Below are 57,671 nucleotides of genomic sequence, written 5' to 3' on the forward strand. Positions count from 1 at the left end.
CCAATTTTGAGGTAAACCAAATTACAGATAAAAACAAAAAGATCGGAAATAAGGAATTCGCAAAATAAACCGTAAAATTGTAATAATAGATCGCAATTGCGGTAAACGGAATTTTATTTTCCAACATCTTATTCACCTTTTCAGAGACGTCGATTACAATTCCAATTGGAATAAATAATAAAATCATCACCGAGAAAGTGGCTAAATATCTTTTTAAAATATACTTATCTATTATCGTTAACATAGTAAAGTTTAATCGATTATTTGTTTAACCGTTTAACCGAATAAACGATTAAACAAATCAACTTATTTTAAAGTCTTTGACTCATATTTTTAACCATCATTTCTTTCCATGGTCTGAAATCGCCTGCTAAGATATGTTTTCTGGCTTCACGAACCAACCACATGTAAAAACCAAGATTGTGAATTGTCGCAATTTGTTTTCCTAAATACTCGTTAGCCGCAAATAAGTGACGCAAATACGCTTTTGTATATTCTGTATCCACAAAAGTATGTCCCATTTCATCGATTGGAGAAAAATCAGCTTCCCACTTTTTATTCTTGATGTTGATCGTTCCGTTTGCTGTAAACAACATACCGTTTCTGGCATTACGGGTTGGCATTACACAATCGAACATATCAATTCCTAAAGCAATATTTTCTAAAATATTAATCGGAGTTCCAACTCCCATTAAATAACGTGGTTTGTCCTCTGGTAAAATTTCGCAAACTACTTCGGTCATGGCATACATTTCTTCTGCAGGTTCTCCTACAGACAAACCTCCAATTGCATTTCCTTGTTGTCCTGCATTTGCAATATATTCTGCCGACTGACGACGTAAATCTTTATAAGTACTTCCCTGAACAATTGGAAAAAATGTTTGCTCGTATCCATATTTATAAGGTACTTTATCCAAATGATTGATACAACGATCTAACCAGCGGTGAGTCATGTGCATCGAACGCTGTGCATATCTGTAATCACACGGATAAGGTGTACATTCATCAAAGGCCATAATAATATCGGCTCCAATAGTACGTTGAATTTCCATTACGCTTTCCGGCGAAAAAAAGTGGTACGAACCATCAATATGAGATTTGAACTTTACTCCTTCTTCCTTAATTTTTCTGTTATTAGAAAGGGAGTACACCTGATATCCTCCAGAATCCGTTAAAATATTACGATCCCAATTCATAAATTTATGCAATCCACCTGCTTTCTCCAGAATTTCGGTCTGCGGACGTAAATACAAATGATAGGTATTTCCAAGAATAATATCCGGATTGATATCGTCTTTAAGTTCTCGCTGATGCACTCCTTTTACAGAAGCCACCGTCCCGACAGGCATAAAAATAGGCGTTTCGATTACGCCGTGATCTGTAGTAATACTTCCCGCTCTTGCTTTAGATTGCGGATCTCTTTGTAATAAATCAAACTTCATCTGTTTCTTTTTTCAGTCGGCAAAGATAAGCTAATTTCAGGGAAAATTAATTAGATAATTTGGCAATTAGAAAATTAGATAATTTGGATGTTGGATTGTTAGATTATTGGATCGCTGGAATTCTAGATAGTCCGATTATTTAGACAACTTCATTTTTAATGCAGGCAGAAACCTGAAACTTTTAAACCTGAAACCTGAAACTTGAAACCATAATACGCATTTATCATGAAAAAAATCTAAATTTGATAAACCAGAAAATCCGCTTAATCTCCTCTATACACAAAGACAACTAAAAAAATGAACCTAGCACAAAAACTTGGATATCCTGAAAATACTAAACTATTAATTATTCATGCTGACGATGCCGGCCTGTCGCATTCTGAAAATCAGGCAACCATAAAAACACTGCAAAATGGCTTTGTAAACTCTTACAGCATAATGGTTCCCAGTCCATGGTTTTTCGAAATGGCTAATTTTGCCAAAGACAATCCGCAATACGATTGTGGAATTCACCTCACCTTAACCTGCGAATGGGAGAATTACAAATTTGGTCCGGTTCTTCCACTTTCTGAGGTTTCAAGTTTAACAGATCAAAATGGTCATTTCTACAAAAACAGAACTGATTTTAAAAATAATGCAAAACTTCCTGAAATCAGGAAAGAACTTACCGCTCAAATCGAAAAAGCTTTACAATTTGGAATTCAGCCTACCCATCTTGATTCACACATGTGCAGCATCGGTGTAACTCCTGAAATTTTAGAAATCTATAAAGAACTCGGAAAACAATACAATCTTCCGGTTTTCATAAACAAAAAATTTGTTGAATCCATCAGTTTATCACACGAAAAATACAATTTTGAAAACACTCTTCTCGCTGATCATTTATTGATTGGGTATTTTTCGGACTTTGAAAAAGGGGAATTAAGAAAATCATACTCCAAGGCGCTGGACAATGCCATCCCGGGATTAAATGTATTTCTGCTTCACCCTGCTTTTGACGATTTCGAAATGCAGGGCATCACCCTAAATCATCCTAATTTTGGTTCGGCCTGGCGACAAATTGACTTTGACTTTTTTACCAGTGAAGAATGCGGCGCAAAGCTGAAAGAAAACAACATCCAACTGGTGACCTGGCGAGAGATTGGATCAATTAGATAATGAGATAATTTGGCAATTAGTTAATTCTCCTTTTTACAATCTCATAAAAACGGGATGACAGACAAAGCGGGCTTTAAAATCATGGCGCTGCCAATTTTTTACTTTATAAAATCGAAACAATCCCTTTTTTTCTCTGTACGAATACAAAAAAGAGTGATATTTTCATTTTTACAGGAAACTAAAGCGAAAAATCATTTGTCTCCCCGCAAAATAAAAATTACTTTTGCACCAGTTTAACTTTTACACATAAAATGAAGCCTAACACACAACAATTAAGCGATTTAACTATCCAAGTAAGAAGAGACATTCTTCGAATGGTACATGCTGTCAACTCAGGTCACCCAGGTGGTTCATTAGGTTGTACTGAATTTTTGGTAACACTCTACCAAAACATTATGGAACGCAAAGAAGGTTTTGATATGAACGGAATTGGAGAAGATCTTTTCTTCCTTTCAAACGGACATATTTCTCCTGTTTTTTATAGCGTATTAGCACGTAGCGGTTATTTCCCTGTTTCAGAACTTGCCACTTTCAGATTACTAAACTCTCGTTTGCAAGGACATCCAACAACTCATGAAGGATTACCTGGAATTCGCATGGCTTCTGGTTCATTAGGACAAGGTTTATCTGTAGCTATTGGTGCTGCCGAAGCAAAAAAACTAAACAAAGACAATCATTTAATTTACAGCTTACACGGAGATGGTGAATTACAAGAAGGTCAAAACTGGGAAGCTATCATGTATGCTTCTGCTAAAAAAGTAGACAACCTTATTGCAACTGTAGACGTTAACGGAAAGCAAATTGACGGAACAACTGACGAAGTTTTGGCAATGGGAAGTCTTCGTGCAAAATTTGAAGCTTTTGACTGGGACGTTCTTGAAATTAAAGAAGGAAACAACATCGAAGCTATTATTGCAGGTTTAAACGATGCAAAATCAAGAACCGGAAAAGGAAAACCAGTTTGTATTTTGCTATATACAGAAATGGGTAACGGAGTTGATTTTATGATGCACACACATGCGTGGCATGGTAAAGCACCAAACAACGATCAGTTGGCAAGTGCTCTGGCTCAAAACACATCAACTTTAGCAGACTATTAAAAACAGCTTTAAGCCTTAAGCAGTAAGCTTTATGCCTATTGCCTACAGCCTATTGCGTACAGCAAAAAAACAAAAATGAAAAAATATACAAATACAGGAAGTAAAGATACTCGTTCGGGTTTTGGAGCGGGAATGACTGAACTAGGTCAAAAGAACGAAAATGTTGTAGCATTATGTGCGGATCTAATTGGATCATTAAAATTTGATGATTTCAAAAAAAATCACCCGGAACGTTTCTTTCAAATCGGAATCGCTGAAGCGAATATGATTGGAATCGCTGCAGGTTTAACTATTGGAGGAAAAATTCCTTTTACAGGAACTTTCGCTAACTTTTCTACAGGAAGAGTTTATGACCAAATTCGTCAATCAGTTGCTTATTCTGACAAAAACGTAAAAATATGTGCTTCTCACGCCGGTTTAACACTAGGTGAAGACGGAGCAACACACCAAATCCTTGAAGATATTGGATTAATGAAAATGTTACCGGGAATGACTGTAATCAATACTTGCGATTACAATCAGACTAAAGCAGCTACTTTAGCATTAGCAGATCACCACGGACCGGCTTACTTACGTTTCGGTCGTCCGGTAGTACCTAACTTCACTCCTGCTGACGAACCTTTCGTAATTGGAAAAGCAATTTTACTAAACGAAGGAACTGATGTAACAATCGTTGCAACAGGACACTTAGTTTGGGAAGCACTTATTGCTGCCGAAGCTCTTGAAGCAAAAGGAATCTCTGCTGAAGTAATCAACATTCACACCATTAAACCTCTTGACGAAGAAGCCATTCTAAAATCATTAGCTAAAACAAAATGTGTGGTAACCGCTGAAGAGCACAACATTCTTGGAGGTCTTGGAGAAAGCGTTTCAAGAGTATTAGCACTAAACCATCCGGCACCGCAGGAATTTGTTGCTGTTAACGATAGTTTTGGCGAATCGGGAACTCCGGAACAATTAATGGAAAAATACAAATTAAACAATCAGGCGATTGTTGAAGCTGTAGAAAGAGTAATCAAAAGAAAGTAATCACCTTCATTTTCTTACTTAATAAAAATACCCCGAAAAGCAATTTTCGGGGTATTTTGTTTTAATCCTACTTTTAGAAAAAGAACAAAGAAAACAGAATCCCAGATATAGAACATCCCTAAACCTCCATATATATTCTTACAAAACACTAAGCTTTCTTTTTCTGTCTATTTAAAAAACATACTCCATCTATAAAACCTGCAAGAAACAAACTTTTTAAAATCCTGTCAATCTGCAAACTCAAATAAGTAAAAACCCTATCTGTCAAGCATAAAAAAACCTCGAAATCACTTTCGAGGTTTTACATTTTAACACGAGTTAAAACTTAATTTTGTTTATACGGATAAGTCTTATCCAAATGAATTCTCAGTCTTGGCTTGTCTGTATAATCTGCTTCTATGTATTTTCTGGAATTGGTATACGATTCCGGTTTACTAGGATCTGCAAGTGCTCCCGTTGGTCTTCTCGGAATACCTCTTGGCTCAGTTTCATCTACATTAGGAGTCCCCGGATTATCTATAACCGGCTCCCAAGGATAATACCTACTCACACCATAATTAATCCCATTTACGATACCAATTTCTCCTGCAGGCTTCGTAATTTCAAATCGGGTTGTGAATCCGTCACCATCATCGTCTAAATCCAGAAAATCAGAAACTCCGTCACCATCGGTATCATACACTTTATCATTTTTTGGCGGATTTGGATACTTAGTCTTATTCAGGCTATAATCATACAGATAACCATCTCCATTAAGATCTTCCAGATAATCCGGAACCCCGTCTCCTACAAAAACCAGACCAGTTGAAGAAAGAGTATACTCATTATCCATTCTTTGAAGATCGAACAGCTTAAAGCTGAAAACAATAGGCGAATAAGCCGGAATTTTATCTTTAGTTTCACCATAATAAGCCAGTCCCGAAGGCAAAAACATTACTCCCGCACCATAATCAGTATACGAAATTACACCATTGCTGTCTGTCTTTGAGAAACCAGTTTTAAACTGCGGAAAGATTTCAGACCAGCCTTCTATTACAGTTCCCTCAGTGGCCGTGCTATTAGAATACGGAAATAAAAGGAAATTACCAGGAAACCCATTAGATGAATCAAAAACAGTCCCGTTTAACAAATTACCAGAATAGGAAGCTACAATTTTATCTGTATTTGTTGGGGAATTCCCCATTCCTTTTCTTAAAATTAAAAAATATACATCATAGTAAACATCATTACTATACACTTTTCTGATTCCTAAAGTATAAGTTTTTTGATCCCAGATAGAAGTTTGTGCCCCGCCGGCAGGGATTTTAGAAATTTTAACATCAAAATCGGCAGTAACCGACTCTATGTAATTTGTCTTTAAATATTTGACAATAGAATCATTATCAGCTTTATATTGCGTAGCATAATCTCTTAATGGAACCACCACCACTTCATCATCATCCTTTTTACTACAAGAAACAAACGAAATACCTGCAAGCAATAAAATAAAATAATATTTAAATTTATTCATTATTGTTAATTTTTTAGGTGCGCAAGATACAATATTGATTTATTTTTGTAAAGATTTTAACTTCGATTTTAGAAAAATTATGAGAATAGATAAATACCTCTGGTGTGTACGATATTACAAGACCAGAAACATGGTTACAGAAGCCTGTAAAAAGAACCATATCACTGTAAATGGGCAAGTTGCCAAACCATCCAAAGAGGTTTTTCCAACCGACAGAATTACTTTTAGGAAAGATCAGATCACACAAATTATAACCGTACTCGACATTCCCGAAAGCCGTGTTGGAGCAAAATTGGTCGACATATACCGAAAAAACGAAACTCCGCCTGAAGCATATGCTCACTTAGAATTACTAAAATTATCAAAAGAGCATTATCGCAAAAGCGGTACCGGAAGACCTACCAAAAAAGACCGTCGTGATATTGACGAATATGGAAATGAAATTTTTGATGAGGAAGAAGAAGTTTAAATTCCAATTTTTAAATTCTAAAATCCCAAACTTACGTCCGTAAAAATTTCAAACAGATAAAATCATAAAATCCCATTATCAAAATTGGAATTTAAATTAATTATATTAGCAAAAAAAATAAATCATGAGCAAGAATATCATTTTAACCAATCAGGAAATCGAACACAAAATAAAACGTATCGCTTATCAGATATACGAGACTTTTGTTGATGAAGACGAAATTGTAATTGCAGGAATTGCTTCGAATGGTTCTGTTTTTGCTCAAAAGCTAGCCTTGTCCTTAACCAGCATTTCAACACTTAAAGTTTCCCTTTGCGAAGTTAAAGTCGACAAACAAAATCCACAATCACCTATCTATACCTCATTAACCAAAGAAGCGTACGAAAACAAAGGTCTGGTTTTAGTAGATGACGTTTTAAATTCCGGCACTACTTTAATATATGCTGTTCGTCATTTCTTAGATGTTCCGCTTAAGAAATTCAAAACAGCAGTATTGGTTGACAGAAATCACAAGAAGTATCCGGTAAAAGCCGATTTTAAAGGAATCTCTTTGTCTACTTCTTTATTAGAGCACGTACAGGTTGTTTTTGACGATAACGGCGACAACTATGCGTTCTTAAGCTAAAATAGCTAAAATATCCTGAACCGTTTCTTCGACAGTTTTATCATCAACCGTAACCTTATACTGAGCCTGGTTGTAATAAAAGCTTCTGTCGAACAAATGTTTCGCGATAAATTCTTTCATTTCCTCTTCATTCATTTCAGCGATTAACGGTCGTTTACTTTTATTATGAACCAATCTTCCATATAAAGTTTCAATGGAAGCCTTTAAATAGATTGAAACAACATCTTCTCCTTTTAGTAATTCATGGTTATTAGCGTAACAAGGTGTTCCTCCTCCCAAACCTATTATACTTTTTTCAGGAGACCGAAGCAATTCTACAAAAATTTCATGTTCTAATTTTCTAAAATAAATCTCTCCGTGTTTCTCGAAAATCTCATTTATTGATAAATTGACTCTATCTTCGATGCATTGATCCAAATCCAGAAATGGAATATTTGTAATTTTTGACATATTTTGAGCAATCGTTGACTTCCCGCACCCCATATATCCTAACAATATAATTTTTTTCATTTTAATAATACCTTATAAACTAAGCGGTTGTAAATTTTACTTAAAAAAAGACAAATTTATAATAAATAAGCTTGGAAATAATAAAAAAAACTTCTTATATTTGCACCCGCGTTCAAGAAACGAATATGACTCGATAGCTCAGTCGGTAGAGCACATCACTTTTAATGATGGGGTCCTGGGTTCGAGCCCCAGTCGGGTCACAAATTGTGACTCACAATACAAGTTTCTTGACAGCATTGACTCGATAGCTCAGTCGGTAGAGCACATCACTTTTAATGATGGGGTCCTGGGTTCGAGCCCCAGTCGGGTCACAAAGGTCGAGTATTAATTTACTTGACCTTTTTTAATTTTCGGCCATGTGGAGAAACGGTAGACTCGCCATCTTGAGGGGGTGGTGCTCGCAAGGGCGTGAGGGTTCAAATCCCTCCATGGTCACAAAATCAGCCTTACCCAAATTATAAACACCTGATTTACAGGTGTTTATTTTTTTTACTAGCTCGTATTTCCACCATATCCCCACATCTATGAGTGAAAACAAATAAAAAAGCGCAAACCAATAAACATAAGGGTTTGCGCTTTTTTATTTTAATCCCCCCAACAAATCTTATACAAAACAACCAAAACCGGAAGAATCAACTTAAGAAATAGTTTCCTAAATACACCCTGTTTTATAGTTCAGAAATAAATCGGATAAACCTGTAAACTTTTTGGCTTTTCGGACAACTACCTGCAAATACATTTTTTTACATAAATATCACCACTTATTACATCAAACAACCCTCTTACTACATTACACAAAATACCAAGCTCTATCCATCTAACTTTACAATAAAGCTACACCACCATCTAACCTATTTTAACATCAATAAATTTTAAAATTTGTTTTTTTTCTATTTCATCATCTATCTATTAATATGGCTCATTTCGATACAGCCATTTTTCTTATTATATATCTTTTCAGATTTGATGTATTACCTACTTTACTATGTAATACAATATCGAAAAAAAACGGTCATGCAAAACATAAAACACACCTTACCTTTATTAACAAAAGAAAAACAATTAACCATTCAGAAAAACTATTATCGCCATCTGTGTGACATGTTTTTTGAAATCATAAAAGCTCTAACACTTTCAGAAAAAGAAAAAATCAAACGCTGCTCATTTACAAACATTGAAGTTTACGAAGAATTCCAAAAAAAGGAAAAAAGCATTATTATCATGGGAGCTCATTATGCAGGATATGAATGTGCAACAATGCTCAAAAACCATTCCGCATCTGAATTATATTTTATCACTAAAAAATTCAAAAATTACTACGCTAACCGTTTGATCTGCGCCATTCGAAAAAGATATAAAATAATTCCCCTCGAAACAAAAAAAGTAATCTCTGTTATTTCAGACAATAGTACTGCTAAAAAAAAAGCCACGTATGTATTTATTTGCGATCAATCTCCTAAATTGAGTCCTTCAAATTACTACACTTCTTTTATGGGAATTGAAACACCTTTTCACATTGGTCCCGAAAAACTTTCCAAACGTTACAACATGAACATCCTTTTTCTTAAAACAAATAAAGTCAAACGAGGTCATTATGAGGTTAGTTTTGAAGTCATAACTACTAATGCCCAAAAAACAAAAGAAGGTGAAATCACTCAACAATACATTAAATTAGTTGAAGAGCAAATCCATAAGGCTCCTGAATATTATTTATGGTCTCACAAAAGATGGAAGCATAGCAAACAAACTCCCTGTACGAAATAGCATTATAGATAGATATATTTATTTAAATTCTGCACAAACCTAATATCAAAAATATTATGCTACTGTTAGCACCTATTTTATCCATATTTTTCTTTTATGCTTCGTTTCATTTCTTTCGTTTCTGATACAATGGAACAATTCATTCTCTTAAAGCATTTCAGCAAAGTAATTTCAATATAAATACCCCCTTAACTACCGGCAAAAAACCTCCAATTTCACACTTTTACAACCGCCCTCAGAAATAAAACACCTTAAATACACTTAATACTTCATACTTAGATCCTGCTTTTCAATCCATTAGCACTTTATTATATTTAAGTTAAAAGAAGGTTATGATATATCCAAAATAACTTCTTATATTTGCACCCGCGTTCAAGAAACGAATATGACTCGATAGCTCAGTCGGTAGAGCACATCACTTTTAATGATGGGGTCCTGGGTTCGAGCCCCAGTCGGGTCACAAACTGTGATTCACAATACAAGTTTCTTGAAAGCAATGACTCGATAGCTCAGTCGGTAGAGCACATCACTTTTAATGATGGGGTCCTGGGTTCGAGCCCCAGTCGGGTCACAAAAGGTCAAGTATTAATTTACTTGACCTTTTTTTATTCCTAAGCCTTACCTTAAACCATTAGACACTATTGCGGTAAATCAAACACCTAAATTTATAATCGTTTAAAGTCACTCCCTATTACAGCCTTGAAATCAATAAATCCGGATGTGGCCCCAGAAAACTTAACAAAAGATAGAATGTTTTAAATATCTTTGAACTATAAACCTATCAACACAACCGAAACAAATTAAACAAAGCACAATCTTAATCATCTACTTTTCGAGAATCTAATGAAATTCTATTTTTCGCTGCTGCTTATTTTTGTTTTTCCGTATTTCTGCACTGCACAGATTGACACTAGCTACATCAAACCTTTTGAAAATAAAGCTTCCATAAGAACCTATTTATCGATGAAATTCATTTCGCTGCAACAGGAAACAGGAGGCGATATGAAAAGATTCATGCCTAATACACCAATGAGCTTAGGTTTTGGTGTTTCTGTAAAAAATACCATAATCGATTTTAGTTACGGTTACGGACTAAGCTTTCTGAAAGACAAGGAAAAAGGAAGAACCAAAGCACTCGATTTTCAGATTCATAACTACGGAAGAAAATTCATAATTGATCTTTTCATTCAAAAATACCACGGTTTCTATACTGCCGATGATGCCGACAAAAACATACAATTATACCCCGATCTCAAAATCCAGCAATATGGTGCTTTTGGCCAATATGTTTTTAACAACAAAAAATTCTCCTATAAAGCTGCCTTTGTTCAAAATGAAAGACAATTAAAATCAGCGGGAAGCTTCCTGCTTGGCGGAGGAGTTTATTTTTCGAAAATAGGCTCTGATAGCTCTTTTGTACACAAATCTAAAAACTCACTACGTAATTTTCAATTTGGAATTAGCGGAGGTTATGCGTACACCTGGGCAATTAGCAAAAGATGGTTTACCAGCGGATCAGTAACCATAGGTGCAAATGTAGGCACCGAAAGAATAAATGATTTCGGAAAACAAAAGATCGAAATTTATCCCACATTTTTTCCCAGAATAGCCTTGGGCTATAACAAAGAGAGATGGTCACTTGGTCTATCCTATCTCAATAATTCTACATTCTCCGCTTTCTCTGACAATAACAAAAACAACATTGGTTTGTCTTCGGGAAATTTCCAGATTGGTGCCATCTGGAGGTTAAACACTACCCCCTTTTTAAGTAAGAAGAAACCGGAATAAAATATCGATCCTTCTCTTCGAAAAAAAATAATAAATATTTGACAAAAGTACTTCTCTTGCAAAACAAAACTTCATTAAATTCGTTTCCTGAATTATTAACCTACTAACTAATCCCAAATTGGTTTATGAAAAAATTTCTATTAGTATCATTTGTTATGATCACCTGCTCTACCTGGGCACAATCTGCAACCGGCTATTTTGACAAAGCCCTGAAAAAAGCTGAAGCCGGCAATACAAAAGGAGCAATTGCCGATTACACAAAAGCCATCAGCATGAATTCAAAATTTGTAGAGGCCTATCAAAATCGCGGTGTTGCAAAACTAAAACTCAATGACCTTAAAGGCGCCCTTGCTGATTTTAGCAAAACCATCGATTTAGACAGCATGAATGCCGACGCCTTTACCGGAAGAGCAAACGTAAACTACAAGTTAATGAATTTTAAAGAAACCGTTGCAGACTGTACCTCATCTTTAGGTTTAAATCCAAAAGATTATATCGCTTACAATCTGAGAGGTTTGGCTTATAACAAAATCGGAGATCAGAAAAATGCCTGCAAAGATTTTACAAAAGCAATAGAATTAGGCAGCCAAAGCGCTATCAAAAACAAATCAACTTTTTGCAAATAAAGTAAAATCTTATCGCAATAAACACAAAAGCAATCTGCAGAATTACCATTCACAGATTGCTTTTTCTTTACAGCCCATTTCCTGATCTCGCAGATATTTTTACATTTGTTGTTTAAACCAATCTGCAATGGCGCTTCTCAAGAAAATAAACCAGAAAGCTCAACCCGATATTAATTCCGGTTTCGGATCAAATGCAAACAGCTACGGAAGCCGTTTTGTAAACAAAAACGGAACGCCCAATGTCGAAAAAAGAGGAATGCATGTACTTCGTCGCATTAGCTGGTACCACACCATGATCGATATGCCAAACTGGAAATTCATGCTTATCCTTTTTTCGTTTTATATTAGCATCAATTTTATTTTTGCACTTGCTTATTATGCTATCGGAATTGAAAATCTTAACGGAATTAAGCAATCAGAAGGCATACTGATTCAGTTCGGACAGGCTTATTTTTTTAGCGCGCAGACTTTTACTACTGTAGGATACGGACATATCAGCCCCACCGGATTTTTAACAAGCGCTCTTTCTGCTGCCGAAGCTTTGATTGGATTGCTGAGCTTTGCCATAGCAACCGGTCTGTTCTTTGGAAGATTTAGCAAACCAACCGCTTTTTTAAAGTTTGCCGATCATGCCTTAATTTCACCTTACCAAGATAAGAGAGGCCTCATGGTACGTCTTGTTCCTTTTAAAAATACCAATTTTACTGATGCTACTGCCAGAATGACTCTGGGATTAAGCCTGGAAGAAAATGGTCAAAAAACCAATAAATTCTATAGCTTAGACCTTGAACTGGAACGTATAAATGCGCTTTCTTTAAGCTGGACACTGGTACATCCCATCACAGAAAGCAGTCCATTATATAATTTTACCGAAGAAGATTTTAAAAAAGTACATGGCGAAATACTGGTTTTCATTACCACTTTCGACGATATGTACAGCAATACCGTGGCCGCAAGAACTTCTTATACCTTTGATGAAGTAATTTACGGAGCCAAATTTGAGACAATGTACAACAGGAGTAAAGATGGCTCTAAGACGATTCTTCATTTAGACAAATTAAATCATTATCAATCTGTAAACATCTCGTAACCTGTGTATTTCAGACAAATTATAAGGTAATTTGAGATTTTATTCTATTTTTGTTCACCAAACAGCCAAAAATGATAAACAATATTAAAACTGTTTTCAGCATAAAAGATCTTGAAAACTTATCCGGGATAAAAGCACACACCATTCGCATCTGGGAAAAAAGATACAATATCTTAGAGCCCATGCGTACTGACACCAATATCAGGCTTTATAATTTGCAGAATCTCCAGAAGCTTTTAAACATCACATTATTACACGAATACGGCTATAAAATATCTAAAATAGCAACCTATCCCGAAGAAAAAATTCCACAATTAGTTCGCGAAATCATCTCAAAGAAAAACTCACAGAACTATGCCATTACTTCGTTCAAGATGGCGATGATGAATTTTGATCAGGAAATTTTCTTCAATACTTTCGACTGGCTTATTTCTGAAAAATCATTTAGAGAAGTCTTCAAAGACAATTTTCTTCCTTTGCTAAAAGAATTAGGTTTATTATGGCAATCCGAAACCATAACTCCGGCGAATGAGCATTTTATGAGTCATCTGATCAAGCAGAAGATATTAATTTATACCGAAAGCCTGCAGATTCTAAAACCCACAAAAACCGATCGGATTTTTGTACTTTCTCTTCCTTTAAATGAAATCCATAAGATAGGCTTACTTTATTTGCAGTACGAGATTTTACTAAAAGGATACAAAACCATTTATCTGGGCGAAAGCATGCCTATCGAAAACCTGCAAGATTTAACCAAACATTTCGAGAACATTACCTTTGTATCTTTCATGACTGTCCAACCAGATCGCAATGTAATCAACCAATATGTCAAATCGATGGGACAAAAGTTGCTTCAAAAGAACAATGAAATTTGGCTTATGGGAAACATGGTCGAACATATCGATCAGAAAATTTTATCAGAAAGAATACGCGTTTTTGATTCTATGGAAGAAACAATCAGCATGCTGTAATATTTTTGTTTAAAGTTTTTGTATATTTGTTAAACAAATGAAAAAAACTATAGCAATAATAGGATCAGGCTTTTCTTCTCTAGCCGCTTCATGTTATCTCGCACAGCAAGGTAATACGGTAACTATTTATGAGAAAAATGAAACTATTGGAGGCAGAGCCAGACAATTTAAAAAAGAAGGCTTTACTTTCGACATGGGACCAAGCTGGTATTGGATGCCGGATGTTTTCGAACGTTTTTTTCAGGATTTCAACAAAAACTCTTCCGACTATTACGAGCTCATCAAACTCAATCCGGCTTACAGAGTGTATTTTGGTATAAATGATTTTATCAGCATTTATGACAATTTAGAAGAAATAAAAAACACTTTTGAAGAGATCGAAACGGGAAGCGGTGAGAAACTTCAAAAATTCATCAATCACGCCAAAAGCAATTATGATATTGCCATCAAAGATTTAGTCTATCGTCCCGGAGTTTCGGCACTAGAATTAATCACAGTCGAAACAGCTTTCAAACTCAATCAGTTTATTAGTACTGTTAGCGCCGATATCCGAAAGCAGTTTAAGAATCAAAAACTCATCCAAATACTGGAGTTTCCCGTTTTGTTTTTAGGTGCAAAGCCAACAAAAACTCCGTCTTTTTACAATTTTATGAATTATGCCGATTTTGGCTTAGGAACCTGGCATCCTAAAACCGGAATGTACGATGTGGTACGTGGAATCGAAAAACTGGCATTGGAATTAGGAGTAACGATTAAAACCAACTCTCCTATTGAAAAGATTATTGTTAAAGAAAAAAAAGCCACAGGAATTTTAATTAACGGAAAGACGATAGAAGCGGATATTATTTTAAGCGGTGCCGACTATCATCATACCGAAACTTTGCTGGATATCGAACATCGCGCTTATTCAGAAAAATATTGGGAGAGCCGGACTTTTGCTCCCTCTTCCCTTCTCTTTTTTGTGGGATTCAATAAAAAAATAGCCAACGTCACACACCACTCTTTGTTTTTTGATGTTGATTTTAACCAACATGCAGCCGACATCTACGACGATCCGAAATGGCCCGAGCAACCCTTGTTTTATGCCAATTTCCCTTCTAAAACAGATTCAACTGCTGCTCCGGAAGGAATGGAAAGCGGTTTTTTCCTCATTCCGTTAGCCCCAGGAATACAAGACAATGAACAACTTCGTGAAGTCTATTTCGAAAAAATAATCTCCAGATTTGAACAATTAACCGATCAACAAATAAAAAATAGCATTATATTTAAGAGATCATTTTGTAAAAACGATTTTGTGAACGATTACAATGCCTATAAAGGCAATGCTTACGGAATGGCCAATACACTATTGCAAACCGCTTTTCTAAGGCCCAAACTAAAAAGTAAAAAAGTTCGTAATTTATATTTTACGGGACAGTTAACTGTTCCCGGCCCTGGTGTTCCTCCTGCTTTAATTTCAGGAAAATTAGCAGCTGAGTTAATTCAAAAATCTTTTAGTTCTTAACCAATGAAATCACTATTCGACACTGTTTCTTTTAAATGCAGCAAACTGGTTACTCAGAGTTACAGCACCTCATTTTCATTAGCAGTCAAAATGTTGTCACCGGGTATTCGCGATGCTATTTACAGCATTTACGGGTTTGTGCGTTTTGCTGACGAAATTGTCGATTCTTTTCATGATTTTGAAAAAGAGAATCTTATCAATGATTTCGAAAAAGAATATTACAAAGCGATGCAAACAGGTATCAGTCTTAACCCTATTCTCAACTCTTTTCAGCATACCGTAAAGCAGTACAACATTACTGATGATCTGGTTCAGGCCTTTTTAAAAAGCATGAAACTCGATCTTGTGAAGTCGAGCTACCCTACCCATACTGAATATGAAGATTACATTTACGGTTCGGCCGATGTAGTAGGTTTAATGTGTCTGAAGGTTTTTGTAAAAGGAAACGAACAAAAATACGAACAACTCAAAAATGAAGCAATGCGATTGGGATCGGCCTTTCAGAAAGTTAATTTCCTGAGAGACCTAAAAGAGGATAATTTGATTTTGAACCGAAATTACTTTCCGGGAATTGATTTAAATTCTTTTGACGAAGAAGCTAAAACGAATATTATTGCTGAAATCGAAGAAGATTTCAGAATCGCTTTTCAGGGCATTGTTAAACTTCCTATCGACGCTAAATTTGGTGTTTATACCGCTTATATTTATTACCGAAAACTGCTTCAAAAGCTTAAGAACACTCCTTATTATGAAATTGGAAATTCGAGAATCAGAGTTTCTAATTATACCAAAGCGGGGCTTTTAGCACAGTCTTTTGTAACCTACAAATTAAAATTAGTTTAAAACCAATTTCTAATACAGCGAAAATTAACTTTTATAAGCTAAAACGTAAATTCAAGACATACAAAATGATTTCTTTTTTAATTTTTCTAGGTGTTTTTTTATTCATGGAATGTGTCACCTGGCTCACACACAAGTACATCATGCATGGACTGATGTGGTATTTTCATGCAGATCACCATCAACCCAAATACGAAAACACTTTTGAACGCAACGACATTTTCTTTGTCCTATTTGCCATCCCCAGTATTATTCTTTTTTACTTTGGTGTTGAGGGCGGATTCAACTACTTATTTTTTATTGCCTGTGGAGTAACGCTTTATGGTGTGTGTTATTTTTTGATTCATGATGTTCTGATTCATCAGCGTTTCAAATGGTTTAAAAACACCAAAAACAAATACTTGATTGGCTTGCGAAAAGCACATAAAATACACCACAAGCACTTAGGCAAAGAAGACGGGGAATGTTTCGGAATGTTGTTTGTTCCTTTTAAATATTATAAAATTTAAATAGATTTTATGAAAGTATACAAAATAGAAACCGTACAGCATGTAAACGCTACTGTTGAAGAATGCTGGGATTTTTTTTCAAGTCCGAAAAATCTCCAAACGATAACACTTGATAATATGAGTTTCGAAATTCAGGATTTTGACAACAAACGCATGTATCCCGGACAAATTATCACCTATACTTTAAAACCTCTTTTGGGCATTAAAATTAATTGGATGACCATCATTACTGTTTCAAAGGAGAACCAATATTTTGTCGACGAACAGCGATTTGGCCCTTACGCTTTATGGCATCACAAACACTTTTTCGAGCCCACAGCAACCGGAACAAAAATGATTGATGTGGTGCACTACGCTTTACCATTGGGGTATCTGGGCAGAATCATGAACAGTCTTATTGTTAAAAATAAACTCAAAACTATTTTTGATTATCGCTACAATAAAATCGAAGAGCTATTCAATTCAAAAGCTTAAATCAATATATTTTTTTTTGACTGTGATAAAAAATCAAGCAGAACATCATACAATGACAAAACAAAAAGTTTCTTTTTTCTGGTTCCGACGTGATTTGCGTTTAGAAGACAATACCGGACTGTTCCATGCCCTGCAATCGGATTTTCCGGTAATTCCGCTATTTATTTTTGATGATGAAATTCTGGAAAACCTTCCCAAAAATGATGCACGCGTTCAGTTTATTTTGGAGTCACTTCAAAAAATAAACGAACAACTAAAAGCAATTGATTCCTCCATTCTCATTAAAAAAGGAACTACAAGTAAGGTTTGGGAATCACTTATAACTGAATTTGATATTCAGCAGGTTTTTTTCAATAAAGACTACGAACCTTTTGCCATCCAACGTGATGCCGCTATTCAGCAATTATTAGCACAACACCATATCACAGCTTCCTCATTCAAAGATCATGTGATTTTTGAAGAAAAAGAAATTACAAAAGCTGATGGACTTCCTTACACCGTTTATACACCCTACAAAAACAAGTGGCTGGAAAAATACCATCTTTCAGGACAGGCTCCGGAATTTGACACCAAAATTGGTTATGAAAACTTCAGTAAAAATCAGTTTACTTTTCCGGAATTAGCCGAAATTGGTTTTGAGAAAAGCGCTATAAAAGTACTTCCTCCGGATTTAAGTCAAATTTCTAATTATAAAGAAACACGTGATTTTCCGGCTGAGGACAGTACTTCCTACCTTTCGCCGCATTTGCGTTTTGGAACGGTTAGTATTCGCAAACTCGTAAATTGGGCCAATCGAAAAAATCAAACCTTTTTAAGCGAACTGATTTGGAGAGAGTTCTTCATCCAGATATTATTTAGCTTCCCAAATGTTGTGAATCACAATTTTAAATCGGCTTACGACGGCATTCAATGGCGCAATAACGAAGATGATTTTAAACGCTGGTGTTCGGGAACTACGGGGTACCCAATGGTCGATGCCGGAATGCGTCAATTGAACGAAACGGGGTACATGCACAATCGGGTTCGCATGGTAGTGGCCAGCTTTTTATGCAAACATTTGCTCATCAACTGGCAATGGGGCGAGGCGTACTTTGCTGAAAAATTATTAGATTTCGAATTGGCTTCCAATGTAGGCAACTGGCAGTGGGCAGCAGGAACAGGTTGTGATGCTGCACCTTATTTCAGAGTTTTCAATCCCGAAATTCAACAAAAGAAGTTTGACGAGAAAGGAATCTACATTCGCAAATGGATTCCTGAATTTGATTTAGACTACAACGAACCAATGGTGGATCATGCGTTTGCAAGAGATCGTGCCATTGAAACTTATAAAAAAGGGATTTTGAAATAGCTTTTTTTTGTTTCAAGTTTCAGGTTTCAAGTTTCAAGTTTCAGGTTATATTGCAACGTGAAACTTGAAACCTGAAACTTTTTTAATACTTCATATAATTCTCTACAACAATCTTGGCTTTCAAATCAAACATCAGATTGTACAATCCGAAGAAAGTTCTGTTCATGTAGATAAAATGTTTAGAACCACGATTTCCGTTCATTTTTTTAAGATTGGTATCGTTGGTAAAACGTTCTCCTAATTTGGCAATATTGTCAAAGAAAGTCTCATCCGAAAAATCAAAGGTTTCTTTCTGAAATGGCCGGGTAAAAAGAGACAATAAATCATGAAACATTTCAGTAAAATAGGCAATCTCAGAAGCCGAATCATCGGGACGAAGAATTTCCAGTTCAAATAATTTTTCATTGAAAAGTGTTTCGTCAGTGATTACATTTTTATTGATCAATTCAAAGTAAGGCACATAAAAATCATCCGGAATTTGTTTCATACAGCCAAAATCCAGCGCAATTAACTGATTGTTTTCATCCACCAGAAAATTTCCCGGATGCGGATCGGCATGAACTTTTCTTAAAACATGAATTTGGTACATATAAAAATCCCAAAGGGCCTGACCTAATTTGTCACCCACTTCCTGATCTGTATTTTTAGCGGTAAACTCCGAAAGATGCAGACCGCTCATCCAATCCATAGTGATAATTTTCTCTGACGAAAACTCAGGATAATAATTTGGAAAAAGTATGTTTTCGATTTTACTGCAGGCCTGTACCACTTCCTGACTTTGTTGAAGTTCCAACAAATAATTGGTTTCTTCAATCAGTTTATCTTCAACTTCTTTAAAATATTTATCGGAATCTTTTCCCTGCAAATTGAACATTCTGATTGCAATAGGTTTTACCAGAGCCAAATCAGACGAAATACTGTTGGCAACTCCCGGGTACTGAATTTTAACGGCTAGTTTTTTACCGTTTTTAACCGCCAGATGCACCTGACCAATGCTGGCTGCATTGACCGAATTGGCATTGAATTCATCAAAAATTTCATAGGGTGTTTTCCCGAAATTGGTTTTAAAAGTTTTCAAGACCAATGGTGCCGAAAGCGGTGGTACTGAAAATTGCGATAATGAAAATTTCTCTACATAAGCCTGAGGCAGAAAATTCTTGTCCATGCTCAGCATTTGAGCCACTTTAAGAGCGCTTCCTTTCAAACTTTTGAGTCCGTCGTAAATATCTTCGGCATTGTTTTCATTCAGCTTGTCACGGGTCAAATCTGAGTTTACCATCTTCTCAGCATAATGCTTAATATAGTTGACTCCGATTTTTGCACCGGTTTGCACTAATTTACTGGCTCTTTCTATTTTTGAGGTAGGTATATAATCGATCGTTTTCATTACTTACTGTATATTTTTTCTTTAAACAGAAATTTTCCAAAATCAATTAAATGATTCATTGGGGCTACATTCATCAATTCGAAAGATGCATTAACCGATTTTTCGATAAAGATATCTGTCTTTTCGAATGCTGCGGAAGAATCCTCCATCCAGAATTTTATGGTCATCATTAATTGCAGCCAGGCCGATTCCTGAAGGGCTTTTTCCTGAAATTTTTGAAATTTTTTCTGTTCCAGTCTGTAATCATCAGTCAATATTTCCGAAACATATTCTTTAAAAGCCTCGCGAAGCGAAGTCAGTTGTACAAAATTTTTAAGTGGATTTCTGTCTATTTTTAGAGCTTGCAGGACATAACTTCTGTTGGCCGTTAAAATCTCAAAAAATGTATAGTAGAAACTCAACATCTTGTTTTTCATATCATACTCCTGATAATCTGCATTTTTGTGCAGCAAATCAACTGTATTCGCAAAAAACAGTCTGAATATTTCTTTTTCTAAACCTTCTAATGTTCCAAAAAAAGCATAAAACTCCGCTTCCGTAAAACCATTTTCTTTTACAAAATGATAAACCGATTTTGGTTTTTGCCCCTTTTCTAAAACTTCATCCATATATTTTGAAACGATATCTTCTCTTGTGATAGCCTTATTTTTAGTTGCCATTTCATTAAAATTTAGAATTTGCCTTAAAGGTAAGGAATGTTTAAGTACCTTTACTTTGCCTTAAACAAAATGCACTGTTAAATATATTATAAACTATCATGGCAAAAAATGTTTTATTAACCGGAGGCACTGGATTTGTTGGAAAACAACTTACCGATTTACTCACTGACAGTGGTTTTACGGTATCGATTTTGAGCCGTAGCGCACGAGAAAACACCTCATTAATCACCTATTATAAATGGAACTTAAAAACGAATTATATCAACGAAGAAGCAATTCTTCAGGCTGATTATATTATCCATTTAGCAGGTGAAGGAATTGTAGAGAAGAGATGGACTAAAAGACGTAAAAAAGTCATTTTAGAAAGTCGTGTACAACCCATCGATCTTATTTATTCGATCTTAAAGAAAAACAATAAAGTTCCGGATGCTTTTATCTCGGCTTCGGCGGTTGGAATTTACGGAGCTGTTACCAGTTCTGTTATCTGTACGGAAGACACTCCCCCTGCAACCGATTTTTTAGGGGTAACCTGCGTTGAATGGGAACAGGCTACAGATAAAATTACTTCTTTAGGAATCCGGACTGCTAAAATCAGAACGGGGATTGTTTTGGGAAGAAATGAAGGTTTTCTAAAAAAACTGGGACCCAATTTCAAAGCCGGCTTCGGTGCCATTTTGGGTACAGGAAAACAATATCTTCCCTGGATTCATATTGATGATTTATGTCAGATTTATTTAAAAACACTTACTGATGAAACGATCAAAGGTCCGTACAATGCCTGCGTGACAGACAATACTACGAACCTTAGTTTTTCAAAAATGCTTGCCAGCTTATACGGTTATAAAATCTGGCTGCCAAAAGTACCCGCCTTAATTCTTAAAATTGTTTTAGGCGAAATGAGCGAGGCTGTCTTAAAAGGACAACGGGTTTCTTCTGAAAAAATACAAAAAACAGGATTTGAATTTCAATTTACCGATTTAGAAGGCGCGCTGGTCAACTGCCTTAATTAGTCATTTTAGCGTTAGATATACCGGATCATCACTTTTAATTACTCCCGTTAATTCGGTATTCACCGTTTTAGCAATCTTAGCGGCTATTCTGTTCGGAATTTCGATATTATAATCAGAGATCAAAATTGGAAAATCGGAAACGATCTGGATTCCGTCACCCACTTTTTTAATGAGTGCATTTACCAGAATTTCTCTTGATTTTCCCTTCATCGAAAGTTTTCCTTTAATTTGATATTCCTTTTCGATTTCGTCTATGTTTTTTAGATCAAATTTTTGAATTTTTCCTTTAAAAACAGCTTTCGGATAACGATGGCTTTCCATATAATTTTCATTAAAATGTTCCTGCATCAGGTCTAATTTAAAACGAAAATCTTTAATAAAAACGGTACAGATTAAAGTACTCGTTTTGGGCTCAACAATAATTGTGACCTGTCTGTTTACAGCTTTTACATCTTCGAAAAAGGGCACTGATGCTTCAAAATTTATGGTTCCCGTACTGGTAAAAAATTTATCCTGAGCCATAACGGAATAAGCTGTAAACAGTAAAATAAGTAATGTAATTTTTTTCATAATCGTTAACAATTAAACAATTATGTCATTCGATCTTTTTCTATTTTTAAGAAGAGAAACAACTGGACTTAAGATAAGTTAAAAAAATAGAATGGCAGTACTCCGTGAAAAAACAGTAACCCAATCATTTATACTTAAAGTTACGATTTTTTCAGGATTACGGTTGCCGATTTACTGCTAAATATTTGTGAATGTTTTACCTGCCTAAAAATCAATTCTGATACCGTTTACTGGCACTCCAATTATGAGAATCAAAAACGCACTAAGTCTTATTGCATTGGTGTACAGATTTCAATTAAAAACCCATCCGGGTCACGTACATAGGCCACTACTTGTCCCCATGGTTTCTGAGCAGGTTCTTTGACCAGTGTCGCTCCTCCTGAAATTGCTTTCTGTACTAGTTCCTCAACATTATCAGTTATAAAACCCAATTCTATGGCAAAAGGTTTCTGCTCTGGTTTACTTTCGATAAAGCCGTCTTTCAGATTTTGGGCTGCTAATTCTTTTGAAGCAAACGAAAGTATTGTTTCTCCCGTACTCAATTCGCCATAATCCGCCTCCGGAGTTACAAATTTTCTTGAAAATCCAAATGCATTTTCATAAAACGAAACTGATTTTTCTACTTCTTCAACGTATAAAATTGTATAGCCAAACTTTACCATTACTTTTTGATTTGATTGTAAATTATTTTAATTGGGTGTATGTACATAAAAAATCTTTTTTAACACATAGAAACATAGATTTGCTAACCGCAAAAAAGCGTTTCACTTCTAATAAAACGCAGAAGACTCTGTTTCTCTCTTTTCTTTTCTCTTTCTTCTTTTTTCTTTTTAAAAACCCATCTCACTATTTATCAAAAGAACTCACCTCTAAGCCCTTACCTTAATGAATTTCTAAAAGCACATTATACTGATTTAAATTTGCCAGATCTTCGATCGAATTAACGTCTGTCATTCTTGCATGTTCTTCTACTTCTTTTTTAGATTCGATTTGTTTGATGCATTTCCTAAAGCGTCTCACCTCTTCTAAATTAGACAAAATAAGTCCGGGAACAGGCACGCTTTTCCCCTCATTATCTTTTGCCACCATGGTAAAATAAGACGAGTTACAATGTTTGATGGCTCCCGTCTGGATGTTCTCAGCTTCGACACGAATTCCCACAATCATAGAACTTCTTCCCACATAATTTACCGATGCTTTCATGGTTACTAATTCTCCAACCTCAATAGGTTTTAAAAAGTTTACCGTATCCACAGAAGCGGTCACGCAATAGTTGCCACTAAATTTTGAGGCTGATGCAAAAGCAATCTGGTCTAACAGCTGTAAAATATATCCTCCGTGAATTTTTCCACTAAAGTTGGTATGCGAAGGCAGCATTAATTCTGATATACTTATTTTCGATGAAGAAACGTGTTTGAAATCTGCAGTCATAATTTTTTATTTGTATTTGAATGGGAAAATTTCTTTGTGAATAGCCTTGATGAAACTATGTTTTTAATTTAAAGATTGATTTTCATCTGAATTAGAAGCTCTGGCAATAATATTTTCGGGAAGCGATTTTTTAGCCTTCGCTCCCATTTTCTTTAATTTTTCGACACTTGAAATCAGATTTCCTCTTCCGTCTACCAACTTGCTCATGGCATTTTCGTATTCCGTTTTTGTGTCTTTTATTTTATTTCCAATACGTACCAAATCGGTAACAAATCCCTCAAATTTGTCGTACAATGCTCCTGCCTGTCTGGCAATTTCAAAGGCATTTTCCTGTTGTTTTTGATTGGTCCACATACTATCAATAGTTCTTAAAGTCGCTAGTAAGGTTGTAGGAGTTACAATAACGATGTTTCGATCAAACGCTTTATTGTACAAGGTCGAATCTTCGTTTAAAGCAATCGCAAAAGCAGGTTCAATGGGGATAAACAATAAGACAAAATCCGGACTCTCGATTTGATACAAATCATGATAATTTTTGCTTCCCAACTGCTCGACATGTCTTTTAATAGAGTTCACATGTTCTTTCAGGAAGTCCATTTTAAGAATTTCAGATTCTTCATTGATCCATTTTTCATAAGCAACCAAAGAAACTTTCGAATCGACGATCATCTTTTTACCGTCGGGTAAATTGATTACAACATCGGGCAAAACTCTGTTTCCTTCAGCATTTGTAAAACTTTGCTGTACTTCGTATTCTCTCCCCTTTTCTAAACCGGATTTTTCTAAAACACGTTCTAAAACCAATTCGCCCCAGTTTCCCTGCATTTTACTGTCGCCTTTCAACGCCTTGGTTAAATTCAGGGTTTCTTTACTCATTTGGGCATTCATTTCACTCAATCCTAAAATCTGCTGACGCAAAGCCGCATGATAATCAATACTTTCTTTGTGAGTTTGCTCTACCTTTTTTTCGAATCCCTGAATTTTATCCTGCAAAGGCAGCAGGATATTTTTCATATTTTCACTATTCTTCTCCGTAAACTTTGCCGATTTCTCTTCCAGAATTTTATTCGCCAGGTTTTCAAATTCTTTGGTAAATTTCTCCTGAAGTTCGCTTACTTCATTCTTTTGTTCTTTATGACGTTCCCACAAGTTTTCAAAATCGACTTCTTTTTTAGAAAGCTGAATGGCGAGACTGTCTTTTTCGGTTCGGATAGTCTCTTTTTCAGAACTGCTCAGATGAAGCTGTTTTTCGAAATTTCTTCTTTCGTTTTCAAACTGCTCTTTCTGAATTTGTAATTGATTTGTGGTGGCACTCAGCCTTTCTTCCAGACTGACTTTTTCGGATTGAAATCGCGCAGCAAATAACGTCTTTCCTAAATATATCCCTAGAAATAACGCAGCTGTGAAGGCCAATAAATACGGAAGAAATTCAAACATAATTACATTTTTATATCACGTAAAAATACACAATAATACGCAGTGGTTTATTTTAAATTAAAAATTTCACGAATCCCTAATCTCGAAAAATTAAATCGCTGTTTCAAATAAATTAAAAATTTTCACGCAACCATTTCCAAAAGAAGACATCTACTAATTATAAACTATTAAAATATTGTTATGAAAAAATTAATGCTAAGCTTGTTTATAGCTTTTGGATTCAGTGCCTGCTCCCTAAATAATGAAGATATGAATGTAGTTTGCGGAGAAAGTGAAGACTTAGCTTTTACAGGAATTCCACTTTTATGCAACTATAGTGTTAAATCTTTACCTACCAATCCTGTCGCATTTCTAGCTGCTTCTGAAGAAAGATTGAATGCTTACTTCACCAAAAAAGAAAATTCTTGTCCAAATGCTACCATTACACCTATCGATTTTACCAAAGAAATGATTGTTGGTATTTTCTCAGGCCTTAGACCTACAAGTGGTTATCAAATTAAAATAACCAGCATTGTGCAAAACAAATGTCAAATTCTAATCAACTACTACGAGAAAGAGCCTGCAGTAGGTGAAGTTATTGCTCCGGGGGCAACATATCCGTCAGATTTCATTTTGATACCTAAAACGACTAAAACAGTACTATTCAATAAAGTAGCAGACAACCGTGACAATGTTGTAATCGGAAGTTTTAGCAGTCAATGTACAGGTGCCGATTGTCAAAAATTCTATCAGATCAACGATTTTAATATTCAAAAATTCTTAAACGTTAAGGCCGGTGCCTACGATTTCAATCAATACCGCTATACGGCAACAACAAAAAAGGGAGATTACACACTGTTCTTAAAATCGGTACCTGCTGAAATTTTAGCTTTAAAAGGACAAACTAAAACCTATGGCTCTCCGGACGCTGCAGATCAGGGAGGTGTATATTTTGAATTACGTCAGGGTATAACTGTTACGAAAGTTACGATCGACAACAATGATACTGCTGATCAAAGTGCTGACGTAAAAGCTTTTAAAAAGGCTATTCAGGATAAAATAACAAGTCTAAAATAATCTGATTTATGAAAAAATACTTCTTATTTATCATCGTATGCTGTCTCTTTTCGTCGGCATATTCAGTGGAATCTACGGGTATGAATTCGGGTTCGATTGTAAACACCTGGATTTGGGAAAAATCGATTGGAGGAACCAATAATCCTTATACGGCAACTCCTAAAACGATCGGATTTAACAAAAAAATCGTTTTTACACCAAACGGAAGAGTAATCACGTACAAAAACAATGTTGAAATAAGGAATAGTACCTATACAATTGAAAAAGGTATTGGTTATTTTGATCAGACCGAACATGACTTAATCACTTTTGAAGGCAAGACTTATATCATAGAAAACCTTGACAATCAAAACCTAACCATTGTCAGCAATAATACCGATGCATCACGTACTATTTACAAAAGGTAGTTTTATAAGCTTATAAGAACTATTTTTGCAAAACCAAATAAACCACTTTTTTGAAAGACGATTTAGAAAAATACATACGCTTGTGCATCAAAAATGACAGAGAAGGACAACTGAAAATCTATCAGTTGTTCTCTCCTGTTTTATATGGTATATGCCTGAAGTATATGAGAAATGAAGACGATGCCAAAGATGTATTTCAGGAGGCTTTTGTTATCGTTTTTCAGAAAATCGGCCAATATAAATTTGAAGGAAGTTTTGAAGGCTGGCTCAAACGTATTTTCATTAATAAATTGATTGAAACCCTGAACAAGAAGAAAAAAGAAAGTTTCTTTTTGGATGTTTTTGATCCGGATACTGATTTTGTTGAAGAGGAGGAATTGGATATTGCTCCGGTCGAACAGGAGAAACTGCTGGAATACATCCGGGATCTACCAGATCAGTACCGCACCGTTTTCAACCTGTATGTTTTTGAAAAACTAAAGCATAAAGAAATAGCCGAACTTTTAAAAATCTCCGAAGGAACATCAAAATCAAATCTAAATCGGGCCAAAAGCATTTTGCAAAAAAAAATAATGAGCATAAAAAATTTTAAAATAGCATGAAAAAGCAAAATATAGAAGATCTTTTTTCATCAATGGAAAACTTTTCAAGTATTCCACCTCCTGAATTATGGAGTCAGATTGAAGAAAAATTAGACCAACCAAAAAAGAAAAAGAAGAAAGCTATTCTTTGGTGGTCGGCTGCTGCATGCTTATTATTAGGTTTGTTGCTTCCTTCTGTTTTACATTTTACTTCTACTTCGGCAATTCAAACGGTAAAAAATGGCCCGATAGAAAACAATAGTGTGGTTCTTGATGAAAAGAAAAACAATCCAAACTCTAACCAAACAATTCAAAGTAAAGAGAATAATACTGTTGTAAATACCACTGAGCAAGAATCAAATCATACCGTTAGTAATTCTTCTCTGAAGAACCGTACCAACTCGTCTGAGCTTTCTATAAAAAATCACAATCAAAAAACGGCAGTTGCTCATTCTGATGTAACTAATAAGGCTAATTCAGGGAATGCAAATCTGAACTCAACTCTTCAAAAGAGAAATGAAGATCATACTGCAACCCAAAAAGTAATTGTTTCTGCAAAAACAAATACGGCCCGATCGAATCCATCAAATGCATTCAATTCTGCTTCAACCAATCAATTTTTAAATACAGAGAAAAAGAATTCGAATCAAAATGTAGCTGAAAAAGTATATACTCTCAGTAAGAACAATGGATTTGGTTCTTATTCAAAAAATCATTCTATTAGTGCTGATAAAAAAGCTGCTAATCAAATACTAGCGGAACAAACTTTTAGTGCAGGAAAGACAAACCCTTTCAATTCAGATTCAAAAAATAAGGTGTCGGGTTCTGTTTTTGAAGAGCAATTGCCTGCTAAAAATAACATTAGTACAGCTTTAAGCGCTGTGAACCCACTTTCTGATAAGCATCAGAAAACTGCTACTGAAAACGCATTCCCTGGCAGAGAATTAACGGGTAATTCAAAAAACAATTCGAAATTCACTACTGTTCTTAGCAAGCAGGATTCCGTTCAATTGGCAGAACTTCAAAACTTAGAAAAAGGCATTATTAATCCGGAGGAGAAAAACGAGAAAGAAAAGAAAACGACGATTTCTAAAGGAGAAAGATGGGCAGTTGAAGTTTTTGCCGGATTAGCCAACTCGGAGAATTATAAAAATGACAAAACCCTGGGCAATGTAAACGACTCAAAACAGGGAACTGCTTACGGTGTTAAAACAAAATATAAAATCAACAAAAAATGGGCCGTTGGTTCAGGTTTTAAGATCAACGAATTAGGGCAAAGTGTTGCCGATGTATCGTACATAAGCAATGGTTCACCTAATGCTGCCATGACTTCTAATGACTATTTTAATCAAAATGCAACAGTAGTCGCAGCAGCTCCCCAAATTAGCACTAGTTCAGGTTACATTTTTGTATCTAAAAACACTACTAATGCGTTAAAACAAAATAACATTGAGAGCAATTCTATTGAGAGTGGGAATCTGGATCAAAACTTAAGATATATCGAAATGCCTTTGGAGGTTTCGTATTCTGTTTTCAGCAGAAACAGGACCAACATCAACATCAATACCGGTGGTTTTGTGGGGAAACTGATTTCAAATAACATGGCCTTAAACGGAAATTCGATTGGTCAGAATGTCAATGCCAATGATTTCATCTACGGTTCTACATTAAGTAGTACTTTGCAATATCGCGTTTATAAAAAAACAAGTGTTTTTGTGGAGCCTGCTATGAATTATTACGTTAATCCGTTAAGCAGCCAATCTTTTAACCAGTTTCAATGGGGATTAAATTTTGGATTGAATGTTACTTTTTAAAGTTCTTTTTGTGGTAGTTTTACCAAAAAATTACTTAGAAAAAACGATAAAATGATCCTCAAAAACAATTGGACTGATCCGGAGTCACTACCTAAAGATCTTATAATTGCCAAAGAAATACTTTACGATTGTTGCGATTTTGATCTCACTGAACCTCAACCGGAAGCTGAAAGCAATGAGTACGATGCTTACCGTTTTCGACTGAATCAGAAAAACATCTGTTACAGGAAAGCGAAAATCACGCCTACCAAAACAGGTCAGTTTGTAACTTTATGGAAACGCAATACAACGGGAATTATTGAGGCCTTTGATTTCACAGACGCTATTGACCTTGTGATTGTCAGTGTTCGAAAGAACGAACTCTTTGGGCAATTTGTTTTTCCTAAACCGGTTCTATTAGAGAAAGGTATTTTTACCACTTCGACAAAAGAAGGTAAAAGAGCCACAAGAGTATATCCTCCGTGGGATGAAACAACAAGTAAACAAGCTCAGAAAACGCAGCAATGGCAATTGAATTACTTTTACTTCATTTCGCCCGAAACAAATCTGAAACCATTCAAAACATTGTTTTAAATAAAAAAAGCAGCCCAAATTTTACTTTGGACTGCTTTTTTTCCTGAAAGCGATTAGCAAACTGTTTAAAAGAAGCCGCAAATCAATTTCCTATTTGCTTCTTACTTTTTACACTTCACTTCTTACTTTTTAACGATCTTCCCTTTATAAACTATTTTATTATTCTCGGTTAGCGTATAAAAGTAAATCCCCGTTTGCAAATAACTTACCGAAACAGCCGTAGTACTTACATCCTGTGTTGCATTAATATCAACCGGATTCCCTAATAAATGACCTGAAACATCGTAGAACTTCAATTTCAGTTTTTTATCTGTATTGGTTTTTACAATCACATTCACCACATCAGTGGTTGGATTAGGATAAGCCTGAACCGCATAACCGTTTTTAGTTTCAAAATCGATGGTCGACAGATTCGAAGAGTTCAATTGAAAACGAGCAATTACCGGACCGTGGTCTGAAGTTGTAGTGGTGTAACTTGCAATATCATTTCGAGGATCATATACTGCAGTAGAACCTGAAATATATTGATCCGTTAACTCATTAGAAATCATAATATGATCTAAAAATCCGCCTGAACTTAAAAAACTAAACGCCCCAGCCTGACTAATTTCTAAAGTCAACGCTTTATAATTGGCTGTATCTGTAACAAAACTTTCGTAAGAAGATGGATTTGGTGTAATAACTGATTTACTTACATCGTCATTATAATCTCCTAAAATCATTATATTAGAATTTGGGTAATGAACATCTAAACTATCTTTCAACACCTGCGCATCATATTTACGCATGTTATAACGAGAAATGTCCGAACCACTATTAGCACGTGCATGAAGATCGACCAGGTTAATTTCTTTTTTAATTCCATTTAAGTTAGTTTCAATTGTAACCATATATGGCAGACGACCAGATGAGAAAAAACTACTGCTGGATCCTCCCGGATAATTATTCAACGTTTTGGTACCAGCACGTAATTCATCATAAAAATCTTTAAACATAACACGTGTCTTCTTAACTGACGTAGTTTGTGTATTATAAATTACGACCAATTTTTGTGGAGGAAAACTTGGATCTGAATTAGGATCCCATGAATATGACCATGACGTAGAAATACTTTTATCGAATGTTTTTCCATTCACACTTATTTTCTGAATCAAAGCATCGATCTGAGCATCGCTCGAAACTTCCTGAACTACATATACATCTGCATCAAGTTTATTCATAACTTTTGCTACATTTTCCAATTGTAACGTTTTATTACTTGGTCCGTAAGCTGCAGTTGGAGCACCAAAAAACTCCAAATTATAAGTCACCACGTCGTAAGTTTCTGCTTTTGGAAGAGAAGACCCCGTTAAAGAACCAATTTGTTTGTTTAACAAAGTCCCTGTTACTGTTAATGTACCGGCAATTTTAAATTCTTTTGTAGTAGGTATGAATCTCGCATAAAGTGTTTTTCCTGCCAAAGCATCTGTCTCTGACAATGTAAAACTATTTTGGAATAACGTATTATCCAAAGATATTTGATAACCAACCGGTGCCTTAATGGTAACGTCTCCATATCCTTTAGCTTTAAAAGCAAAAGATTGTGATGTCGAAACCGTATTTTGATCTACAGTCCCAAAATCTAAAACCGGATTTGAAGCTACATAACCCGTTTCATTTGCAATTGCATAATCATCAAATGACCACTCTGAAGCATTGTTGGATCCTCCTGCTGTCGTTTCGTACACCCACGCCAGATAAGTACTATTTGTTTTATAAGCCGTTAATTCTATATATTGAGATGCCGTGTAAGTTCCTGTTGTAGTTGGAAAACTTCCATCAATTTCTGTCCAAGTCGCTGTTTCCGGACTGCTAACACCGTCGTAATTTGTAGAGACCATTAATTTTAAACCAGGCCCCGCATAAAATTTACGAGAATAAAAAGATAATAATGGTAATTTGTCAAATGTATCTAAACGTAATTTTGGAGAAATTAACCAATCTTTACTTGCTCCACTATCCGAAAATCCATTCATAAGAACTGCTCCTGTTCCAGAATTAATATTTCTGGCAGCATTGGTATAAGTCCATTTATTGGTAGTTCCTTCCAAATTATACTGCACCCATCCGCTGTTAGATAAAACATTAGGATCGTCAAAATTTTGAACATACGGATTAATTCCTCTTCCTGTCAATGATATATGTTTCGCAACAGCATCAGTAGATTCATGTGTTATTTGACCTGTAAATGCACCTAATAAATTTGGATTAAACCTTACATAAACAGTCTTGGACGCATTTGAAGCAAAATCAGCTGCGGCATATGTCAGCGATGAACCAAATGATATATTATCTTTTGAAATTGAAAAATTTGAAGTAACACTTACTACTAAATTGCTTGTAAGATCACTTGCCTGAATTTGATAGCTTTTAGACCCGGACTCAAAGTTTGTCTCAGAAGTACCTAAATCAAGTGCAGTTATCGTTGTAGTTATCTCTGGCAACGCAACAGCCGTTGTCGTTACATCTACTTTAGTTACCGTACCCTGAATATTTTCGTAAGCATCTTCAGAAACCGAGAATACGGAATATGCCGTTGCAGCTGATAAACCTGTAAAGTTTTTAGTATAAGCCAGAGTTTTATCAACAATATTTAAAGATCCTGACTGCAGAGCTGCAAGGCCACCAGCATCAAGGCCCAATTTTACCTGAGCTGCAGTTGGAGCAGTACTTCCGCCGGGAAGCAACACATAATAAGTTTTTCCTATTTCATCTAACTTATCTGAAAAATCAAAATTAGTGGACGAAATATTTGTTGCCTTCGGGAACCCTGCTTCGTTTACCGGTGCAGTATGATCCGCATTAATATCGATATTATCTATTGCAAAAGATTGACGTGAACCTACGGATCCGGAAATTAGTCGGGCAATCCATCTTATTTGAACTATTTGCTGATTATCACAATTCGCAGGTAATGTTACTTTAATACGTGTAGTTCTTAAGTCTAATGGAGTTATAACTGCCGCTGTAGTCTGTAAGGTTGTACTGTTGTTTGAATATGCAGGTGATAAAGTGGTAAAAGCACCGGTAGTTCCGACACGATATTGCAATGCCATTTCTTGCAAACGATTGTTACTTCCACCGTCATATAAATTACGAATAATCATCGCATCGTAATACACGTTTATGGTTTGGCTTCCTAAACTTGAAAATGCAAAACCAATTGCAAAATCTCCGGATGTTGAATTCAAAAAACCAATTTTATCATCATAATTATGGATACCTCCCGAATTGATATTAGAATTACTATTTTTTATAAATGCTCTATCTCCGGTTAATCCTGTATTCCAAACGGCAGTATTTTGATTTGTCCCGTTAGCGGTCCAGCCCTGAAAACCAGGAATATCAACATAAGTGTCGGCAGCCGCTGGCAAACCATCAAAATTTTGTTTGTACGGAATGGACTGCACTGAAGGCATAGTTTGAGCTAAAACAGCTCCAGAAAAGCAACCAAAAAAACATAAAAAAGCCAAAAGCTGGCGTGAGTAGTAAAGTTTTTTCATACGTAGTTAAAAAATAAGTGTTTTTAGAAATCAAATTTATGTTCTTTAAAGTTAACAGAATATTGTGAAAACTTAAACTTAATGTATTCAACTTTTATGAACATTTTTTAACAAAAATCAAATTTTTACTATATTATTTTAATTATCCTCAGAGATAGCGCGACCTGACAAAACAATGCACTATTGTACGAATTAAAGGGTTATTACAATTTAACAAGTCATTTCTTTTTTAAATCTACTCTGTCTCAAAAATCATTATGGCTTAACTTACCCCCTAAATATTTTTAACGACATTATTTTTTCTCATTAGTCTATTACTATTAGAGCTTCTAAAGCTGAAAAATGAATCATTTAATTTCACTTTCTATCTGTACAATTTTCTTTACCATTAAATCGTTTTACGTTTAACTAATATGATACAACATGAAAAAGTTATTTATCTTTTCGGCTCTATTTTCTCTGCTACTGTCCTGCAATACAAAAACAACTAAAGAAAACAACACTACAAACAAGGAAACGGTCACTAAAACCAACAACAGTTTCAGCAAAACAGCAATCTATGAAGGAATAATTCCGTGCGCTGATTGTAGCGGAATTCAAATGACCTTGAAAATCTACACCGATTATAGCGTTTCACAGAACAATAAATTTGAACTAATAAGTGTCTATCAGGGAAAAGAACCAGGAAATGTCTTTACCCAGAAAGGTAATTTTAATACCGAAAGAGGATTAGATAAAGATCCGGACGGTACAATTTATGTCTTAAACTGGGATCAGCCGGAGGAAAAACAACTGTACTATGGCTATTATAGTTCTAATCCTGAAAAGATCTATCTACTGGATAAAGACAGAAAAAGGATTAAATCTAATCTAAATTACTTTTTGACTTTAAAGAAATAATTTCTTTAACAGTAGTTACTAACGATTCAATCCAGAATTATGAACTTCTTCAAAATCAAAACTTCCTGGTCTAATGCTGAATTTATTGGAATCAAATTGTGTATCGCTTCAGCTTACGTATTAATTGGAAGTTACTTTCATGATTTTTTCAAAAATTATTATTTCCCAATTCTAGTCCTATTTGGAATTACGGCAATCTGGTTTGTTCTGCAATGGCTAAAAAAAATGAAACATGAAAAATCTAAATCTTAAGATTTCCTTTTAAACTCTGCAAACAAAGTTATCTTTGCAGTCAAAAAACAAATATGCATCATCATTTCATTCTTTTTAAACCTTACGGCTATCTAAGTCAGTTTATTTATGAATTGAAGAGAAAGAAAAAGCTTTTAGGTGAATTATACCATTTCCCTGAAGGTACTATGGCCATCGGAAGACTTGATGAAGACTCTGAAGGTTTACTTTTATTGACGACGGACGGAAGGATAAGCGAACTGGTAAGAAGCAAAAAAGTAGACAAAGAATATTATGTTCAGGTCGACGGAATCATCACTCCCGAAGCAATCGAGGCCTTACAAAAAGGCGTTGAAATAGGTTTTGATGGCGGTAAATACAAAACCAGACCCTGCACTGCTTTTATCGTTACTGAAATTCCAGATTTTGGTCCAAGAGCCAAAAAAATCAGAGATGAACGCCACGGTCCAACCTCCTGGGCTTCTATTACAATAAGAGAAGGGAAATTTCGTCAGGTTCGGAAAATGACCGCGGCTGTTGGATTTCCAACTTTAAGACTGGTTCGTGTTCGCATAGGAAATGTATCTTTGCAAAACTTAAAAGCCGGAGAAGTACTGGAAGTGAATGATTTTAATTTAGATAATGAGATAATTTGATAATGTGATAATGTGACAATTATTGTTTAAAAGAATAAAACACTCATATCCATTTCACACCTCATAACCCATAACTCAAAAAAAATGCTAAACATAGTTCTTGTAGAGCCTGAAATCCCTAATAACACCGGAAACATTGGACGTTTGTGCGTGGGTACAGAAAGCAGATTACATTTAATTCACCCTTTCGGATTTGTAATTAACGATAAAAACCTGAAACGTTCGGGACTGGATTACTGGGTACATCTTGACGTTACCGAATATCCAAATGTAGAAGAATGGATTCAGCAGATTCCTGATCAGTCACGTGTTTTTCTGATGAGTTCTCATGCCGAAAAATCATATCTCGAAACTGATTTTCAGGACGGAGACTGGCTTGTATTTGGTAAAGAAAGTGTAGGTTTAAGTAAAGAAGTTCTGGCACGTTTTGAGAATCACCTCACCATTCCCATGTCAAAATTAATCCGAAGCTTTAATATTGCCAATTCTGTGGCTTTTGTGGTGGGAGAAGCAAAAAGACAAATCGGACTGAAAAAATAATTAGTTCTTAATTCCTTTAGTTTTAAACGCTATTCCGGTCACTTTATAAAGTATTCGACAAGTCTGCTACGTAATTACGAACTTTCCTTTTTCGGCATCAAAAATAATATGTTCGTCTTTGAATAGGGTGGCAAAACTTCCTTTTGAAATTAAATTGCATGGCGCGTCCTGTACCACCAATTCAGGAGTCATAATAATCATTTCATTACTTAACTGAATTGCCAGATCGATGTCATGAGTCGAAAATAAAATACATTTCTGAGTTTCCTCTGTTAATTTTTTGAGGAGTTTGAACAGCGAAACTTTGTGCAGCAAATCAAGATGTGTTGTCGGCTCGTCCAGAATAATCAACGGAGTATCTTGTGCCAAAGCTCGTGCAATTAAAACCTTTTGCAATTGTCCGTCACTAATTTCGAAATGTTTTTTCTGAGCCAGATGCTCTATTTGAGTCAACTCTAAAGCTTCCTGAACTTTCTCGATATCATTCTGACTTAAAGTCCCAATCCAATTGGTGTAAGGCTGACGTCCTAAAGCTACTAATTCGAAAACAGACAAATTACTTGGCGGTAGCTTTTCGGTTAAAACTAAACTTAAATTTTGAGCCAATTCCAGAGGCTTATAGGTACTTATATTTTTTTCATTTAGAAAAACATGTCCTTTCAACGGCTGCTGAATTCCGGTAATCGTGCGAAGCAAAGTCGATTTCCCAATTCCGTTTGCACCAATTAACGAAATGAGTTTCCCCGAAGCAAAATTCAGATTTAGATTTTCAGCAATAGTCACAACTCCTTTCTTGGACTTGTAGCCAATGTCGAGATCTTTTGTTTTTAAAATGGTAGTCATTGTTTAAAGGTACTAAGTTTCTAAGCTGCTAATGTTCTAAGTTTTTTCTTCACCGCTTTTATTTTTTAAAAATCAATCTGCAAAAATCCATTGAATCCGCTTAATCTGTGGCTAATTTATTTACTGAAAATTTCTTTTGCGCATGAGCAGCCAAACGACAATTGGTGCGCCAATTATAGAGGTGATTGCATTAATGGGCAATGTGGTCTCTAGTCCCGGCATTTGTGATGCCATATCGCAAAACAACATAATTATTCCTCCGTAGAAAAAAGTACTCCAGTATAAAACTGTATGATTACTGGTCTGAAAAGTGAGCTTTGCAATATGTGGCACTGCCAAACCTATGAATGCAACCGGCCCTGCGAAAGCAGTAACGCTTCCGGCCAGAATACTTGTTGCAAAAATAATTATCAATCGGGCTCTCTTATAATTCAATCCCATACTTCTGGCGTAATTTTCACCTAAAAGCAATGCATTTAAAGGTTTAATACTTCCGGCACTCAAAAACAGACCAAAAGCAACACAAACCGCCAAAATCGAAATCGAAGTCCAGGAAAGATTCCCAAGACTTCCCAGAGACCAAAAGGTGAATTTCTGCAATTGTTCTGCTGAACTAAAATACGTCAAGACCCCAACAATAGCACTGGTAAAACTGCCAAACATCAATCCGACGATTAAAATTGCCATCGTATTTCGTAAACGCTGTGCTACCAATAAAACCAATAGTAAAACCAAAACACTTCCTATTGTCGAAGCCAGTACAATTGCATATGGCGACAATAAAATCGAGTTTAAAAATGAAGGTAAAAAACCTGCCCCTAAAATCACAATCGCAACAGCCAGAATTGCTCCCGAACTTAAACCTAAAACATCAGGTCCTGCGAGTGGATTTCTAAACAAAGTCTGCATTAGCAAACCACTCACTGACAAACCAATACCAACCAACATGGCTGTAATAGCCTTAGGCAGACGATAATTGACAATAATATATTCCCAGGTCGATTTACTGGCATGACTTCCCGTCATACTGTTATATACTTCCTTAAAAGGTATAGTTACTGATCCCAGGCTAATGTCTAAAAAGAACATAAACAATAAGGCCAGACCGAGTACCGAAAACAGAATTATATTTCGTTTTTTATGAATCAATGAACTTAGTTTAATTTAGAGGCAAAAGTAAATTCATAGCTTGGCAACAACTCCGGATGAAAAATCTTGATATAATCTTTTAATACTAAATCAGGACGGCTTGGCGCCAGCTCATAATAAACAGTTCCTCCCGTTGCTCCTGATTTACCTTCAAACGTATAAACATTCTTAGACTTGAAGGCATCAAACTCTGTATAATGAGGATTACTTTTTCCGAATTCGTCCAAACTTTTAAAGGAACCTGCAGCGATCCAGAAATTAGCTGTTTTGGCTTTTACTAAGACTTTTTCAAAAGATAAGCCTTCGCTTCCTGTACCTTTCAAATCGGCCCATAGGTAATTGGCCTGAGCATCTTTCATAAACTGCGCCACCCAACTGTTTCCTTTAGCTACATACCAGATATCTTCATACATAGAACCATATAAAACACTTGAAGTTGCTGGTTTTCCCGCTACTAATTTTTTAGCTTGGTCATAACTCAAAACAATTTTATCAAACAACTCTTTCGCCTGTTCTTCTTTACCAAATAAAGCACCGTAAAGTTTAATCCACTCTGCTTTTCCAAGGGGAGATTGCTCCATCCAGTCGGCCTGAATCAAAACATTTAAACCGCTTTTTTTCAAATTATCAAGCATCGCATTGTTATTGTCTACTCCAAAAGTCACTATTAAGTCCGGAGATAGCTCTATTAATTGTTCGATATTTAATTTCTCATTTTGCCCTACATTTTTAACGGCTCCTTTGTCTATCAGTGCTCTGGTTTTTTCTGAAGAAATGTAATCGGTATGCGGAAAACCTACCAATTTATTCTCTACTTCCAACATCTCCAAAAACGGAATGTTAGTCGTTGAAGTCACCACAATTGACTCCAAAGGAACTTTGATAGTCGTGTACTTTTGTAAGCTGTCCGGTACTTTCGCCTCTTTCTCTTTCAGTACATAAGTAAACTTTGTATGGGCATCCGGCCAAGGATCTGAAACGGTTACTACCGAATATCCTTCGTGCTTTATAATCGAGAGTCCGGATGCATATTCGATACTATTTTTTTCGGTTTCTGTTTTTACAATCTCCGAAGATTCATTTTTTTTGCATCCGATTAGAAGAAAAAAAGGTAAAACAAAAATCATTTTTGGCAGTAAATGTCTCATATATAGGTTCTGTTATTTTTTTAAAGGGCTCAGTTTCATCACGCTGCTTTTATGACATATAATTTGAATCATCTTCCTTATAAATTTTACAATTTCATTACTGACAAAGGTAACGCAATTTCTATTTTTTTTATCTACCTTTATTCCTACAAAATCAAATAAACATCATTTTTCCCTAATGAATCCCATAAAAACCAAAGTCTGCTCGAGCTGTGAATCTTCTTTCAGCTGTGGAGATACTTCAAATGAAAACAAGTGTTGGTGTAATGATTTTCCCCCTATTTTTAATCTTTCCGAAGGAGGCGACTGTCTTTGCCCTGTTTGTTTTAAAGAAGCCTGCGAAGATAAAATTGACGCTTACGTAGAAACGCTTACCCCACAAAAAGCGCTTAAAAATAAAGCCATATCTTTACCCAAACAAGAAAAGCTAATCGAAGGAATTGATTATTATATGGAAGACGGAAATTATGTTTTCAAAGCCTGGTTTCACTTAAAAAGAGGAAGCTGCTGCGGAAACGAATGCCGGCATTGCCCTTATTAAAACTCATAACTCAACAAAAGCTTCGACTTCGCTCAGCCTGACATTCGGCTAACCCACACAACTCATAACTCAAAACCCATAATTAAAAATGATCTACCTAATTACAGGAGGCGAACGATCAGGAAAGAGCAGTTACGCCCAAAACCTGGCCTTACAACTTTCAGATACCCCTATGTATGTAGCGACAGCCAGAAAATGGGACTCTGATTTTCAAAACAGAATTGACAGACACCAACAGGAGCGTGACGAACGCTGGACCAATATTGAAAAAGAGAAATACTTAAGCGAAATTGACTTTTCCGGAAAAGTGGCTTTAATAGATTGCGTTACCCTTTGGCTGACCAACTTTTTTGTCGACCATAAAAATGAGGTTACTTTAAGTTTAGAGGAAGCAAAAAAAGAATTTCTATCGATAGCGCAACAGGAAAATGCTACTCTGATTATTGTCACAAATGAAATCGGAATGGGTGTTCATGCCGAAACTCATATCGGCCGAAAATTTACCGAACTTCAGGGCTGGATGAATCAGTTTTTGGCTTCAAAAGCAGATGAAGTGGTTCTGATGGTTTCCGGCATCCCAGTTAAAATAAAGGGATAGTAATGAAATTCCAAATTTTTAAATCTCAAATTCCAACGCTATACTTTATCTTTACTTAAACTTTAAAATTCTCATTTGAATTGATTTGGAAATTGAAATTTAAAAATTATGAGCCATTTAGACGATATACTAAAATCACGTCGTGATACCCGCCATTTTACAAATGATGAAGTTCCTGACGAAGTCATTCAGAAAGCACTTCAGGCCGGACATTGGGCACCGTCAGTTGGATTAACAGATGCTACCCGGTATTATCTTATCAAATCTGCTGCGGTTAAAAGTACCATTAAAGAACTATTTTTAGATTACAACAAAAAAGCAGAAGAGCTTACAGACAATCCTGAACAAAAGGAACACTATAAATCCTTAAAACTGGAGGCCATTGAGGAAGCTCCAATCGGACTCATTATTGCTTATGACAGATCTGTACTGAACCAATTTACGATTGGAACGGTTGGCAGCAATGAAGCGGTAAAATTCAGTTCGGTTTGTGCTGCTCAGAACATCTGGCTCTCTCTCACTGAGCAGGGTTACGGAATGGGCTGGGTGTCTATCCTGAATTATTATCAATTTAAAAAGATTCTCGATTTACCTGAAAATATTGAGCCGTTAGGGTATTTCTGCATCGGAAAACCTGCTACGAATTATGATAATCAACCCATGTTGCAGCAATTACACTGGAAACAAAAATCAGAGGCTCCGGATTGTACAGAAATCAAAACTACCGTTGAAAATCTAATTCCGGATTTAAATTTAAGTCCAAAAACAGAAAACCCAAAAGATTTCAACTTCAACACTCAGCTACAAGACAAAATAGATTCGAAGACCAAACCCATTGGTGCTCTGGGGACTCTCGAGACTTTGGCTTTTCAAATGGGAACTGTTTTTGAAACCTTAAGCCCAAAAATCATAAATCCCGCTATCGTCGTTTTTGCTGCCGATCATGGCATTGCCAATCATGGCGTAAGCGCTTACCCGCAGGATGTCACAAGACAAATGGTGACTAATTTTCTGGAAGGCGGAGCTGCCATTAATGTCTTCTGTAAGCAAAATGACATTCAGTTATCCATTGTTGATGCCGGTGTTAATTATGACTTTCCAACCAATGCCAATCTAATTAACGCCAAAATAGCCAAAGGAACACAATCCTTTCTACACCTTCCCGCAATGAGTGAAGCAGAGTTACAATTGTGTTTTGAAAAAGGAAAAACGATTGTGGAAGACATTGCAAGAAAAGGCTCCAATTGTATTGGTTTTGGCGAAATGGGAATTGGAAACACCTCTACTGCCTCAGTATTGATGAGCCTTCTAACCGGATTCTCTATCGAAGAATGCGTAGGAAAAGGAACGGGTGTCGAAGATAAAAAATTACTTCAAAAACAAAACTTACTGCGAAAAGCTATTGAAAATTATACCAGTCCGGCTGAGTTAAAACAGCAGCTGGCTTATTTTGGAGGTTTTGAAATCATACAAATTGCCAGCGGAATGTTAACTGCTTTTGAGAACAATATGCTCCTTCTGGTGGATGGTTTTATTTGCAGTACGGCTTTCTTAATTGCTTCAAAAATAAATCCTGCTATTCATAAAAATGCGGTCTTCTGTCATTGTTCTGCCGAAAAAGCGCATCAGAAATTATTAGATTATTTAAATGCAAAACCTATTCTGAATCTGGATTTACGCTTGGGTGAAGGTACAGGCTGTGCGATTGCTTTTCCAATTCTGAAATCAGCTGAAGTTTTTCTGAATGAAATGGCCAGTTTCGAAAGCGCAGGAGTGAGCAGGAAATAGTTTTCAGTCTCAGTTTATAGTTTTATCCTTTAATTTTGCCCTAATCAATTATCTTAAATGAAAAAAGAACTACATATTTTCTTTACCTGTTTAATGTTTTACACCAGAATTCCATGTCCAAAAAACATCAATCATGATCCTGATTATTTAAATAAGGCAACACGCTATTTTCCATTCATTGGCTGGATTGTTGGGAGCATTTCCTTTCTCGCTTTTTATCTCTTTTCATTCTTTCTGTCGACCGAAACCGCGGTACTTTTGGCAATTATCGCCTCAATATTAACCACGGGAGCTTTTCATGAAGACGGTTTTGCCGATGTCTGTGATGGTTTTGGTGGCGGCTGGACCAAAGAAAAAATTCTGCTTATCATGAAAGACAGTGCGATTGGAGCTTACGGAGCGGTTGGTTTAGTTTTACTATTTCTATTAAAATTTAAACTGCTTTCAGAATCCATTTCCCTTTTTACTAATAACATTTTTCTAATTTTCCTCCTATTCATTTCGGCTCATTCCTTAAGTCGTCTGGCAGCGATATCTATTATTTTTACTCACGAATACTCCCGCGATGATGCGACGAGTAAAAGTAAACCTATAGCTAAAAAACACAGTTGGAAAGAAATTACAGGTTCGTTCTTCTTCGGACTAATTCCATTATTGGTACTTTCATTTTTTCAATCTGAATTTCTTTTGGCAATTATTCCGGTATTCATCATGCGTTATTTTTTAGCCCGCTATTTCCAAAAATGGATTGATGGTTATACGGGTGACTGCCTGGGAGCAACGCAACAGGTTTGCGAAGTTATTTATTATTTAAGCATTCTTCTGATATGGAAATTTATCTAGTTCGTCATACCGAAACAATCTGCGAAAAAGGAATCTGCTACGGTCAGACTGATGTAGATTTGGCTGTTCCATTCGAAGAAATCTTTAAGGATATTGTCTCGCAATTACCTTCTGAGGCCCTACTCTTTTCAAGTCCATTGAAACGTTGTATCCTACTGGCCCAATACATTCAGAATACGATAAACCCCGTTTCCTTCATTACCGACGATCGTCTAATGGAAATGAATTTTGGCGATTGGGAATTGAAAAACTGGGATGCAATTCCTGCGGAAGAACTTAATCCCTGGATGGAAGATTTTGTCACCACGCAAGTCACAAATGGGGAGTCTTTTACAACACTTCATGAAAGAGTGGGTACGTTTTTAGAAGATTATGTTTTCAACCAGACAGCTCCTGTAGTCATTGTCTCACATGCAGGTGTGATCAGAAGTATTTTATGTCATCAGTCTGGATTACCCCTAAAAGACGCTTTTACCAATAAAGTAGCGTTCGGACAGGTTATTAAAATAATGATTTAAATGATCATTTGTTCAGAATCCCTCTCTAAAACGAAAACAAATTTGAAAATTCAATAATTTTAACTTTATCTTTGCAGAAAATTAAGGTTGTGTTCATTCATACACATTAAAAGGGAATCAAGTAATAAATCTTGAGCTGTACCCGCAACTGTAAGCTTTGTTCTGAAAAAGAATGCTTGTTGTTAACTACAAAACCACTGCTCGCGCTGACGAATGGGAAGGTAAACAACAAGACGCAAGCCAGGAGACCTGCCTTTGTAATCAATATCGAGCTCTCGGGAAAAAGAGTGTAGAAATTATGACTTTGAAAAAACTTTTTGCTCTTTGTTTCTTATTGTTGTGCCAGATTACTGTGGCGCAGAACGATTCTATTACGAAACTTAAAACGGTTGTCGTTTCTGATGCTAATCTTAAAAAATACTCCAATTCACAATCGGTTTTAAAACTAAATGATTCTGTTATTGGCAAAAATGAAGCCTTATTAACGGATTTATTAAACTTCAATTCGACCATTTATTTTAAAGAGTACGGCCGTGGAATGCTTTCTACAGTTGCTTTTAGAGGTACAACATCATCGCAAACGGCTGTAATCTGGAACGGAATTAACATTAATTCCCAAATGAACGGAAGTACTGATTTTAATACCATTTCCGGATCCGATTATAATTCTATTAGTGTAAAAGCAGGAGGAGGAAGTGTTATTTATGGCAGCGGAGCCGTTGGAGGAACCGTACACTTGAATACAGATCTCGCCTTTTACAATAAATTTGAAAACAATTTAAGACTTGATTACGGAAGTTTCAACACTATCGGAATTAATTATAAAACAAGTATCTCTAATAAAAAATGGAGTACTCAAATTGGTTTTTCCAAAAACAGTTCTACAAACGATTATAAATATCTGAACCAATACAACTGGAAAGGCGAACAGCGCTGGAATCAAAACGGTCAATATGATGTTATTACCCTAAGTGCCAATGCAGGATATAAAATCGATGCCAAAAACAGTTTTAAGCTGTATACCCAAACTTCAAATACAGACCGAAATACCTCATTAGTTTCGGAATCTGAAACTAAAAGTAAATATGTAAATGGTTTTAATCGGAACTTATTGGAATATGATGGTGATTTTGGCAGATTCAAAACCAATTTCAAAACAGCCTATATTTTTGAGAACTATAAATATTATGCCGACAATTCCAGCAATATTTATACGTACGGAAAAACAGAAAGCCTGACTACAAAAGCAGATTTAGGCTATCAATTATTAGAATCGCTGCAAATAAATAGTATTCTGGACTACAATCGGACTAAAGGATACGGAAGTGGTTTTGGTGATAATGTTAGAGAAATAAGTTCTGCGGCTTTACTTATAAAACAAGAGGTTTCTCCAAACTGGAAAAACGAATTTGGGGTCCGTAAAGAATTTACAGACAATTATAAATCTCCCGTTCTATTCTCTGCAGGTTCCTCCTATCAATTTGGAAAACTGTATAATTTAAAATTGAATGTGTCCCGTAATTTCCGAATTCCAACTTTCAATGATTTGTATTGGGAACAAGGCGGAAATCCTAATTTAAAACCGGAGAGTTCTTATCAGGCCGAAATTGGAAACGTTTTCACCATTCAGAACTTCTCTTTAACTCAAACTTTTTACTACATCAAAATAAAAGATTTATTGCAGTGGGTCCCGGGAGCTAATGGTATCTGGTCACCGCAAAACACAGACAAAGTTAATAGTTATGGCGCCGAAACAGTATTGAGTTGGAAAAAGAGTTTTGGCAAAAACAACCTGACTGCAAATGCGACGTATGCCTATTCAATTTCAGAAAATGTAGAAACCAAAAAGCAATTGTTTTTTGTTCCTTTTCATAAAGTAACCGCTGCCATCGCTTACTCAAGAAATAACATTTCAGCCAATTATCAATTTCTTTATAATGGCTTTGTGTACACACAAGCTGACAATGACCCCGAAAAAATCGTATCGGCTTACACTGTTTCGAACATTGGTGTAGACTACGATTTTAAACTTTTATCTTCTTTCAAAGTAGGTTTTCAGGTTTTGAATGTTTGGAATACCTTCTATCAAAGTCTAGAATACCGACCAATGCCCGGAAGAAATTATAACCTGTACTTAAACTTTAAATTTTAAAATAATGAAACTGACTAGATTATTCTTACTAGCATTAAGCGCATCGCTTTTTGTTTCTTGCTCTAATGACGACTCTGATGGACCTAAAGGAGTTTATGACGATGGAATTTTCATCTTAAATGAAGGAAATTCTACTGACGGCGGTTCTGTTTCTTTCATATCTGGCGATTTAAATACTTTCACTAAGGATGTTTACAAGACCGTAAACAGCAGTGATTTTGTTGGAAAATATCTTCAAAATATCTTTTTTGACGGAGACAAGGCTTATATTATTGCCGGTGGATCAAATGTTATTAATGTAGTAGACCGCTATAGTTTTAAGCTGATTGCAAAAATTGACACCGGACTTGCTAACCCTCGCTATGGTGTTGTTAAGGATGGCAAAGCTTATGTAACTAATGCTAATACCTATCCTAGCTACACTGACCCGGAAAAAAACCCTAACGCCAATATTGACGATTATGTTGCCGTAATTAATCTGAGTACAAATACTGTTGAATCTAAAATCGAATTGAAAGGTACAGGAAACAGAATTGTGTTAGATAATGGAAAACTGTACATCACTGAGCCAAATAACAGCGACAAGTTGTTGGTGGTAAACATTACAACCAAAACAGTAGAAACTGTTACTATTGGTTCAGATGCAGATTCTATTGAAGAAGAGAACGGAGTTCTTTTTATCCTTAGAAAACCTTACGGTGCTGCCGGAGAAATTGTAAAAGTAAAAATTTCAGACAAATCTGTTTCCAAAATTGCTTTGCCTGCTAATTTAGGAAATGCTGGTCAATTAGATATTGAAGGTGGTAAGATTTATTACACTGCTTCAAGTTCTGTTTATGTTATGAATACTACTGCTACAACAGCTTCTACTACACCAATCTTAACTTCTCCTGTAGGTTATTTATACGGATTTGCAGTAAACGATAATCGTATATATCTTGCTGACGGTGGTGATTTCAAATCAAGCAGTAAAGCTTACATCTACGATTTAAGTGGAACATTACAAAAAGATTTAATAGTTGGTGTTGGACCAAACGGTTTCTATTTCAACGATTAATAACGGTAATTCGTTTGGATTATAACATAAAAAAAGGCTTTCATTTCTGAAAGCCTTTTTTTTTATTTCAATGCTCGTAAAAGTCCTTCCGGTGCTTTTTCAATATACATTTGATTTTTAATTCCGTCCATTGCTTTAGCATCTGTAAACGTTTTCAGCGCTACCCCACTGTCGTCTCCTGCTTTTTTCGCACTGATTCCTGTTATTTGAGATATTGCTACACTCAGCAACGGTTCATTTGGATCTCCTAAAACTCCTAGGTTTGTAATGCGCTCTAATTTTTCATACGTTGGTTTCAAACCGTCTGTGTATTCTCCAAAATCAGCTGCATTTACAATTTTCAAAACCAAAGGCTGCATCGCATATTTATGATTTGGATTACGGTTCGTTTTTCCAAAAGTCGGAGAATCATATAAGGTTACTGATCCTACATTTTTACCAACGGTAGTCTCTCCTACCTGAACTACAGAAATATAAGGCACCAATCCGTTTATAACCAATTCACTTGCCGATGCTGTACCGCTTGTGGTTATAATATAAACTTTAGTCATGTTCAGACTATTAATCGCCGCACCGTCCATTTTATCTACAAATTTATTCAGCAATGATTCAGGATCTTCACTTTCATAATATTCGTTGATTTTTGCATTCCATTTCTCTTTCGAAAAAACTTTGCCGGTAAACTGTCCGGTAATCATACTCGCCAGACGGGTTGAAGTTTGTATCGAACCTCCTCCGTTATATCTTAAATCTAAAACTAAATCAGTAACACCCTGTGCTTTTAGTTCTGCAAAAGCCGCATTAAGCTGTGCATCATAATTGCCATAAAAACCATTGTACATCAGATAACCGATTTTACGGCTTCCGGAGGTAATCACTTTATTGATAAAAACAGGATTTTCATCTAAAGTTGTTTTTACTAATGCAACTGTTTTTCCGTTACTATCAAAACCGGTACCGTTAAAAGTAGCCATATTCAGTGTATAACTATCCGCTGCCAATAGCGACTGATAATTTGAAACCGTCAAAGAAGTTCCATTAATAGCGGTAAAAAGATCCCCTCTTTTAATGTCTTTTTTAGAAGCATCAGAATTAGGTATGATATAGCGTACATAACCCACTAAATCTGTAGTGCTTCCCGGTTTGTAACTCAATCTAAAATCTACACCATTATTTTTTGAAGTTCCCTGAAGTTCCTGTTCTAAAACCGTATAATCGTCAACAATCCAGCTAAAACGATCAATAGCCTGACCTTTTGGAAATTTACTTATAGGTTTATTCAATAAATCCTGAAATAAATCTTCCGGTTTTGAATATCCTCTCAAAAAAGCATTTAATGCTTCCTGATTGCTAAAACGGTCATCTGCCAAAGTAGGAACATCAGCTTGCCATAAATAAAACTGATTCAGTCCTTTCCACACAAAATCATTAACCTGCAATGAGGCCGGAGCTGCCACATCATCCTGATCTTCACAAGATTGCAAAGAAAAAGCAAGTAAAAATAATAACAGTACAATTCTTAATATTGTCTTCATATAGTAAATATCTATCTAGTAGTAACGTAAAAATACTATCTTTAGTTTTAACTCTAAGAATTTTATTGTTTTTTTTATTGTAAAAAAAAAAAAATTAATACCCCGTGTAACAAAAATAATAGTGTCTCGTCTTCACTATATAAGCTAACGAATAACCAACGAATTTTATGAATCAGAATGTGTTTATAGAATTAATAAATCCTTTTAAAGACAAAGTTTTTCGTCTGGCAAAAAGATTATTAACCAGTACGGAAGAGGCTGAAGATGCCACTCAGGAAGTTATGGTAAAGTTATGGAACAAAAAAGATACTCTGGATTCCTATAATAGTGTTGAAGCTGTTGCAATGACAATGACCAAGAATTATTGTCTGGACCAGTTGAAATCGAAAAGGGCCGGAAATCTTAAAATCGTTCACAACAATTATACGGACCGGGAACCTCAACTGGATAAGAAGCTGGAGGATTCAAATAGTTTAGAATGGGTTGAAAAAATTATAAGCCAATTACCCGAGCAACTACAAATATTAATTCAGTTGCGGGATGTTGAACAATATGAATTTGACGAAATTGCAAAAATTGTCAATATGAACGAAACGGCTATACGCGTAGCCCTTTCAAGAGCGAGAAAAAAAATAAGAGAATCAATGGTTAATACACACAGTTATGGAATTCAATAAAATAGAAAATATACTAGAAAAATACTTTCAGGGAGAAACCACGATTGCCGAAGAAAATCAATTAAAAGAATATTTTTCTTCACCGGATGTTGCGCAGCATTTGGAGCAATACAAACCAATGTTTGGTTATTTCTCTCAGGTAAAAGAACAGAAATCGACGCAGACGATCCCACTAAAAACTAAAAAACGAAATGTGGCGTGGTTATCGATTGCAGCTTCAGCTGTTGTTTTACTGGGAATTGGAACCTATTTCTATACGAGCGAAAAGAATACAACTCCGGTTACAGCTCAAACGGAATTGGGAACCTATGATGATCCGGAAGAAGCACTTGCCGCAACGCAAAAAGCTTTAGCCCTATTATCAAACAATGTTAATGTAGGTATCGAAAGTGTACAATACATTAAAGAATACGAACAATCAAAAAACAAAATTTTTAAACAGTAATTTAAATCTCAATCCAAATGAAATCAACGATTCACGAATACAGAAAAAATAATAAAATCAGCATGAGTAAAAATTTCATCATAACACTAGTTTTAGCATTTGTCAGCCACACTTTTTATGCTCAGGGAGCATTTGATAAATACGATGGTCAGGACGATGTAACCTCAGTAATTGTAAACAAAAAAATGTTTGATTTAATGAGTAAGGTAAAAGCTGACGCTTCTGACAAAGAAACGCAACAATATATTAATCTGATAAAAAAATTAGACTACTTAAAAGTGTTTACCACTAAAAATCCTAAAATTGAAGCTGACATGAAAGCTTCTGCAGATAAATATATAAAAACTGCCGGTTTAGAAGAATTAATGAGAGTAAACGACAGCGGTAAAAATGTTAGAATTCTAATCAAATCAGGATCAAGCGACACGCAGGTAAAAGAATTACTAATGTACATCGACGGAGCTAAGGGCAGTGAATCTGTATTACTGTCTCTTATTGGTAACTTTGACTTAAACGAAATCTCAGTACTAACAGATAAGATGCAACTTCCCGGAGGTTCTGACCTAAAAAAAGCTTCTAAAAGCAAAAAATAAGATGAAAGCAAACGTTATTACCTCAGCCCTATTAGTTTTACTAACTTTAGTAAGTTGTAATTCTACCCCTTCATTACAGAAGTATTTTGTTGAAAACACAGACAACAAAGATTTTATTGCACTTGACATTTCATCATCGATTCTAAATGTGGAGAAAGCAAAATTATCTGCAGAGCAAAATGAAGCTTTAAAATCATTCGATAAAATGAATATTCTGGCTTTCAAAGAAACGTCTAAAAATCAGGCGCAATTTGAAACAGAACGCGGCAAACTGAAAGAGATCCTGAAAAATCCAAAATACCAGGAATTAATGAAGGTCGGTTCAGGTAAAGACGGTGCATCGATAAGTTATGTAGGAGCTGACGACAACATCGAAGAATTTGTGGTTTTTGCCAACAAAAAAGAAAGCGGTTTTGTAGTAGTGCGCGTGTTAGGAAAAAACATGAATCCTAATAACATTATGACCTTGATGTCGGTTATGAAACAATCCAATATTAATATGGATCAATTAAAACCTTTGCAGCAATTAATGAAACCATAACACCTTACTTTATATTAAAACAAGAGAGCTCCGTAATCCGGGGCTTTTTTTATTTAACATTTTTAGAAGATTATACTGAATAATATTGCTTGCGTTTGTTTTGAGATGACCTGAATTTATCTATATTTGTTCATCAACCAAAACAAAATTATTAAACTAAGTATGGTACAAAAAACGTCGAACGCCTTTATAGCGGCATCATGGGTAGCTCTTGGAGCAGGAACAGTTGGATTTATAGTAGGACTTGCAAGAGCCGAAATGCTTTTAAACGAAAAAGGATATTATTTCACCGTTTTAATGTTTGGCCTTTTTGCCGTTGTCTCCTTACAAAAAAGTGTGAGAGACAGGCTGGAAAAACTTCCGGTAACCGATATGTATTATGGAATCTGCTGGTTCGGAACTCTTTTATCTATTGTATTACTAATCGTTGGCCTATGGAATGCTACGATCTTACCAAGTGAAAAAGGTTTTTATGCTTTTGCTTTTTTATTGGCTCTTTTTGGAGCTATTTCGGTACAAAAAAACACGAGAGACAATATGGCGTACTCTTCAAATGAATAATATTTTAACTAGAATTAATCAAAAACAACTTCCAAAATTAACCATAAAAAGCTTCTTAATTGAAGCTTTTTTTTGTGGTTAAAATTATTTACAACATCTTTTACTATTGTTTCACTAAACAATTTCAGCTACCAGATAAATCCGTTTTCTTGCCGGAAATTACATCATTACCTCCATTTATTACAAATAAATAAAAGATTATTCCTGATAAAACTATTTTTGTAAGTAAATACTTTATTTTATGAAAAAAATTCTCCTCTTAGCTTTATTATCAGCCTTTGGCCTTAATGCACAAACCGCTACAGATTATTTTACAGAATTTCCTATAAAGCCATACGACATCCCATTTGGTCTTGTGTTTGATTCAACTGGAAACTTATATGTTGCTAATAATGATTATCATAATTCTTTAGGAATTACCAAAATAACTCCAAATCTGGTTCAAAGTACTTTTATTTCATTAAAAAAATTTCCTAGGCAAATAGCTCTTGATACTAACAAAAATTTTTGGGTAATCAGTCGTACTAGTAATGATTATGAAACTTTTTCAGGTGAAAACGAAGTTACCAAAATAACCCCTGACGGCGATGTAACAAGTTATACTACTCCTGCAGACATATGGGGAATTGCTATCGATGCAACGGGAAACGTTTTTTATTCAGAAAGGACCGGGAAAATTCAAAAAATAAGTACAACAGGAGAAATTAGCACCTTTTTTTCAGATCCTGCTACTCTTAAATCCCCATCAGGATTAACTTTTGATAAGGCAGGAAATTTATTCGTTATTGATGAAGGTGATGGTAATAATCCCCTTAGAAAAATAAATCCAGCCGGTGTCCTTACAAAAATTCCTGCGACTTTTGAAAAGACATCACAAATAAAAAAAAATGGATACCTCTCTTTTGCTTCAAATGGTGACTTATATATTTCTGCAACTACAGATGATTATTCTGCTAAAATTTTTCGTTTACCTGCTGATGATGTAAATAGTAAGCCAATACTATTTTACAATGTTCCTACCTACAATAGAATTAATGGAATAACTATTTACAATGGAAATCTTTATGCAAGTTTATATATAGAAAGCCAAAGTAAAGTAGTAAAAATAGCAACTCAAATTCTGGGAGTTGAGAACGCCACCAAATCTATTACCAAAGACATTATAGTCTACCCAAATCCTGCAAGCGACTATTTGTCTATTGATAGTAAAAATGAAGTTGTTGAATCAATCCAATTATTCGACCTTACCGGACACCTACTTAAAAGCTACAAACCTTCTGAAGTCAAAGAAGATAAAATCGCTTTACCGGCTTTAACTTCCGGAAATTATATTTTAAAAATTAACAATACTTCTAAAAAGATTACAATCAATTAAACACCTCCTTAAACTAAAAAAAGCTCCACAACTGGAGCTTTTTTTATTAAAGTTAAGTCATACTAAGAACTAATCAATTTCCTTTAATAATCGCTAAACTTGTTATGCTAGTCGCAAAAACAAAGTCAGATTGGATTAGAAGCTTCGCTATAAAGCTTTTATTTGTCATGTACTTATCAGAGTTGTATGTTTTCTTTAATTTATTGTGATTGCTTGGAGAGCTTAAAGAAATACTTGGGAAGGATAAATATCTAAAATTGCCTGAGATAAAGTATTATCAATGCTAGTTATTCAGAATAATTTTAAGTCCTTTATGAGAGATTATCTTTACTGGAATAAGGTTAATCGATTGATTATAGCTTTTTTGCAAAGTTAATCGCGTAGATAATAGGTTGTGTTTCTATTGTAATTACTGGTTGTAATTGCAAAATATATAGTTTAAGTGTTTGTTTTTTTAGGTAAATATGGAATCATTCGTTTGAGATAAAGTTTATGAAACAGTATGGATTTATTTCCAATATGCTAGAGAAAAGCAGATTCAACAGGTGGTTGCATAAGGTTACATAAAACTAGGTATAGAATTGTTTGAGATTGAAAGTCCTTGTATCTGTCAGATATTACAATATCATGACCAGATATTACAATATTACACCGATTATTTAAAACGGTGAAAAATTTAAAAATTAATGTGTTAGATTTGGCAAATAAATCAGAATAATAGTGTTAATTAAAATAATAAGAAACATGAAAACAGAAAAAGAAAAAAAGTTATTAGAAAAATTTAAGATTGAAGAACTGGAAAGAAGATTTGAATTTAGTTCTTGGAACAATTTTTCAAAGAACATGGGAAAATCATCACCAGGTAGTAGTCACTGATTTATTTTAAATCAAGTATAAGAGTAGGTACACTAAATATAATTTTTAACATTAAAAACTGTATAAAATGGAAACAGAAAAAAAAATAATCGAAAAATTTCAAGTAGAAGAATTGGAGAAAAGATATGAATTTGCTAGTTGGACAAGTAATAAAAGTAGGAAATATGATCCCTTGTTCTGATCTCCTCTTCTTTTTATAGAAATTTAAGAAAACTTGAAAAAATAAGATAAAAAAATGATCATCAAAAAAGGGAGCAATTATGTTCCCTTTTTTGATGATCACAATTAACAATAAAAATGAAATTTAAAAATTATGTGGAGGGGTTGGATATATCAGATGTTTTCAAAAAACGAATTTTGAACATTGATTTTATAAATGCCAACCCTGTTTACTATCAAAACTACCCTTCTCTTTTTGCAAATGTTTTTGCTATAAAAAAAAGCAGCCTCGATTTGCTCAATATAGCTGGATATTTTTGTTATCAGTCAACATTGTATGTTGATGATCTAATAGATGAAAAAGAACTATCTGTATTCCCTTTAATATCCGTTTGCCAGGAAGAAAGCATAAAATTATTAACACATCTGTTTGGTTTGAAACATCCTTTTTGGGAATTATGGAATTCCAGAAAAAACGAATATTTTCAAGCGGTTTTATTAGAAAAAGAACTATTTAAGAAGAAAATCGTAACAATAAAAGAATATGAAATTTTAGCAGATCAAAAATCTGCATTTGGTAAAGTTGCGATAGATTGTTTGTATAGCCTTGATAGTAATTGTGATACTACGTTATATGAAAAACTGCATCTTTCTCATAAATACTTTTCTGTTGCCTTTCAACTAAATGATGATGTAAAAGATTTAAAAGAAGATATTGTAAATGGGCAATTTAATTGGGCTGTTGCTCTTTTAAAAAAAGAAAACCTAACCGAAAAGGATCCTGCAATACTGGAAAAATATCTCTATTTAAGGGGGATTTCCAAACAAATGTTTCTGTTAGGAATTGAATATTGTGACAAATCTTTGAACATTGTCAAAGATATAGATGTTCCAAAATGGAAGGAAATAGTGGAAGATTTCAAAAAAGCTTTTAGTAAAGCCATCTATGAATTTGAAAATTATTTAGAAGTTTTAGTAACAGAAATAAACATGTCTAAAAAAATTGTAGTATCAAATTCCATTAAAGAATCTATACCGCTGGCAATCCAGTTTATAAAATCGAAACAAAAAGATAATGGCTCATGGCACGAATATATCAATCAGGGTGGTATTAGTACTGTTTGGTCGACATCATTTATCCTATCTAAAATATCTGCTAACCCACATTTAAAATTAGTTTTTAAAAAGAGATTTCAGACGCTTTGTCTTTTTTAAGCCAAAACACTATAAACGAATTGTGGGATTATAATACTACTTGGACTGAAGATGCCGACTCAACAAATTTTGCTTTTTTATCTTATTTATACAATGGCAAAAAGATATCAACAACGCTTTTAAATAAATGGAAGATGCTGTTTCAAAAAGAAAACGGGGGCTTTTCTACTTATTCTCGTGATAGTAAAATCCTCACGTTGCTCAATGAGAAAGAGGAAGTTAATATTAAAGGATGGTTAAGCGTACATGATTGTGTTAGCGCTGTAAGTTTCTACTTTCTGGCCAATCAAGACAAAAATGAAGAGTCTTTTCTAAGAGTTAAATCCTATTTTGATAGCAATTTTAAGAAACTAAATTCCTATTGGTGGACAAGTGATATTTATACCTATTATTATTTGTCTAAAACCTACAAACTACTAAATGAGAAAGAGAAGCTAGATTCTATCATTAGTAAAATAAAAGAAAAACAGAATAAAAATGGTAGTTTTTCAGATAAATATGGTGAAAATTATTTTTATACAGGATTAGCTTTAGAAATTTTATTGCTGGGAGATGACGGCAATTTGGAGAAACAAATAAAAAAAGGAGTAAATTATCTTTTAGATATGCAATATACTGATGGTTCATGGAAAGAATCTCATTCCCTGCAAATGCCCTATGCAAATGTCGTAATCCCCTCAAATACTTATTTCCCAGTTGCAAATTATGGGATGAATGTTCGTGCAAATGAATTTGGAAGGCTTTTTACAACAGCTGCAATTTTAAATTTTTTAACAAGCTATATACAAAAATATGATTCCGGTACTTTCTAAAGATATAACATTTAATCCCATAGGTAAAAGTGATTTTTTTATCCATGAGGAGAAATACAATCATCGAATAAAAATCTCTCATGACCTGTACAATTTCATACAATTAATTGACAATCGAAAAGAGCTAGAAATTATCGTGTCCGAATACAATCTAAAGTACAATTCGTGTATTACCACTGATTTTGCTTACGATTTTTTATATCATAAATTGGCTCTATTTGGAATTATAGAAGATGCTGCTGTCACTGTAAAATCCAATTTAACACCCGATTATTTGAAGTTAAGTTTTATAATAATAAATAAAAAAACGGTTGCAAAATTAACATCTTTTCTAAGAATTTTATTCTTTCCAAGTGTTCTCTGGAGTATGTCTATGTTATCCGTTTTAGTTTTACTTACTTGTTTTGTCACGTTAAATGAAGAGATTTTTCAAACAAGCATTACAAGAAATGAATGGACCTTTTTTATTTTATTAAGTTTCATTGGTGTAACATTTCATGAGTTTGGACACGCCGCTGCAGCGCATTACTATGGCGCTAATCATGGCGGTATTGGAGGAGGGTTTTATTTGTTTATGCCCGTTTATTTTGCAGATGTTACCGATATATGGAAGCTTCCTAAAAAGGAAAGGATTATAGTTAATTTGGCGGGGATTTATTTTGAGTTTATATATGCTGCTTTTTTAGTCTTTATCGGGTTATTGCTGAATAACCAGCATTTAATTATTCTAGCTTGCGTTTTTTCTGCTTTATCGCTTTATAACCTATATCCTTTTGCCAGAAGCGATGGATATTGGGTTTTATCAGATGCTATTGAACTACCCAATTTGATGTTTCATTCAACATTAAAAGTAAAACAAGTTTTTAATTCTAAAGCAGATTGGAAAGCTAAAGATTATTTTTTACTCGTTTATGGGTTATTTAATTACAGCACGCTTTTGTACTTCTTTTATTTTATCGTTATAAAAGACCCTTATTCCATTTTATATTTCCCACAAAACTTTATAAGATTAATTAAAGATATAGTATTTGAAAACTCCAAGCTTTCATTTATTGATTTTAGCAGATTGTTTATTCCAATGTTGTTCTTTTGTTTATTGTTTAGATTTTTAAAAAAAGCACTTCCCTTTTTGCATAGAAAAATCAGAAAGCGTTTGTTTTCGTTTTCTTGAGAACTGTGGTAGTGTTTTATATTATTACGCCGCTATTAATTGGAGTTGCTGCATTTAATTTACTTAGACATTGGATGTAGTAAGGGTAAAGGGAATCGAAGTCAAAGTTAAGGTGTAATTTACAACTTGTACTTATTTTAACAGATCTCCTAACTAAACATTGTCCCATAATCACTATCATACAGAAAACACTATGATACTGACTATGTTTTCTTAAACTGTATTTTTTTGAAAGAAAAAAAGATACTAATTATAAAAATTAGCTATGAAAAATAATACCCGGTTAAGTGTTTTTAAAAAAAACATGGGAAATTTTAAACTTAAAAAACCTCAATATTGAATATTCCGAATTTAAAAAAACACTTCATTTAAATTTAAATTTAAATTCAATTGTAAAAAAAATCCTTATCATAAGTTTAATCATTTTTAACTTAAATTACCTTGTCTATGCCTATTTACTTTTAGAAAATAAATCTTTGTACGAACATTTTCCATGTCAAAATCATTTAGGAAGCAATCAATTTCTTTTTTATAGTATTCTAATTTTCTTTCTTTCCCTACTTACCTATATCATATGGTTAATATATAAATCGCTATATGTCAAATTGATCCAAAAACTAGAACAAAACTTTAATGTGCTAAACAATTAAACAAAAAAAAGCTCCATAACTGGAGCTTTTCTTTTATAACAAAACTTGAGATTATTTACTCAAATACATTTTTCTTCTGGAGTACAATTCGTAGAACTGATCGTCTTTTAGATCATCAATAAACAAGATACTCTCTCCTGTCGATTTCATTTCAGGTCCTAATGCTTTGTTTACATTGTGGAATTTACTGAATGAGAAGACCGGTTGTTTAATCGCATATCCTTTCAATTGTGGGTTGAAGTCAAAATCAGTTACTTTATTGTGCCCTAACATTACTTTGGTAGCGTAGTTCACATAAGGCTCACCATAAGCTTTAGCGATAAACGGTACTGTTCTGGACGCTCTTGGATTTGCTTCGATAATGTAAACGGTATCGTCTTTTATCGCAAACTGAATGTTGATCAGACCTACTGTTTTTAAAGCTCTCGCAATTTTCTTAGTGTGATCTTTAATCTGCTGCATTACGAATTCTCCTAAGTTAAAAGGAGGCAAAGTAGCATTACTGTCTCCGGAGTGAACTCCGCAAGGTTCGATATGCTCCATAATTCCGATAATGTAAACGTTTCCGTCTGCATCACAAATCGCATCCGCTTCCGCTTCAATTGCTCCGGCTAAATAGTGGTCTAAAAGCAGTTTATTTCCAGGGATAGTTTTCAATAAATTGATCACATGCTCCTCTAACTCTTTCTTGTTGATTACGATTTTCATTCCCTGACCTCCTAATACATAAGAAGGACGAATTAATAGTGGGAAATCCAACTGATCTGCCAGTGCAGAAGCTTCATCAGCCGTTTCTGCAATTCCGAATTGTGGGAAAGGAATGTGTAATTCTCTCAATAAATCTGAGAATCTTCCTCTGTCTTCGGCTAAATC

Annotated in this window: 58 protein-coding genes, 5 tRNA genes and 1 riboswitch (2 of these 64 running past the window's edge); of the genes, 47 read left to right on the top strand and 16 right to left on the bottom strand. The window is 34.9% G+C overall.

What is annotated here, in order from left to right:
* Both OLM58_RS02865 and tgt read right to left on the bottom strand, forming a co-directional pair.
* Positions 1-244: the 5' portion of an LptF/LptG family permease gene (locus tag OLM58_RS02865; RefSeq protein WP_026110191.1), read on the bottom strand. The gene continues 845 nt to the left of window position 1, outside the view; 244 of the gene's 1,089 nt are visible here — the first part of the coding sequence; it begins with the start codon at positions 242-244; the stop codon falls past the left edge of the window.
* Positions 245-311: 67 nt separating this feature from the next.
* The gene (gene tgt, locus OLM58_RS02870; protein WP_017498446.1) at positions 312-1,442 is read right to left on the bottom strand and encodes a tRNA guanosine(34) transglycosylase Tgt; all 1,131 of its coding nucleotides are present in this window, start codon (positions 1,440-1,442) and stop codon (positions 312-314) included.
* Positions 1,443-1,739: 297 nt separating this feature from the next.
* On the opposite strand from tgt, the gene OLM58_RS02875 reads away from it, so the two are divergent.
* The 3 genes from OLM58_RS02875 (at position 1,740) to OLM58_RS02885 (ending at position 4,729) form a co-directional block, all read left to right on the top strand.
* Positions 1,740-2,600, top strand: coding sequence for a polysaccharide deacetylase family protein (locus OLM58_RS02875; protein WP_264531130.1), 861 nt, complete (start codon positions 1,740-1,742; stop codon positions 2,598-2,600).
* Positions 2,601-2,851: 251 nt separating this feature from the next.
* A complete protein-coding gene (locus OLM58_RS02880; protein WP_017498448.1) occupies positions 2,852-3,700 on the top strand; it encodes a transketolase in 849 nt (282 codons plus the stop codon).
* A 75-nt stretch (positions 3,701-3,775) separates the two neighbouring features.
* Entirely contained in the window at positions 3,776-4,729 is a 954-nt protein-coding gene (locus OLM58_RS02885; protein ID WP_264531131.1) for a transketolase family protein, read from the top strand.
* A gap of 325 nt (positions 4,730-5,054) precedes the next feature.
* Here OLM58_RS02885 and OLM58_RS02890 read toward each other — a convergent pair whose 3' ends face one another.
* Entirely contained in the window at positions 5,055-6,239 is a 1,185-nt protein-coding gene (locus tag OLM58_RS02890) for an FKBP-type peptidyl-prolyl cis-trans isomerase (RefSeq protein ID WP_264531132.1), read from the bottom strand.
* A gap of 79 nt (positions 6,240-6,318) precedes the next feature.
* Here OLM58_RS02890 and OLM58_RS02895 point away from each other — a divergent pair, with 79 nt between their 5' ends.
* Together OLM58_RS02895 and OLM58_RS02900 are read left to right on the top strand one after the other, a co-directional pair.
* Positions 6,319-6,708 carry an RNA-binding S4 domain-containing protein gene (locus tag OLM58_RS02895; RefSeq protein WP_173967599.1) on the top strand — a complete coding sequence of 130 codons (390 nt, stop codon included), beginning with the start codon at positions 6,319-6,321 and terminating at the stop codon, positions 6,706-6,708.
* A gap of 124 nt (positions 6,709-6,832) precedes the next feature.
* A complete protein-coding gene (locus tag OLM58_RS02900; protein WP_264531133.1) occupies positions 6,833-7,333 on the top strand; it encodes a phosphoribosyltransferase domain-containing protein in 501 nt (166 codons plus the stop codon).
* Here the strand turns inward: OLM58_RS02900 and OLM58_RS02905 are convergent.
* A complete protein-coding gene (locus tag OLM58_RS02905; protein WP_264531134.1) occupies positions 7,325-7,843 on the bottom strand; it encodes a shikimate kinase in 519 nt (172 codons plus the stop codon). The genes OLM58_RS02900 and OLM58_RS02905 overlap by 9 nt on opposite strands.
* A gap of 127 nt (positions 7,844-7,970) precedes the next feature.
* On the opposite strand from OLM58_RS02905, the gene OLM58_RS02910 reads away from it, so the two are divergent.
* From OLM58_RS02910 to OLM58_RS02980, 15 genes are all read left to right on the top strand, one after another.
* Positions 7,971-8,043: transfer RNA gene (locus tag OLM58_RS02910), tRNA-Lys, on the top strand.
* Between the two features lie 38 nt (positions 8,044-8,081).
* Positions 8,082-8,154 (top strand) — tRNA-Lys (locus tag OLM58_RS02915).
* A 41-nt stretch (positions 8,155-8,195) separates the two neighbouring features.
* Positions 8,196-8,278, top strand: a tRNA-Leu gene (locus OLM58_RS02920).
* A gap of 444 nt (positions 8,279-8,722) precedes the next feature.
* Entirely contained in the window at positions 8,723-9,607 is an 885-nt protein-coding gene (locus OLM58_RS02925; RefSeq protein ID WP_264531135.1) for a lysophospholipid acyltransferase family protein, read from the top strand.
* Positions 9,608-9,994: 387 nt separating this feature from the next.
* Positions 9,995-10,067: transfer RNA gene (locus OLM58_RS02930), tRNA-Lys, on the top strand.
* A gap of 38 nt (positions 10,068-10,105) precedes the next feature.
* A tRNA-Lys gene (locus OLM58_RS02935) sits at positions 10,106-10,178 on the top strand.
* 272 nt (positions 10,179-10,450) lie between these two features.
* Positions 10,451-11,395 (top strand): DUF4421 domain-containing protein, encoded by a 945-nt coding sequence (locus OLM58_RS02940; protein WP_264531136.1) that lies wholly within the window; start codon positions 10,451-10,453, stop codon positions 11,393-11,395.
* Between the two features lie 125 nt (positions 11,396-11,520).
* The gene (locus tag OLM58_RS02945; RefSeq protein ID WP_264531137.1) at positions 11,521-12,021 is read left to right on the top strand and encodes a tetratricopeptide repeat protein; all 501 of its coding nucleotides are present in this window, start codon (positions 11,521-11,523) and stop codon (positions 12,019-12,021) included.
* A 127-nt stretch (positions 12,022-12,148) separates the two neighbouring features.
* Complete coding sequence (locus OLM58_RS02950) at positions 12,149-13,111, top strand: ion channel (RefSeq protein ID WP_264531138.1); 963 nt, start codon at positions 12,149-12,151, stop codon at positions 13,109-13,111.
* 71 nt (positions 13,112-13,182) lie between these two features.
* The gene (locus OLM58_RS02955; RefSeq protein WP_264531139.1) at positions 13,183-14,082 is read left to right on the top strand and encodes a MerR family transcriptional regulator; all 900 of its coding nucleotides are present in this window, start codon (positions 13,183-13,185) and stop codon (positions 14,080-14,082) included.
* Positions 14,083-14,119: 37 nt separating this feature from the next.
* Entirely contained in the window at positions 14,120-15,586 is a 1,467-nt protein-coding gene (locus OLM58_RS02960; RefSeq protein ID WP_264531140.1) for a phytoene desaturase family protein, read from the top strand.
* A gap of 3 nt (positions 15,587-15,589) precedes the next feature.
* Positions 15,590-16,429, top strand: a complete 840-nt coding sequence (locus OLM58_RS02965; RefSeq protein WP_264531141.1) for a phytoene/squalene synthase family protein — start codon at positions 15,590-15,592, stop codon at positions 16,427-16,429.
* A gap of 65 nt (positions 16,430-16,494) precedes the next feature.
* On the top strand, positions 16,495-16,935 hold the full coding sequence (locus OLM58_RS02970; RefSeq protein WP_264531142.1) for a sterol desaturase family protein: 441 nt from the start codon (positions 16,495-16,497) through the stop codon (positions 16,933-16,935).
* Between the two features lie 9 nt (positions 16,936-16,944).
* Positions 16,945-17,409 carry an SRPBCC family protein gene (locus OLM58_RS02975; RefSeq protein WP_089076222.1) on the top strand — a complete coding sequence of 155 codons (465 nt, stop codon included), beginning with the start codon at positions 16,945-16,947 and terminating at the stop codon, positions 17,407-17,409.
* A 52-nt stretch (positions 17,410-17,461) separates the two neighbouring features.
* Positions 17,462-18,757, top strand: coding sequence for a cryptochrome/photolyase family protein (locus OLM58_RS02980; protein WP_264531143.1), 1,296 nt, complete (start codon positions 17,462-17,464; stop codon positions 18,755-18,757).
* A gap of 82 nt (positions 18,758-18,839) precedes the next feature.
* Here the strand turns inward: OLM58_RS02980 and OLM58_RS02985 are convergent, their stop codons facing one another.
* Together OLM58_RS02985 and OLM58_RS02990 are read right to left on the bottom strand one after the other, a co-directional pair.
* Complete coding sequence (locus tag OLM58_RS02985) at positions 18,840-20,144, bottom strand: ABC1 kinase family protein (RefSeq protein ID WP_264531144.1); 1,305 nt, start codon at positions 20,142-20,144, stop codon at positions 18,840-18,842.
* Positions 20,144-20,803 carry a TetR family transcriptional regulator C-terminal domain-containing protein gene (locus OLM58_RS02990; RefSeq protein ID WP_264531145.1) on the bottom strand — a complete coding sequence of 220 codons (660 nt, stop codon included), beginning with the start codon at positions 20,801-20,803 and terminating at the stop codon, positions 20,144-20,146. The genes OLM58_RS02985 and OLM58_RS02990 overlap by 1 nt, the downstream gene beginning before the upstream one ends.
* Before the next feature lie 98 nt (positions 20,804-20,901).
* Between OLM58_RS02990 and OLM58_RS02995 the strand changes: the two genes are divergently transcribed.
* Positions 20,902-21,813: a TIGR01777 family oxidoreductase gene (locus OLM58_RS02995; protein WP_264531146.1), complete on the top strand. Its 912-nt coding sequence runs from the start codon at positions 20,902-20,904 to the stop codon at positions 21,811-21,813.
* Here OLM58_RS02995 and OLM58_RS03000 read toward each other — a convergent pair whose 3' ends face one another.
* The 4 genes from OLM58_RS03000 to rmuC form a co-directional block, all read right to left on the bottom strand.
* The gene (locus OLM58_RS03000) at positions 21,814-22,383 is read right to left on the bottom strand and encodes a YceI family protein (protein ID WP_264531147.1); all 570 of its coding nucleotides are present in this window, start codon (positions 22,381-22,383) and stop codon (positions 21,814-21,816) included. It abuts the gene before it with no gap.
* A 269-nt stretch (positions 22,384-22,652) separates the two neighbouring features.
* Entirely contained in the window at positions 22,653-23,045 is a 393-nt protein-coding gene (locus tag OLM58_RS03005; RefSeq protein ID WP_264531148.1) for a VOC family protein, read from the bottom strand.
* 220 nt (positions 23,046-23,265) lie between these two features.
* Positions 23,266-23,814: an acyl-CoA thioesterase gene (locus tag OLM58_RS03010; protein ID WP_026110234.1), complete on the bottom strand. Its 549-nt coding sequence runs from the start codon at positions 23,812-23,814 to the stop codon at positions 23,266-23,268.
* 63 nt (positions 23,815-23,877) lie between these two features.
* Positions 23,878-25,251, bottom strand: coding sequence for a DNA recombination protein RmuC (gene rmuC, locus OLM58_RS03015; protein WP_264531149.1), 1,374 nt, complete (start codon positions 25,249-25,251; stop codon positions 23,878-23,880).
* A 180-nt stretch (positions 25,252-25,431) separates the two neighbouring features.
* Here rmuC and OLM58_RS03020 point away from each other — a divergent pair, with 180 nt between their 5' ends.
* Genes OLM58_RS03020 through OLM58_RS03040 form a run of 5 tightly spaced genes read left to right on the top strand, consistent with a single transcriptional unit; the run spans position 25,432 to position 29,682 of the window.
* On the top strand, positions 25,432-26,307 hold the full coding sequence (locus OLM58_RS03020; protein ID WP_264531150.1) for a protease complex subunit PrcB family protein: 876 nt from the start codon (positions 25,432-25,434) through the stop codon (positions 26,305-26,307).
* Between the two features lie 8 nt (positions 26,308-26,315).
* The gene (locus OLM58_RS03025; RefSeq protein ID WP_264531151.1) at positions 26,316-26,714 is read left to right on the top strand and encodes a hypothetical protein; all 399 of its coding nucleotides are present in this window, start codon (positions 26,316-26,318) and stop codon (positions 26,712-26,714) included.
* A 50-nt stretch (positions 26,715-26,764) separates the two neighbouring features.
* On the top strand, positions 26,765-27,316 hold the full coding sequence (locus OLM58_RS03030) for an RNA polymerase sigma factor (protein ID WP_202702918.1): 552 nt from the start codon (positions 26,765-26,767) through the stop codon (positions 27,314-27,316).
* Positions 27,313-29,109 (top strand): hypothetical protein, encoded by a 1,797-nt coding sequence (locus tag OLM58_RS03035; RefSeq protein ID WP_264531152.1) that lies wholly within the window; start codon positions 27,313-27,315, stop codon positions 29,107-29,109. Before OLM58_RS03030 ends, OLM58_RS03035 begins: the two co-directional genes overlap by 4 nt.
* A 51-nt stretch (positions 29,110-29,160) precedes the next feature.
* On the top strand, positions 29,161-29,682 hold the full coding sequence (locus tag OLM58_RS03040; RefSeq protein WP_264531153.1) for a MepB family protein: 522 nt from the start codon (positions 29,161-29,163) through the stop codon (positions 29,680-29,682).
* A 122-nt stretch (positions 29,683-29,804) separates the two neighbouring features.
* On the opposite strand, the gene OLM58_RS03045 is transcribed toward OLM58_RS03040, so the two are convergent.
* Positions 29,805-33,140, bottom strand: a complete 3,336-nt coding sequence (locus OLM58_RS03045; RefSeq protein ID WP_264531154.1) for a T9SS-dependent choice-of-anchor J family protein — start codon at positions 33,138-33,140, stop codon at positions 29,805-29,807.
* A gap of 507 nt (positions 33,141-33,647) precedes the next feature.
* On the opposite strand from OLM58_RS03045, the gene OLM58_RS03050 reads away from it, so the two are divergent.
* From OLM58_RS03050 to OLM58_RS03065, 4 genes are all read left to right on the top strand, one after another.
* Positions 33,648-34,124, top strand: a complete 477-nt coding sequence (locus tag OLM58_RS03050) for a copper resistance protein NlpE (RefSeq protein WP_264531155.1) — start codon at positions 33,648-33,650, stop codon at positions 34,122-34,124.
* 39 nt (positions 34,125-34,163) lie between these two features.
* Positions 34,164-34,376 (top strand): hypothetical protein, encoded by a 213-nt coding sequence (locus OLM58_RS03055; protein ID WP_264531156.1) that lies wholly within the window; start codon positions 34,164-34,166, stop codon positions 34,374-34,376.
* Between the two features lie 53 nt (positions 34,377-34,429).
* The gene (locus OLM58_RS03060) at positions 34,430-35,011 is read left to right on the top strand and encodes a pseudouridine synthase (protein WP_264531157.1); all 582 of its coding nucleotides are present in this window, start codon (positions 34,430-34,432) and stop codon (positions 35,009-35,011) included.
* Positions 35,012-35,095: 84 nt separating this feature from the next.
* Entirely contained in the window at positions 35,096-35,551 is a 456-nt protein-coding gene (locus tag OLM58_RS03065) for a tRNA (cytidine(34)-2'-O)-methyltransferase (RefSeq protein WP_264531158.1), read from the top strand.
* A 66-nt stretch (positions 35,552-35,617) separates the two neighbouring features.
* Here the strand turns inward: OLM58_RS03065 and OLM58_RS03070 are convergent, their stop codons facing one another.
* The 3 genes from OLM58_RS03070 to OLM58_RS03080 form a co-directional block, all read right to left on the bottom strand.
* Complete coding sequence (locus tag OLM58_RS03070; RefSeq protein WP_264531159.1) at positions 35,618-36,394, bottom strand: ABC transporter ATP-binding protein; 777 nt, start codon at positions 36,392-36,394, stop codon at positions 35,618-35,620.
* Between the two features lie 120 nt (positions 36,395-36,514).
* A complete protein-coding gene (locus OLM58_RS03075; RefSeq protein WP_413614492.1) occupies positions 36,515-37,543 on the bottom strand; it encodes an iron chelate uptake ABC transporter family permease subunit in 1,029 nt (342 codons plus the stop codon).
* 5 nt (positions 37,544-37,548) lie between these two features.
* Positions 37,549-38,691: an ABC transporter substrate-binding protein gene (locus OLM58_RS03080; RefSeq protein WP_017498677.1), complete on the bottom strand. Its 1,143-nt coding sequence runs from the start codon at positions 38,689-38,691 to the stop codon at positions 37,549-37,551.
* 178 nt (positions 38,692-38,869) lie between these two features.
* Here OLM58_RS03080 and OLM58_RS03085 point away from each other — a divergent pair, with 178 nt between their 5' ends.
* The 7 genes from OLM58_RS03085 to OLM58_RS03115 all read left to right on the top strand — a co-directional run bounded on the left by OLM58_RS03085 (position 38,870) and on the right by OLM58_RS03115 (position 46,188).
* Positions 38,870-39,232, top strand: a complete 363-nt coding sequence (locus OLM58_RS03085; RefSeq protein WP_264531160.1) for a DUF5522 domain-containing protein — start codon at positions 38,870-38,872, stop codon at positions 39,230-39,232.
* An 88-nt stretch (positions 39,233-39,320) separates the two neighbouring features.
* On the top strand, positions 39,321-39,830 hold the full coding sequence (gene cobU, locus OLM58_RS03090; protein ID WP_264531161.1) for a bifunctional adenosylcobinamide kinase/adenosylcobinamide-phosphate guanylyltransferase: 510 nt from the start codon (positions 39,321-39,323) through the stop codon (positions 39,828-39,830).
* Between the two features lie 108 nt (positions 39,831-39,938).
* A complete protein-coding gene (gene cobT / locus OLM58_RS03095) occupies positions 39,939-41,618 on the top strand; it encodes a nicotinate-nucleotide--dimethylbenzimidazole phosphoribosyltransferase (RefSeq protein ID WP_264531162.1) in 1,680 nt (559 codons plus the stop codon).
* A gap of 57 nt (positions 41,619-41,675) precedes the next feature.
* Positions 41,676-42,461, top strand: a complete 786-nt coding sequence (locus tag OLM58_RS03100) for an adenosylcobinamide-GDP ribazoletransferase (protein WP_264531163.1) — start codon at positions 41,676-41,678, stop codon at positions 42,459-42,461.
* Entirely contained in the window at positions 42,446-42,979 is a 534-nt protein-coding gene (cobC, locus tag OLM58_RS03105; protein WP_264531164.1) for an alpha-ribazole phosphatase, read from the top strand. The genes OLM58_RS03100 and cobC overlap by 16 nt, the downstream gene beginning before the upstream one ends.
* A gap of 67 nt (positions 42,980-43,046) precedes the next feature.
* A riboswitch (cobalamin riboswitch) is annotated at positions 43,047-43,251 on the top strand.
* A 26-nt stretch (positions 43,252-43,277) separates the two neighbouring features.
* Positions 43,278-45,131 carry a TonB-dependent receptor plug domain-containing protein gene (locus tag OLM58_RS03110; RefSeq protein WP_264531165.1) on the top strand — a complete coding sequence of 618 codons (1,854 nt, stop codon included), beginning with the start codon at positions 43,278-43,280 and terminating at the stop codon, positions 45,129-45,131.
* A 4-nt stretch (positions 45,132-45,135) separates the two neighbouring features.
* Positions 45,136-46,188, top strand: a complete 1,053-nt coding sequence (locus OLM58_RS03115) for a YncE family protein (protein ID WP_264531166.1) — start codon at positions 45,136-45,138, stop codon at positions 46,186-46,188.
* Between the two features lie 62 nt (positions 46,189-46,250).
* On the opposite strand, the gene OLM58_RS03120 is transcribed toward OLM58_RS03115, so the two are convergent.
* Complete coding sequence (locus tag OLM58_RS03120; RefSeq protein WP_264531167.1) at positions 46,251-47,723, bottom strand: S41 family peptidase; 1,473 nt, start codon at positions 47,721-47,723, stop codon at positions 46,251-46,253.
* Between the two features lie 167 nt (positions 47,724-47,890).
* Between OLM58_RS03120 and OLM58_RS03125 the strand changes: the two genes are divergently transcribed.
* The 10 genes from OLM58_RS03125 (at position 47,891) to OLM58_RS03170 (ending at position 56,148) form a co-directional block, all read left to right on the top strand.
* On the top strand, positions 47,891-48,400 hold the full coding sequence (locus OLM58_RS03125) for an RNA polymerase sigma factor (protein ID WP_202701435.1): 510 nt from the start codon (positions 47,891-47,893) through the stop codon (positions 48,398-48,400).
* A complete protein-coding gene (locus OLM58_RS03130; RefSeq protein WP_264531168.1) occupies positions 48,387-48,845 on the top strand; it encodes a hypothetical protein in 459 nt (152 codons plus the stop codon). The genes OLM58_RS03125 and OLM58_RS03130 overlap by 14 nt, the downstream gene beginning before the upstream one ends.
* Before the next feature lie 17 nt (positions 48,846-48,862).
* Positions 48,863-49,438, top strand: a complete 576-nt coding sequence (locus tag OLM58_RS03135; RefSeq protein WP_264531169.1) for a DUF4252 domain-containing protein — start codon at positions 48,863-48,865, stop codon at positions 49,436-49,438.
* Position 49,439: 1 nt separating this feature from the next.
* Complete coding sequence (locus OLM58_RS03140) at positions 49,440-49,979, top strand: DUF4252 domain-containing protein (protein WP_264531170.1); 540 nt, start codon at positions 49,440-49,442, stop codon at positions 49,977-49,979.
* Positions 49,980-50,141: 162 nt separating this feature from the next.
* The gene (gene yiaA, locus OLM58_RS03145; RefSeq protein WP_017498692.1) at positions 50,142-50,540 is read left to right on the top strand and encodes an inner membrane protein YiaA; all 399 of its coding nucleotides are present in this window, start codon (positions 50,142-50,144) and stop codon (positions 50,538-50,540) included.
* Between the two features lie 241 nt (positions 50,541-50,781).
* Complete coding sequence (locus OLM58_RS03150) at positions 50,782-51,915, top strand: T9SS type A sorting domain-containing protein (protein WP_264531171.1); 1,134 nt, start codon at positions 50,782-50,784, stop codon at positions 51,913-51,915.
* Between the two features lie 744 nt (positions 51,916-52,659).
* Entirely contained in the window at positions 52,660-52,791 is a 132-nt protein-coding gene (locus tag OLM58_RS03155; RefSeq protein WP_264531172.1) for a hypothetical protein, read from the top strand.
* Between the two features lie 297 nt (positions 52,792-53,088).
* Positions 53,089-54,165: a class 1 isoprenoid biosynthesis enzyme gene (locus OLM58_RS03160; RefSeq protein WP_264531173.1), complete on the top strand. Its 1,077-nt coding sequence runs from the start codon at positions 53,089-53,091 to the stop codon at positions 54,163-54,165.
* A gap of 20 nt (positions 54,166-54,185) precedes the next feature.
* Complete coding sequence (locus OLM58_RS03165; protein ID WP_264531174.1) at positions 54,186-54,977, top strand: prenyltransferase/squalene oxidase repeat-containing protein; 792 nt, start codon at positions 54,186-54,188, stop codon at positions 54,975-54,977.
* 208 nt (positions 54,978-55,185) lie between these two features.
* Positions 55,186-56,148: a peptidase, M50 family protein gene (locus OLM58_RS03170; RefSeq protein ID WP_264531175.1), complete on the top strand. Its 963-nt coding sequence runs from the start codon at positions 55,186-55,188 to the stop codon at positions 56,146-56,148.
* Positions 56,149-56,849: 701 nt separating this feature from the next.
* On the opposite strand, the gene carB is transcribed toward OLM58_RS03170, so the two are convergent.
* Positions 56,850-57,671: the 3' end of a carbamoyl-phosphate synthase large subunit gene (gene carB, locus OLM58_RS03175; protein ID WP_264531176.1), read on the bottom strand. 2,034 nt of this gene lie beyond the right edge of the window; only the last 822 of its 2,856 coding nucleotides appear in the window; the start codon falls outside the window, past its right edge; the stop codon is at positions 56,850-56,852.

It is taken from the genome of Flavobacterium sp. N502540 (assembly GCF_025947365.1).
Lineage (GTDB): Bacteria > Bacteroidota > Bacteroidia > Flavobacteriales > Flavobacteriaceae > Flavobacterium.

Excerpts from the sequence above, each read along its gene's own strand:
- tgt (WP_017498446.1), bottom strand. The coding sequence starts at position 1,442 with ATGAAGTTTGATTTATTACAAAGAGATCCGCAATCTAAAGCAAGAGCG.
- OLM58_RS02875 (WP_264531130.1), top strand. The coding sequence starts at position 1,740 with ATGAACCTAGCACAAAAACTTGGATATCCTGAAAATACTAAACTATTA.
- OLM58_RS02880 (WP_017498448.1), top strand. The coding sequence starts at position 2,852 with ATGAAGCCTAACACACAACAATTAAGCGATTTAACTATCCAAGTAAGA.
- OLM58_RS02885 (WP_264531131.1), top strand. The coding sequence starts at position 3,776 with ATGAAAAAATATACAAATACAGGAAGTAAAGATACTCGTTCGGGTTTT.
- OLM58_RS02890 (WP_264531132.1), bottom strand. The coding sequence starts at position 6,239 with ATGAATAAATTTAAATATTATTTTATTTTATTGCTTGCAGGTATTTCG.
- OLM58_RS02895 (WP_173967599.1), top strand. The coding sequence starts at position 6,319 with ATGAGAATAGATAAATACCTCTGGTGTGTACGATATTACAAGACCAGA.
- OLM58_RS02900 (WP_264531133.1), top strand. The coding sequence starts at position 6,833 with ATGAGCAAGAATATCATTTTAACCAATCAGGAAATCGAACACAAAATA.
- OLM58_RS02905 (WP_264531134.1), bottom strand. The coding sequence starts at position 7,843 with ATGAAAAAAATTATATTGTTAGGATATATGGGGTGCGGGAAGTCAACG.
- OLM58_RS02940 (WP_264531136.1), top strand. The coding sequence starts at position 10,451 with ATGAAATTCTATTTTTCGCTGCTGCTTATTTTTGTTTTTCCGTATTTC.
- OLM58_RS02945 (WP_264531137.1), top strand. The coding sequence starts at position 11,521 with ATGAAAAAATTTCTATTAGTATCATTTGTTATGATCACCTGCTCTACC.
- OLM58_RS02950 (WP_264531138.1), top strand. The coding sequence starts at position 12,149 with ATGGCGCTTCTCAAGAAAATAAACCAGAAAGCTCAACCCGATATTAAT.
- OLM58_RS02955 (WP_264531139.1), top strand. The coding sequence starts at position 13,183 with ATGATAAACAATATTAAAACTGTTTTCAGCATAAAAGATCTTGAAAAC.
- OLM58_RS02960 (WP_264531140.1), top strand. The coding sequence starts at position 14,120 with ATGAAAAAAACTATAGCAATAATAGGATCAGGCTTTTCTTCTCTAGCC.
- OLM58_RS02965 (WP_264531141.1), top strand. The coding sequence starts at position 15,590 with ATGAAATCACTATTCGACACTGTTTCTTTTAAATGCAGCAAACTGGTT.
- OLM58_RS02970 (WP_264531142.1), top strand. The coding sequence starts at position 16,495 with ATGATTTCTTTTTTAATTTTTCTAGGTGTTTTTTTATTCATGGAATGT.
- OLM58_RS02975 (WP_089076222.1), top strand. The coding sequence starts at position 16,945 with ATGAAAGTATACAAAATAGAAACCGTACAGCATGTAAACGCTACTGTT.
- OLM58_RS02980 (WP_264531143.1), top strand. The coding sequence starts at position 17,462 with ATGACAAAACAAAAAGTTTCTTTTTTCTGGTTCCGACGTGATTTGCGT.
- OLM58_RS02985 (WP_264531144.1), bottom strand. The coding sequence starts at position 20,144 with ATGAAAACGATCGATTATATACCTACCTCAAAAATAGAAAGAGCCAGT.
- OLM58_RS02990 (WP_264531145.1), bottom strand. The coding sequence starts at position 20,803 with ATGGCAACTAAAAATAAGGCTATCACAAGAGAAGATATCGTTTCAAAA.
- OLM58_RS02995 (WP_264531146.1), top strand. The coding sequence starts at position 20,902 with ATGGCAAAAAATGTTTTATTAACCGGAGGCACTGGATTTGTTGGAAAA.
- OLM58_RS03000 (WP_264531147.1), bottom strand. The coding sequence starts at position 22,383 with ATGAAAAAAATTACATTACTTATTTTACTGTTTACAGCTTATTCCGTT.
- OLM58_RS03005 (WP_264531148.1), bottom strand. The coding sequence starts at position 23,045 with ATGGTAAAGTTTGGCTATACAATTTTATACGTTGAAGAAGTAGAAAAA.
- OLM58_RS03010 (WP_026110234.1), bottom strand. The coding sequence starts at position 23,814 with ATGACTGCAGATTTCAAACACGTTTCTTCATCGAAAATAAGTATATCA.
- rmuC (WP_264531149.1), bottom strand. The coding sequence starts at position 25,251 with ATGTTTGAATTTCTTCCGTATTTATTGGCCTTCACAGCTGCGTTATTT.
- OLM58_RS03020 (WP_264531150.1), top strand. The coding sequence starts at position 25,432 with ATGAAAAAATTAATGCTAAGCTTGTTTATAGCTTTTGGATTCAGTGCC.
- OLM58_RS03025 (WP_264531151.1), top strand. The coding sequence starts at position 26,316 with ATGAAAAAATACTTCTTATTTATCATCGTATGCTGTCTCTTTTCGTCG.
- OLM58_RS03035 (WP_264531152.1), top strand. The coding sequence starts at position 27,313 with ATGAAAAAGCAAAATATAGAAGATCTTTTTTCATCAATGGAAAACTTT.
- OLM58_RS03040 (WP_264531153.1), top strand. The coding sequence starts at position 29,161 with ATGATCCTCAAAAACAATTGGACTGATCCGGAGTCACTACCTAAAGAT.
- OLM58_RS03045 (WP_264531154.1), bottom strand. The coding sequence starts at position 33,140 with ATGCCTTCAGTGCAGTCCATTCCGTACAAACAAAATTTTGATGGTTTG.
- OLM58_RS03050 (WP_264531155.1), top strand. The coding sequence starts at position 33,648 with ATGAAAAAGTTATTTATCTTTTCGGCTCTATTTTCTCTGCTACTGTCC.
- OLM58_RS03055 (WP_264531156.1), top strand. The coding sequence starts at position 34,164 with ATGAACTTCTTCAAAATCAAAACTTCCTGGTCTAATGCTGAATTTATT.
- OLM58_RS03060 (WP_264531157.1), top strand. The coding sequence starts at position 34,430 with ATGCATCATCATTTCATTCTTTTTAAACCTTACGGCTATCTAAGTCAG.
- OLM58_RS03065 (WP_264531158.1), top strand. The coding sequence starts at position 35,096 with ATGCTAAACATAGTTCTTGTAGAGCCTGAAATCCCTAATAACACCGGA.
- OLM58_RS03070 (WP_264531159.1), bottom strand. The coding sequence starts at position 36,394 with ATGACTACCATTTTAAAAACAAAAGATCTCGACATTGGCTACAAGTCC.
- OLM58_RS03080 (WP_017498677.1), bottom strand. The coding sequence starts at position 38,691 with ATGAGACATTTACTGCCAAAAATGATTTTTGTTTTACCTTTTTTTCTT.
- OLM58_RS03085 (WP_264531160.1), top strand. The coding sequence starts at position 38,870 with ATGAATCCCATAAAAACCAAAGTCTGCTCGAGCTGTGAATCTTCTTTC.
- cobU (WP_264531161.1), top strand. The coding sequence starts at position 39,321 with ATGATCTACCTAATTACAGGAGGCGAACGATCAGGAAAGAGCAGTTAC.
- cobT (WP_264531162.1), top strand. The coding sequence starts at position 39,939 with ATGAGCCATTTAGACGATATACTAAAATCACGTCGTGATACCCGCCAT.
- OLM58_RS03100 (WP_264531163.1), top strand. The coding sequence starts at position 41,676 with ATGAAAAAAGAACTACATATTTTCTTTACCTGTTTAATGTTTTACACC.
- cobC (WP_264531164.1), top strand. The coding sequence starts at position 42,446 with ATGGAAATTTATCTAGTTCGTCATACCGAAACAATCTGCGAAAAAGGA.
- OLM58_RS03110 (WP_264531165.1), top strand. The coding sequence starts at position 43,278 with ATGACTTTGAAAAAACTTTTTGCTCTTTGTTTCTTATTGTTGTGCCAG.
- OLM58_RS03115 (WP_264531166.1), top strand. The coding sequence starts at position 45,136 with ATGAAACTGACTAGATTATTCTTACTAGCATTAAGCGCATCGCTTTTT.
- OLM58_RS03120 (WP_264531167.1), bottom strand. The coding sequence starts at position 47,723 with ATGAAGACAATATTAAGAATTGTACTGTTATTATTTTTACTTGCTTTT.
- OLM58_RS03125 (WP_202701435.1), top strand. The coding sequence starts at position 47,891 with ATGAATCAGAATGTGTTTATAGAATTAATAAATCCTTTTAAAGACAAA.
- OLM58_RS03130 (WP_264531168.1), top strand. The coding sequence starts at position 48,387 with ATGGAATTCAATAAAATAGAAAATATACTAGAAAAATACTTTCAGGGA.
- OLM58_RS03135 (WP_264531169.1), top strand. The coding sequence starts at position 48,863 with ATGAAATCAACGATTCACGAATACAGAAAAAATAATAAAATCAGCATG.
- OLM58_RS03140 (WP_264531170.1), top strand. The coding sequence starts at position 49,440 with ATGAAAGCAAACGTTATTACCTCAGCCCTATTAGTTTTACTAACTTTA.
- yiaA (WP_017498692.1), top strand. The coding sequence starts at position 50,142 with ATGGTACAAAAAACGTCGAACGCCTTTATAGCGGCATCATGGGTAGCT.
- OLM58_RS03150 (WP_264531171.1), top strand. The coding sequence starts at position 50,782 with ATGAAAAAAATTCTCCTCTTAGCTTTATTATCAGCCTTTGGCCTTAAT.
- OLM58_RS03155 (WP_264531172.1), top strand. The coding sequence starts at position 52,660 with ATGAAAACAGAAAAAGAAAAAAAGTTATTAGAAAAATTTAAGATTGAA.
- OLM58_RS03160 (WP_264531173.1), top strand. The coding sequence starts at position 53,089 with ATGAAATTTAAAAATTATGTGGAGGGGTTGGATATATCAGATGTTTTC.